At 67.4% G+C, this 57,671-nt stretch carries 45 protein-coding genes, 2 tRNA genes and 1 pseudogene (1 of these 48 cut by a window edge); 32 read left to right on the top strand and 16 right to left on the bottom strand.

What is annotated here, in order from left to right; translation table 11 throughout:
* Positions 1-1,223: the beginning of a helix-turn-helix transcriptional regulator gene (locus ACHQ4I_RS03670; RefSeq protein WP_420770235.1), read on the bottom strand. The gene continues 1,528 nt to the left of window position 1, outside the view; the window shows 1,223 of its 2,751 coding nt (coding positions 1-1,223); its start codon is at positions 1,221-1,223; its stop codon lies beyond the left edge, outside the window.
* A 188-nt stretch (positions 1,224-1,411) separates the two neighbouring features.
* On the opposite strand from ACHQ4I_RS03670, the pseudogene ACHQ4I_RS03665 reads away from it, so the two are divergent.
* A pseudogene (locus tag ACHQ4I_RS03665) lies at positions 1,412-1,526 on the top strand (zinc finger domain-containing protein); the annotation flags it as partial.
* 61 nt (positions 1,527-1,587) lie between these two features.
* Here ACHQ4I_RS03665 and ACHQ4I_RS03660 read toward each other — a convergent pair.
* A complete protein-coding gene (locus tag ACHQ4I_RS03660; RefSeq protein ID WP_420770234.1) occupies positions 1,588-2,541 on the bottom strand; it encodes a diguanylate cyclase domain-containing protein in 954 nt (317 codons plus the stop codon).
* A 558-nt stretch (positions 2,542-3,099) separates the two neighbouring features.
* On the opposite strand from ACHQ4I_RS03660, the gene ACHQ4I_RS03655 reads away from it, so the two are divergent.
* The 5 genes from ACHQ4I_RS03655 to ACHQ4I_RS03635 all read left to right on the top strand — a co-directional run bounded on the left by ACHQ4I_RS03655 (position 3,100) and on the right by ACHQ4I_RS03635 (position 7,892).
* Positions 3,100-3,173 (top strand) — tRNA-Gly (locus ACHQ4I_RS03655).
* Between the two features lie 43 nt (positions 3,174-3,216).
* Positions 3,217-3,290, top strand: a tRNA-Pro gene (locus tag ACHQ4I_RS03650).
* Between the two features lie 206 nt (positions 3,291-3,496).
* Positions 3,497-4,210, top strand: a complete 714-nt coding sequence (locus tag ACHQ4I_RS03645) for a response regulator transcription factor (RefSeq protein ID WP_420770233.1) — start codon at positions 3,497-3,499, stop codon at positions 4,208-4,210.
* Positions 4,207-5,706 carry a sensor histidine kinase gene (locus tag ACHQ4I_RS03640; protein ID WP_420770232.1) on the top strand — a complete coding sequence of 500 codons (1,500 nt, stop codon included), beginning with the start codon at positions 4,207-4,209 and terminating at the stop codon, positions 5,704-5,706. Before ACHQ4I_RS03645 ends, ACHQ4I_RS03640 begins: the two co-directional genes overlap by 4 nt.
* Positions 5,707-5,939: 233 nt before the next feature.
* Positions 5,940-7,892, top strand: a complete 1,953-nt coding sequence (locus ACHQ4I_RS03635) for an FAD-dependent oxidoreductase (protein ID WP_420770231.1) — start codon at positions 5,940-5,942, stop codon at positions 7,890-7,892.
* Positions 7,893-8,062: 170 nt separating this feature from the next.
* On the opposite strand, the gene ACHQ4I_RS03630 is transcribed toward ACHQ4I_RS03635, so the two are convergent.
* Positions 8,063-8,764, bottom strand: a complete 702-nt coding sequence (locus ACHQ4I_RS03630) for an NAD(P)-dependent oxidoreductase (RefSeq protein ID WP_420770230.1) — start codon at positions 8,762-8,764, stop codon at positions 8,063-8,065.
* A gap of 99 nt (positions 8,765-8,863) precedes the next feature.
* Between ACHQ4I_RS03630 and ACHQ4I_RS03625 the strand changes: the two genes are divergently transcribed.
* Positions 8,864-9,583 carry a TetR/AcrR family transcriptional regulator gene (locus ACHQ4I_RS03625; RefSeq protein ID WP_420770229.1) on the top strand — a complete coding sequence of 240 codons (720 nt, stop codon included), beginning with the start codon at positions 8,864-8,866 and terminating at the stop codon, positions 9,581-9,583.
* Here ACHQ4I_RS03625 and ACHQ4I_RS03620 read toward each other — a convergent pair whose 3' ends face one another.
* The 4 genes from ACHQ4I_RS03620 to ACHQ4I_RS03605 form a co-directional block, all read right to left on the bottom strand.
* Positions 9,584-10,822, bottom strand: a complete 1,239-nt coding sequence (locus tag ACHQ4I_RS03620; protein WP_420770228.1) for a serine hydrolase domain-containing protein — start codon at positions 10,820-10,822, stop codon at positions 9,584-9,586.
* Positions 10,823-11,085: 263 nt separating this feature from the next.
* Entirely contained in the window at positions 11,086-13,656 is a 2,571-nt protein-coding gene (locus ACHQ4I_RS03615) for a polynucleotide kinase-phosphatase (RefSeq protein ID WP_420770227.1), read from the bottom strand.
* Positions 13,656-15,419, bottom strand: coding sequence for a 3' terminal RNA ribose 2'-O-methyltransferase Hen1 (locus tag ACHQ4I_RS03610; protein WP_420770226.1), 1,764 nt, complete (start codon positions 15,417-15,419; stop codon positions 13,656-13,658). Before ACHQ4I_RS03610 ends, ACHQ4I_RS03615 begins: the two co-directional genes overlap by 1 nt.
* A gap of 54 nt (positions 15,420-15,473) precedes the next feature.
* Positions 15,474-17,942 carry a phosphoketolase family protein gene (locus tag ACHQ4I_RS03605; RefSeq protein WP_420770225.1) on the bottom strand — a complete coding sequence of 823 codons (2,469 nt, stop codon included), beginning with the start codon at positions 17,940-17,942 and terminating at the stop codon, positions 15,474-15,476.
* 273 nt (positions 17,943-18,215) lie between these two features.
* Here ACHQ4I_RS03605 and ACHQ4I_RS03600 point away from each other — a divergent pair, with 273 nt between their 5' ends.
* The 7 genes from ACHQ4I_RS03600 to ACHQ4I_RS03570 all read left to right on the top strand — a co-directional run bounded on the left by ACHQ4I_RS03600 (position 18,216) and on the right by ACHQ4I_RS03570 (position 24,482).
* The gene (locus ACHQ4I_RS03600; RefSeq protein WP_420770224.1) at positions 18,216-18,797 is read left to right on the top strand and encodes an FKBP-type peptidyl-prolyl cis-trans isomerase; all 582 of its coding nucleotides are present in this window, start codon (positions 18,216-18,218) and stop codon (positions 18,795-18,797) included.
* A 168-nt stretch (positions 18,798-18,965) separates the two neighbouring features.
* Positions 18,966-20,339, top strand: a complete 1,374-nt coding sequence (gene tig / locus ACHQ4I_RS03595; protein WP_420770223.1) for a trigger factor — start codon at positions 18,966-18,968, stop codon at positions 20,337-20,339.
* A 200-nt stretch (positions 20,340-20,539) separates the two neighbouring features.
* Positions 20,540-21,127, top strand: a complete 588-nt coding sequence (locus ACHQ4I_RS03590; RefSeq protein WP_420770222.1) for an ATP-dependent Clp protease proteolytic subunit — start codon at positions 20,540-20,542, stop codon at positions 21,125-21,127.
* A 45-nt stretch (positions 21,128-21,172) separates the two neighbouring features.
* Positions 21,173-21,841, top strand: a complete 669-nt coding sequence (locus ACHQ4I_RS03585; protein ID WP_420770221.1) for an ATP-dependent Clp protease proteolytic subunit — start codon at positions 21,173-21,175, stop codon at positions 21,839-21,841.
* A gap of 430 nt (positions 21,842-22,271) precedes the next feature.
* The gene (gene clpX / locus ACHQ4I_RS03580; RefSeq protein ID WP_062992730.1) at positions 22,272-23,552 is read left to right on the top strand and encodes an ATP-dependent Clp protease ATP-binding subunit ClpX; all 1,281 of its coding nucleotides are present in this window, start codon (positions 22,272-22,274) and stop codon (positions 23,550-23,552) included.
* Between the two features lie 27 nt (positions 23,553-23,579).
* The gene (locus ACHQ4I_RS03575; RefSeq protein WP_420770220.1) at positions 23,580-23,903 is read left to right on the top strand and encodes a hypothetical protein; all 324 of its coding nucleotides are present in this window, start codon (positions 23,580-23,582) and stop codon (positions 23,901-23,903) included.
* A gap of 240 nt (positions 23,904-24,143) precedes the next feature.
* Positions 24,144-24,482 (top strand): STAS domain-containing protein, encoded by a 339-nt coding sequence (locus ACHQ4I_RS03570; RefSeq protein WP_420770219.1) that lies wholly within the window; start codon positions 24,144-24,146, stop codon positions 24,480-24,482.
* Positions 24,483-24,545: 63 nt separating this feature from the next.
* Here ACHQ4I_RS03570 and ACHQ4I_RS03565 read toward each other — a convergent pair whose 3' ends face one another.
* Complete coding sequence (locus ACHQ4I_RS03565) at positions 24,546-24,923, bottom strand: nuclear transport factor 2 family protein (RefSeq protein ID WP_420770218.1); 378 nt, start codon at positions 24,921-24,923, stop codon at positions 24,546-24,548.
* Between the two features lie 682 nt (positions 24,924-25,605).
* On the opposite strand from ACHQ4I_RS03565, the gene mihF reads away from it, so the two are divergent.
* Both mihF and ACHQ4I_RS03555 read left to right on the top strand, forming a co-directional pair.
* A complete protein-coding gene (mihF, locus tag ACHQ4I_RS03560) occupies positions 25,606-25,920 on the top strand; it encodes an integration host factor, actinobacterial type (protein WP_420770217.1) in 315 nt (104 codons plus the stop codon).
* A gap of 85 nt (positions 25,921-26,005) precedes the next feature.
* Positions 26,006-26,416, top strand: coding sequence for an NUDIX hydrolase (locus ACHQ4I_RS03555; RefSeq protein WP_420770216.1), 411 nt, complete (start codon positions 26,006-26,008; stop codon positions 26,414-26,416).
* Positions 26,417-26,494: 78 nt separating this feature from the next.
* Here the strand turns inward: ACHQ4I_RS03555 and ACHQ4I_RS03550 are convergent, their stop codons facing one another.
* The 3 genes from ACHQ4I_RS03550 to ACHQ4I_RS03540 form a co-directional block, all read right to left on the bottom strand.
* A complete protein-coding gene (locus ACHQ4I_RS03550) occupies positions 26,495-27,028 on the bottom strand; it encodes a hypothetical protein (RefSeq protein WP_420770215.1) in 534 nt (177 codons plus the stop codon).
* A gap of 67 nt (positions 27,029-27,095) precedes the next feature.
* Entirely contained in the window at positions 27,096-27,929 is an 834-nt protein-coding gene (gene fdhD, locus ACHQ4I_RS03545; protein WP_420770214.1) for a formate dehydrogenase accessory sulfurtransferase FdhD, read from the bottom strand.
* On the bottom strand, positions 27,926-30,235 hold the full coding sequence (locus tag ACHQ4I_RS03540; protein WP_420770213.1) for an FdhF/YdeP family oxidoreductase: 2,310 nt from the start codon (positions 30,233-30,235) through the stop codon (positions 27,926-27,928). Before ACHQ4I_RS03540 ends, fdhD begins: the two co-directional genes overlap by 4 nt.
* A 726-nt stretch (positions 30,236-30,961) precedes the next feature.
* Between ACHQ4I_RS03540 and ACHQ4I_RS03535 the strand changes: the two genes are divergently transcribed.
* The 3 genes from ACHQ4I_RS03535 to ACHQ4I_RS03525 are packed head-to-tail and all read left to right on the top strand — an operon-like array spanning position 30,962 to position 34,558.
* Positions 30,962-31,582: a hypothetical protein gene (locus tag ACHQ4I_RS03535; RefSeq protein ID WP_420770212.1), complete on the top strand. Its 621-nt coding sequence runs from the start codon at positions 30,962-30,964 to the stop codon at positions 31,580-31,582.
* Entirely contained in the window at positions 31,579-32,430 is an 852-nt protein-coding gene (locus ACHQ4I_RS03530; protein WP_420770211.1) for a hypothetical protein, read from the top strand. The genes ACHQ4I_RS03535 and ACHQ4I_RS03530 overlap by 4 nt, the downstream gene beginning before the upstream one ends.
* Positions 32,408-34,558, top strand: a complete 2,151-nt coding sequence (locus ACHQ4I_RS03525) for a serine/threonine-protein kinase (RefSeq protein WP_420770210.1) — start codon at positions 32,408-32,410, stop codon at positions 34,556-34,558. The genes ACHQ4I_RS03530 and ACHQ4I_RS03525 overlap by 23 nt, the downstream gene beginning before the upstream one ends.
* 110 nt (positions 34,559-34,668) lie before the next feature.
* Here the strand turns inward: ACHQ4I_RS03525 and ACHQ4I_RS03520 are convergent, their stop codons facing one another.
* The 3 genes from ACHQ4I_RS03520 to ACHQ4I_RS03510 all read right to left on the bottom strand — a co-directional run bounded on the left by ACHQ4I_RS03520 (position 34,669) and on the right by ACHQ4I_RS03510 (position 38,532).
* Positions 34,669-36,042 carry an FHA domain-containing protein gene (locus ACHQ4I_RS03520; RefSeq protein WP_420770209.1) on the bottom strand — a complete coding sequence of 458 codons (1,374 nt, stop codon included), beginning with the start codon at positions 36,040-36,042 and terminating at the stop codon, positions 34,669-34,671.
* Positions 36,043-36,250: 208 nt separating this feature from the next.
* Positions 36,251-37,081, bottom strand: coding sequence for an SDR family oxidoreductase (locus ACHQ4I_RS03515; RefSeq protein WP_420770208.1), 831 nt, complete (start codon positions 37,079-37,081; stop codon positions 36,251-36,253).
* Between the two features lie 26 nt (positions 37,082-37,107).
* The gene (locus ACHQ4I_RS03510; RefSeq protein WP_420770207.1) at positions 37,108-38,532 is read right to left on the bottom strand and encodes an MFS transporter; all 1,425 of its coding nucleotides are present in this window, start codon (positions 38,530-38,532) and stop codon (positions 37,108-37,110) included.
* 129 nt (positions 38,533-38,661) lie between these two features.
* Here ACHQ4I_RS03510 and ACHQ4I_RS03505 point away from each other — a divergent pair, with 129 nt between their 5' ends.
* Together ACHQ4I_RS03505 and ACHQ4I_RS03500 are read left to right on the top strand one after the other, a co-directional pair.
* On the top strand, positions 38,662-39,333 hold the full coding sequence (locus tag ACHQ4I_RS03505) for a TetR/AcrR family transcriptional regulator (protein WP_420770206.1): 672 nt from the start codon (positions 38,662-38,664) through the stop codon (positions 39,331-39,333).
* 20 nt (positions 39,334-39,353) lie between these two features.
* Complete coding sequence (locus ACHQ4I_RS03500) at positions 39,354-39,881, top strand: GNAT family N-acetyltransferase (protein WP_420770205.1); 528 nt, start codon at positions 39,354-39,356, stop codon at positions 39,879-39,881.
* Between the two features lie 55 nt (positions 39,882-39,936).
* Here the strand turns inward: ACHQ4I_RS03500 and ACHQ4I_RS03495 are convergent, their stop codons facing one another.
* Positions 39,937-41,490 (bottom strand): glycerol-3-phosphate dehydrogenase/oxidase, encoded by a 1,554-nt coding sequence (locus tag ACHQ4I_RS03495; protein ID WP_420770204.1) that lies wholly within the window; start codon positions 41,488-41,490, stop codon positions 39,937-39,939.
* Positions 41,490-42,110, bottom strand: coding sequence for a TetR/AcrR family transcriptional regulator (locus ACHQ4I_RS03490; protein WP_420770203.1), 621 nt, complete (start codon positions 42,108-42,110; stop codon positions 41,490-41,492). Before ACHQ4I_RS03490 ends, ACHQ4I_RS03495 begins: the two co-directional genes overlap by 1 nt.
* 187 nt (positions 42,111-42,297) lie before the next feature.
* On the opposite strand from ACHQ4I_RS03490, the gene ACHQ4I_RS03485 reads away from it, so the two are divergent.
* The 11 genes from ACHQ4I_RS03485 to obgE all read left to right on the top strand — a co-directional run bounded on the left by ACHQ4I_RS03485 (position 42,298) and on the right by obgE (position 57,255).
* Positions 42,298-43,875: an FAD-binding oxidoreductase gene (locus ACHQ4I_RS03485; RefSeq protein ID WP_420770349.1), complete on the top strand. Its 1,578-nt coding sequence runs from the start codon at positions 42,298-42,300 to the stop codon at positions 43,873-43,875.
* Positions 43,872-44,831, top strand: coding sequence for a YegS/Rv2252/BmrU family lipid kinase (locus tag ACHQ4I_RS03480; RefSeq protein ID WP_420770202.1), 960 nt, complete (start codon positions 43,872-43,874; stop codon positions 44,829-44,831). The genes ACHQ4I_RS03485 and ACHQ4I_RS03480 overlap by 4 nt, the downstream gene beginning before the upstream one ends.
* A gap of 274 nt (positions 44,832-45,105) precedes the next feature.
* A complete protein-coding gene (locus ACHQ4I_RS03475) occupies positions 45,106-45,450 on the top strand; it encodes a hypothetical protein (RefSeq protein WP_420770201.1) in 345 nt (114 codons plus the stop codon).
* Between the two features lie 321 nt (positions 45,451-45,771).
* Complete coding sequence (locus tag ACHQ4I_RS03470; protein ID WP_420770200.1) at positions 45,772-48,450, top strand: valine--tRNA ligase; 2,679 nt, start codon at positions 45,772-45,774, stop codon at positions 48,448-48,450.
* Complete coding sequence (gene folC / locus ACHQ4I_RS03465) at positions 48,447-49,907, top strand: bifunctional tetrahydrofolate synthase/dihydrofolate synthase (RefSeq protein WP_420770199.1); 1,461 nt, start codon at positions 48,447-48,449, stop codon at positions 49,905-49,907. The genes ACHQ4I_RS03470 and folC overlap by 4 nt, the downstream gene beginning before the upstream one ends.
* A gap of 228 nt (positions 49,908-50,135) precedes the next feature.
* Complete coding sequence (locus ACHQ4I_RS03460; RefSeq protein ID WP_420770348.1) at positions 50,136-50,462, top strand: DUF4233 domain-containing protein; 327 nt, start codon at positions 50,136-50,138, stop codon at positions 50,460-50,462.
* Positions 50,463-50,556: 94 nt separating this feature from the next.
* Positions 50,557-50,973, top strand: a complete 417-nt coding sequence (ndk, locus tag ACHQ4I_RS03455; protein WP_420770198.1) for a nucleoside-diphosphate kinase — start codon at positions 50,557-50,559, stop codon at positions 50,971-50,973.
* Positions 50,974-51,529: 556 nt separating this feature from the next.
* Positions 51,530-54,706 (top strand): translation initiation factor IF-2 N-terminal domain-containing protein, encoded by a 3,177-nt coding sequence (locus ACHQ4I_RS03450; RefSeq protein ID WP_420770197.1) that lies wholly within the window; start codon positions 51,530-51,532, stop codon positions 54,704-54,706.
* Positions 54,707-55,062: 356 nt separating this feature from the next.
* Positions 55,063-55,374 (top strand): 50S ribosomal protein L21, encoded by a 312-nt coding sequence (gene rplU / locus ACHQ4I_RS03445; RefSeq protein ID WP_040687720.1) that lies wholly within the window; start codon positions 55,063-55,065, stop codon positions 55,372-55,374.
* Positions 55,375-55,414: 40 nt separating this feature from the next.
* Positions 55,415-55,681, top strand: coding sequence for a 50S ribosomal protein L27 (gene rpmA, locus ACHQ4I_RS03440; protein ID WP_420770196.1), 267 nt, complete (start codon positions 55,415-55,417; stop codon positions 55,679-55,681).
* Between the two features lie 119 nt (positions 55,682-55,800).
* A complete protein-coding gene (gene obgE, locus ACHQ4I_RS03435) occupies positions 55,801-57,255 on the top strand; it encodes a GTPase ObgE (protein WP_420770195.1) in 1,455 nt (484 codons plus the stop codon).
* Positions 57,256-57,671: the final 416 nt, after the last annotated feature.

Below are 57,671 nucleotides of genomic sequence, written 5' to 3'. Positions count from 1 at the left end.
GCCGCGGGATCGGGTGAGAGCTCGGCGGCGCGAGCGTAGGCGCTGCAGACCGCGATCTGGCCGCCGCGTCGGCGCGCGCGCACCGCCGCCCTTTCCAGTTCGTCGGCGATCGCCGCATCGGGGGTGACGGCAATCGCGGCCAGATGCCACGCCCGCCGGTCGTCGTCGACGGTTTCTGCCAGCGCGGAATGGGCTGCCATGCGCTGACCGACATCCGAGGCGAGCCGGGTCGCGGTGCGCACCAAGGGATGCCGGAACACGATTCCAGTGGTGGTGACGTGGACCAGGTCGGCCTGCTCGGCAGGCGCGAAGTCGGCCAGGTCCACTCCGAGTGCCGCGAGGGCACGCGCCACCGGTGCCACCTGGCCAGTGTCCTCCAGTGCCGCCACCAGTAGGCACAGCCGCGTCGGCGGCGAGAGCTCGCGGATTCGGACGCGGAAACCCGAGAGCACCCGATCCGATGGCGGCTCAGCGATTCCCAGCGAATAGGCGAATGGGTTGAAGGCTCCGGCGCGTTGCTCGGGGGTGAGCATTCTCGTGAGCTCCAGCAGCGCAAGGGGATTGCCGCCCGACTCGGCGACTATCTGGTCGCGGACCGCGGGGGCGAGCGCGCCGCCGGAGTCGGCGAGCGCACGCGCCGCCTCCCGATCCAGCCCCGGCAACCGCAGTTCAGGCACTCCGGGCGCGAAAAAGGAACGGCCCTCGTCGCGGGCGGCGAAGACCAGGCTCACCGGCTCACTGTGCAAGCGCCGCACCGCGAACAGCAGCGCGTCGGCGGATTCCTGATCGAGCCAATGTGCGTCGTCGACCAGACAGAGCAGTGGTTCCTCGGCCGAGAGCTCGGTCAGAAGGCTCAGGGTGGCCAGGCCGACGAGAAACCGGTCACCGGAGGTGGTCTCACCCAGTCCGAGGGCGCTCAGCAGCGCATCCGCCTGCTGTCGGGGCAAGTGGGTGAGCGTGCCGAGGACCGGGCGAAGCAGGACCTGGAGAGCGGCATAAGGCAGCTCGGCCTCGGATTCGATGCCGGTGACCCGCAGCGTCCGGCATTGTGCGGCGGTCTCTGCGTATTCCAGCAGTGCCGACTTACCGATTCCGGCATCGCCGCGCAGGATCAGGACCCCAGGACGCCCCTGCGCGGACGCGGCGAGCAGCTCGCCGATCGAATCTTCCTCGCACTTGCGGCCATACAGCATCTGCCCGTCCCGATATCCGGAATCCGTCAACTCTGAAACCTTAGTGCCGATGCGCCGGCATCAGATAGCAATCCATTGCGCTGGAACGAGACAGCCTGCGGACCCGCCCTGAGAATCGACGTCGCCGCGGGCGGCTGAACCGGACGCCGGTCGGCCATCCTGGATGGGAATCCGCCCGCATTATCGAAGGCGGGGCCAGGGTGAACTGATCCGATGCCCGGCCGCGCACCTACGTCTACCGGCGCTCCCTGTCGCGTGTGCGGCACGCCCATCGCACACAGCGTACTGGAGGGCCGAAATCTGTTCCGGTGCCCCAGCTGCCAAGCGAGCTGACCGAATAGACCCTCTGGTCAGCGCCTACCCGGTGCGCGGTGACCAGAGGACCTGGGACGGATCAGCCTGCTACGGCCTTGATTTCGGGTTTATCGGGATCGGCGAGGGCGAAGCGGCGTCCGCCCGCGGTCTTCGCCGAGTACATCGCGCGATCGGCGCGGCGAAGCAGATCGGTGAAATCGCAGGATTCGCCCGGCGGCGAGTACGCGGTGCCGACACTGGCCGACACCGGCACCGGACCGGCCGTCGACCACACCGGATCACGCAGCGCGGCCACGATCCGGTGCGCGATCTCGCTCAGGGTGTTGTGCAGCGGGTTGGTGGCGAGTACGAATTCGTCACCGCCGTAACGGCAGATGACCGTATCCGGCGGACAGATCTCGCGCAGTCTGCGGGCCAGTTCGACGAGCACCTCGTCGCCGACGGCATGGCCGTAGTTGTCGTTGATCTGCTTGAACCGGTCCAGATCGATCAGCAGCAGGCCGACGCCGCGGTTCGGGTCGGCCGCCATCAGCCGCACCTTGTCCTGCAGCAGCGTCCGGTTGGCGAGGTCGGTGAGCGCGTCGTGAGTGGCCTCGTGCCGCAGCCGATGCTGTAATGCGGCGATCTCCTGCACCCGCAACGACACCGCCGCCGAAATGTGTTGCTCCTGCTGGGCCAGTGCCCGTTCCTGTAGCGCCTGGGCGTAGCTATCGATGGCCTGGCTGGCGACCAGCGGCCAGCGCGTCGCGACCAGCGACCCGGGCGCCCCCGCCGGGAAGCCGAGCAGCCAGCGGGTGGCCTGGGCCAGCATTCTGGTCCGTTCGAACGGCGCCTCGACCAGCCGCGCCCCCAACATCCGCGCCTCGGGCACCGGAAAGGGCTCGGACCTGGCCAGTCGCAATAGCCGCTGGATGATCTCGACCAGGACCGGTTGCAACTGTTGTGGTGACGCGTGTGATCCCGGCTCCGAGCAGACCGCACGCGCCCAGGCGCTGGCCATCTGCGCTACGGGTGGCTCGATATCCGCGGACATCGCAGTCACCCGCCATGGGTGATGTCGGTACCCGGGTGCCCTGTGCGCGCACAGGTGCCGGTTTCACCCCGATCGTTCGCACTGCTACGCGGTTGTGTCCACCTCGCTTGGTGCACGCTCACCGCCCCCTTTCCAGATACCCCCGTCCGGCAAAAAGGATCCTAGCAAGCCACTCGGCACTGAAAAACGCTGTTTTACAACGAGTTCTCGGTCCCTCGCGAATGGCGATCGGGTATGTGATCGCTGCCGCGTCCGCCGCGTTACATATGAATTTCGTTCGCCGGGAAGTCGCGGACCGACACGCCGACGGCGCGCCGGACTGTGCGAAAATTGTGGTGGCCACCGGCTCGTTCGGCTTCTCGGCGCGAGTGGTCCGGTCGGCTCGACGCCGATCAGCGATAGCGATGAGCTACTGTCGGCGGTCGGATTGCGGCCCAGGCCCTGGCAGTGGGCCGCGTGAAGCGGTTCGGCGGGGGCGGATTAGCGTTTCCGACGCCGTATTCGGTACAGTCGGATCGCACACGACATCGTGGCGATCCCATCAGATGTCGTATGCCTGCGGGTGTAGTTCAATGGTAGAACCTCAGCCTTCCAAGCTGATGGTGCGGGTTCGATTCCCGTCACCCGCTCCACACAGGATTCATCCTCGTCGGCACCCGTTTCGCCGCGAGGGCACGGGGTGTAGCGCAGCTTGGTAGCGCATCCGCTTTGGGAGCGGAGGGTCGCAGGTTCAAATCCTGTCACCCCGACAAAGTTCGAAGGCCCGGCCGTCGGCTCGGCGATTGTCCGAAAGCTTGCTGTGACGATGCGACGTGGTAGCTGGGAGTCGGCCGGATCGGGTGGGAAGCCCAGATCGTCGCCCGGCTGTGGGGAATCTGTCGGCTTGCTGTGAGTTCAGGGGTGTAGGCCCATTCGGTGCGGCCTCGGGCCGTGCGGTGCGGCATATTGTGTAGCCGTGCCCGACCGTGCTGCGTCACCGGCCGCGAGCGTGCTGGTCGTCGACGATGAGCCGAATATCCTCGACCTGCTCTCCGCCGCGCTGCGGATGAGTGGATTCGACGTGCACACCGCGGCCAGTGGGCTCGACGCGTTGGCCGCGGCGGCGGCGCATCCGCCGGACATCGTGGTGCTGGATGTGATGCTGCCGGATCTGGACGGCTATGCGGTGGCGCGGCGGCTGCGGGAGTCCGGCAATCAGGTACCGGTGTTGTTCCTGACGTCCCGGGACGCGGTCGAGGATCGGATCGTCGGCTTGGCCGCCGGTGGCGACGACTACGTGAGCAAACCGTTCAGTCTCGAAGAGGTCGTGCTGCGGCTGCGCGCGATTCTGCGTCGAACCCACGGCCCGGAATCCGATGACCGTGTGCTCAGGTACGCGGATTTGGTACTGGATGTCGAGGCGCATACGACACACCGTGCCGGCGAAGAGATCTGGTTGTCGGCCACCGAATTCAGCCTGCTGCAATATCTGGTCCGCAACGCGGAGAAGGTGATCAGCAAACAGCAGATCATCGATCGGGTGTGGCGTGCGGAGACCGGGCGCGATGCCCGCGTCGTGGAAACCTTCATCAGTCAGCTCCGGCGCAAGGTCGATGCCCGGAATCCGCCGCTGATCCACACGATTCGCGGTGTCGGCTACACCGTGCGGCTGGGCGGCGCGCGCTCGTGAGGGCCCTGCGGATCTGGGATCGGCGGCGCCGTTTGACCTTGCGCACCCGGCTGCTGCTGGTCCTGGTCGCGATCGCCGGGATCGGGATGGCGGCCTTCGGGCTGCTCAGCATCGCGATGCTGGATCGCGCGCTGCTCGACCGGGTGGACGAGCAGCTGAATCGCGTTGCCAGCGATATGACCTCGACCAAGCGGCCACCGCCGCCACCGCCGTCCGGGGCGCCGGAGTACGAGCAGCTGCCCTCGGACTTTCGGCTCATGTTCTTCGATGTCGACGGTCAGCCCATCGGCCGACTCGGTGCGCCGGCCGAGTTGAGCACCGTACCGGCATTGCCGTCGATGGATGCGGCCTCGGTGCGCACCAGGGCGAATACCGCTTTCACGGTCGGGGACCAGAAGAGCGATATCCGGTGGCGGGTGCGCACCGTCGTGCAGCCGGCGACCGAATGGCAGCCCGATGGCGGCACCGCGGCGATCGCGATGTCGCTGGCGACCACCGAGGCGACCACCGGCAAACTCCGCACGATCGAGCTGGCGGCGGGCGCGACGCTGCTGATCGCCATCTCGGTGATAGCGGCGGTGCTGGTCCGGCTCGGGTTGCGACCGCTGACCCGGATCGAGCACACGGCCGAGGCGATCGCCGCCGGGGATCTGGACCGCCGCGTCGCACCGACCGATCCGCATACCGAGGTGGGCCGACTCGGCACCGCGTTCAACGTGATGGTCACCCGCTTGTCCTCGGCGCTGCGCCAGCTCGCGGATTCCGAGCGGCGGATGCGGGCATTCGTCGCCGACGCCTCACACGAACTGCGCACGCCACTGACCTCGGTGCGCGGGTATGCCGAGCTGTATCGGCGCGGCGGCGCGCAAGACGAGGCGGGCGTGCGGGAGATGATGCGCCGGATCGAGGGTGCGGCGATCCGGATGGGGCTGCTCGTCGATGATCTACTGCTGCTGGCCAAGTTCGACCAGGAGCGTGCGCTGGATCTGGCGGAGGTCGATCTGGTGGCGCTCGCCGCGGATGTGGTGGGCGATGCCGCGACTCGGGCGCCGGATCGGGATATCGGACTCGAAAGTCCGGATGCGCCGGTTCGGATTGTCGGTGACGGGCACCGATTGCGGCAGGTTGTCACGAATCTGGTCAATAATGCGTTGGTACACACCCCATCCGAGGCATCGATCACCGTCACGGTCGGGATTCGAGCCGCGGCCACGCTGACCGATCCGGTGGCCGCCGAAGCGGGTGCGGCACTGCCCGACGCATCCGAATTCGCCGTGCTCGACGTCCACGACGACGGACCGGGCATTGCGCCCGAAAACGCGCCGCGCATCTTCGACCGCTTCTACCGGGCGGCCGAATCGCGGTCCCGCACCGGTGGTTCGGGGCTCGGACTCGCCATCGCCGAGGCGATCCTCGGCGCGCACGGCGCCCGGATCCAGCTGCTGAGCACGCCCGGTGCGGGCACCACGTTCCGAATCCTGCTCGCCGCCATCTGAACTCGTGGACATCTCCGTCCTGCGGCTGCGACACTGAGGATCTCGTCGGAGGAAAAGAGGGCTGCCATGGGCAGCGGAGATTTCGTGGAAACCGTGCTCGCCGTCGGCCGGGCGCTGGACATGCTGCAGAAGGTGCTGTTCCTGATCATTCTGCACAGATGAGCCGCATGGGCGGATCGGCGCGAGTAGGTTAAGTTAATGACCGTTCTCGAGCTGTGTCCCGTAGGAGTCCCATGTCCCTGACCCTCGCTCAGCGCGCGACGCTCGGCCTGATCTGCGATACGTTCGCGCCGGGGGATGGGGCGGAGCTGCCTTCCGCGTCACGGCTGGGCGCCGTCGACGCCGTCGAGCAGTTGCTGGCACGCAATCCGAGTGCCGCGGAGCGTCGCGCCTTCGAAACCCTGCTGCGCGTGTGGAATTCCCGGTCGTTCGGGGTGCTGATCGGGGCCGGGCCGCGCAGGTTCGCCGATCTGACGCCGGCCGACCGTGAGCAGGCGATGTGGCGGCTCGGGAACTCCCGTCTGGCACGCAAGCGGGCGGTCTTCCAGGCGCTCAAGGGTGCTGCGCTGACGGCGTACTATGCGACGCCCGGGTCCACCGGTAGCAATCCGGCCTGGCAGCTGATGGGATTTCCGGGTCCGCTCGGCCCGCGGTCCGATGCGCCGCGGCCCGCGTTGGCTCCGGTGCGCCCGACCGGCGATACGACGCTCGACTGCGACGTCGTGGTTGTCGGGTCCGGCGCGGGTGGCGGCACTGCGGCCGCAGTGCTCGCGGCGGCCGGATTGGATGTCGTGGTCGTGGAACGCGGCGGATACTACGACGACGCGGATTTCGGGACCGGCGAACTCACCGGACTGCTGAAGCTGTACTCGCCGGGACCGGCAACCACGCAGGAGGGACAGCTCGGCCTCGTCGCGGGTTCGTGTCTGGGTGGCGGGACGGTGGTCAACTGGACCACGTCGTTCCGCACGCCCGACGATGTGCGCGAGGAATGGGCGAACCTGGGCGCCAAGCAGTTCGCCTCCGACGAGTACACCGAGGCGCTGGATGCGGTGCAGGCGCGACTCGGCGTCAACGGCGAGCACTCCGGTGCCTCCGGCCGCGACACCGTCCTGGAACGCGGTCTGCGCGAACTGGATTGGCATGTCGATGCGATGCCGCGCAATGTGCGCGGCTGCGACGCCGGAATCGAATGCGGCCGTTGTGGTTTCGGCTGTCGGATCGGCGCCAAGCAGTCGGTGACCAAGACCTGGCTCGCCGATGCCGCCGAGCACGGCGCCCGGCTGCTGATCGAAACCGAGGTTCGCACGATCACGGTTCGGGAGGGTAGCGCCAGCGGTGTCCGAGCCGTCACGGCACAGGGCGATACGGTCACGATCCGGGCCCGCGCGGTGGTCGTCGCGGCCGGTGCGATCCACACACCGGCGCTGCTGCGCCGCTCCGGGATATCCGGTCAGAACATCGGCCGCTACCTGCGGCTGCATCCCGCCACCGCGGTCTTCGGCACCTTCGACGAGGAGATCCGCCCGTGGGAGGGCGGCATGCAGACGCGCTACTCCGCCCAGCATCGCGACCTCGACGGCCACGGCTACGGCGTGATCTACGAGACCGGTCCGCTCACACCGGGCATGACGGTCGGCTTCCTCAACTGGACCGGTGCGGCCCAGCATCGGGCGATCATGCACAACCTCGCACACACCGTCGCCGTCGGTGTCATCACCCGAGATCGCGACCACGGCACGGTATCGATCGACCGCGCGGGCGACGCGGTGGTCCGCTATCGGCTGTCCGGCTACGACCAAGCCCATATGCACGCCGGAATCGAAGGCGCGGCAAGGATTTTGGAAGCAGCTGGCGCGCGCCGGATCTTCTCCGGGCATCAGTCCGGCCCGTTCTACGAACCCGGTATCGATGGTTCCCACGACACCTTCGTCGCCGAATGCCTGCGCGCCGGTTACGATCCCGGCCGCTGTGCGATGGGCGCGCTGCACATCATGGGCTCGGCCCGGATGGGCGGCTCGCGCGCCGATTCGGCCACCGATCCGGACGGCGCGATCTGGGACGTGCCGAATGTCGTTGTCGCCGACGGCTCCTGCTTCCCGACCGCGTCCGGGGTGAACCCGATGCTCAGCATCGAGGCCATCGCCCATATGAACGCGTCGCGGCTGGCGTCGCGACTGACCTGAGCGCACTGCCGAAGGCCGATCCGGTGCTCGCCGCGGTGCGGATGTGCATCGAGACCCACCGCCACGGTGACCGCGGGTGCCGCGCCGCAGATATCCCCCGTGATCAGGCACGAAGCCGTGGAAAACCCCGCACCGGCCGCCGTTCGGACGGCCGGTACGCGGGCAGGCGGTTAGTAGCCGATGGTGAAGCGCCGCTGGATGAATCGCGGCACCTCGATCTCGTCGAGCAGGGCGACGGCGGCGTCCTCGATCGAGATGCGGCTGCGGCCGTCGGTATCGCGGACCGGCTGGTCGCCGCCGACCCGGTAGCGGCCGGTGCGTTCGCCGGGGGCGATCAGTTCGGCCGGGCTGAGGTAGGTCCACAGCCGGTTCGAGGTGCGCAGGACATCGAGGGCGGCGCGGTGGCCGCGTACCGCGGCGGCGTATTCGCGGGGCAGGCCCAGCTCGTCGAGGGTGGCGGTCAGGCGCTGATCGTCATCCGCGGTGACGCGACCGGGCTCGTACTCCAGGCTGCCCGCGCCGCCGACCACGATCAGGCGGGTGCGCGGGTGGGTGTGCAGTGCGCTCAGGAGTGAGCGTGCGGCGTTCGCGTAGACCGTCGGGTCGGCGATCGATCGGGCGACGGTGTCGTTGAAATCCGTTGCGGCATTTCCCGGTTGGTAGCAGCTGAGCAGCACGTCCATGCCGGGCAGGGCCGCGGCGACGGCCGCGCTGTCGAAGACGTCGAGGCTGCGCCAGGTGACGTTCGGCCGTTGATCGGCGATCTGACTCGCGTCCCTGGTGAACGCGGTGACGTGGTGGCCGCGGGTGACGGCCTCGGTGAGTACCCGCTGGCCGATATTGCCGGTCGCGCCGACTATTCCGATGAACATGGTTCTCCTCGATCTGATTTGGTACGGCGTGTAGAAACTATACGCCGTGAAGTATTTGAGCAAGGCGAAGTTTTCTCACGCCGCTGTAGAGTTGCGCCCGTGGGTACTGCGACGCCGAGCAGGCGGGAGTTACGACGATCCGAGACGACGGCGGAGATCAAGCAGGTCGCGCTCCGGTTGATGGCCGACGGCGGACCCGGCGCGATTACGCTGCGGGCGATCGCCCGCGAGATGGGGATGACCGCCAACGCGGTCTACAGCTACTTTCCGACTCGCGATGACCTGATCACCGCGCTGATCAATGACGTGTACGCCGAACTCGCCGATGCGGTCGAAGCCGCGCGCGACGCCCGTCCCGCGACCGACGCCTCCGGTCGAATCCTCGCGTGGGCCTGCGCATTTCGGGATTGGGCCGTGGCGAACTCGGCCGGGTTCCGGCTCATCTACGGCGATCCGGTACCCAACTATCAGCCTCCGGAAGGCGGCGCGGCCCCGGACGCGGAGCATCGCGTGTGCGCCGGCCTGACCGGCTTGGCCGCGGGCGCCTGGCCACACGCCGAAAAGCTGTACGCGGATAACGGTTTCGAGTGGTCGGACTTCGAACCGAAACTCGTCGGCGAGGTCAAGGCGGAGTTCCCCGGACTCCCGCCAGCAGCCGTCGCCATCGCCCTACGCATCTGGGGCCACCTGCACGGCCTGGTCTCCCTCGAAATCCTCGGACATCTGCGCTCCCAGACCACCGACCCGGCCAAGCTCTACCGCAACGAGATCCGCCATCTCATCCGCTCACTGGGTCTGGAACCGCCGAGCGCTGAGTGATCAGCTGGCGGCGCGCGCGGTATCCGAGGTGCTGGCGGCCGGATCGCCGGTGGCCGCGCGGGCGGCGCGTTCGGCCAGGGCGGCGAGGAAGGGCAGGCGGGCGTCGCCCAGGGACATGGCGTGGTTGCCGAGGTGGTTGGTGACGAAGCCGATGCCGAGGCCGAGGCGGGGGTTGGCGATGCCACCGGAGCCGCCGATGCCGAAGTGGCCGAGCGCCTGGCGGGTGAGGCGGGTGCCGACGATGGCGCGGTGGTAGCCGAGTGCGAAATGCGGTGGGGCGCCGAGGACGTAGTCGTAGCGGCTGTTCGGCGCCATTTCGGCGATGCGGCGGGTGGTTTCGGGACGCAGCAGCCGGCGGTAGCCGACCAGGCCGTCATTGGCGATGGCGCCGTACATCGTGGCCAGGGCGCGGGCGGTGAATACGCCGTTCCAGCCGGGCATCATCGCATCGTAGGGGCGCATGCCGAGGGACATATCGGCCCAGCCGTCGTAGACCGCGCCGCGGGCGGAATTGACCACCTTCATCGAGGCGAACGGTGCGATCAGCGTGTCGAACGGGATCCTGGCGACGCCGAGGCGGGGCGAGAGCCGGGCCAGGCGGTGCCGCTGATTTTCGGGTACTCCGAACCAGAAATCATTGTCGCCCAGCGGCTCTCGCAGTTCGCTGCGGACGAGGTCGAGGAAGTCGCGACCGGTGGCGCGCTGTGCGATCTCGGCGACCAGAGTGCCGAAGGTCAGACCGTGGTATCCGGAGGCCCGCAGCCGCAGTGGATCCGGCGCGGAGGCGGCCATGGCGGCGGCCACGGCATCGTGGTCGAGCAGATCGTCGGTATTCGTGACCAGATCGCGGGTGCGCTGCAATCCGGCGCGATGATTCAGCACATCGCGAATCGTGATATCGCCCTTGCCATGCGCAGCGAACTCCGGCCAGTACGTCGCCACCGGCGCGTCCAATTCCAGGACGCCGCGTTCGATCAGCCGGTGCGCGACGGTCGCGGCAACGCCTTTACCGGTCGAATACGACAGCGCCATGGAATCGGCCCGCCAGCGCCGGTCGTCATCCGCCCAACCTGCCCAGATATCGAGCACCGGCTCCCCGTGCAAGTACACCGCCAGCCCGCCACCGCCCTGGCTCCTGCGCCGGAACATGGAAAAGAACTTGGCCGCGACGGCGGTGAACCGGTCATCGATCAGCATATGACCGGGCACGGCCGCGTCATCGGTGCTCGCAGCGGGCATGGTCAGACTCCCTTGTCTGTCAAGTAACGCCAGGCAAGCTGCCGCATAACAGTTGCAAGCAGCTAGCTAACAGTGACTGTAACCGGAGTCATACCCGCCGGACAATCGTCTGTTCTGGTCAGCGGACAACTGCCGCCGATCCGGAACCTTGATCACGGCGGGCGCGCCGCGATCGTGAACTCGGAATAGTCCGTCACACGGCGCTTCCGTCGCGCTCAGCACCGGCCAGGTGGTCGTGCCATGACGACACACCGGCCGGTTGGTCAGAGGCGCGGATCGACCGGCTCCGACTCGAGCGCGAGGACCGCGAAGACCGCCTCGTGGACGCGCCAGAGTGGTTCGCCCGCGACGAAGCGGTCCAGGGATTCGAGTCCGAGTGCGTATTCGCGCAGGGCCATCGAGCGCTTGCGGCCCAGGCCGCGGGTGCGCAGGCGGCGGAGATTGTTGTCGCGCAGGTATTCCGGGCCGTAGATGATCCGGAGATATTCGGGCCCACGGCATTTCACTCCCGGCTGGACCAACCGGTCATCGTCGCCGCGCACCATCGCGTCATAGGGCTTGACGACCATGCCCTCGCCTCCTGCGGCGGTCAGCTCGGTCCACCAGGCGGTGGCGGCGGCCTCGCTGTGCTGATCGGCCAGGTCGACGGTCATCCGGCCGGTCGGGGTGAACAGGTCGGTGTCTGCGGCGACCAGCCGGTCGATGCGTGATAGGTGCCAATCATGGTCGCGCACAGCGTAGTTGATGGCTTCGGCGGCCAGGATTTGGAACGGGGCGATCCGCAATCCGGCCAGACCGTCGACCGGCCAGCAGTAGCGGCCGTATGCGGTGGTGAAGGCGTCCGCATCGGTCTTGCGGGCGGCGGTACGGTCCGCGAGATCGGCAATGTCCAGTCCACGCGCCGCGACGGCCGACAGCAGATCGGTGGCGGTGTCGAGCGAGGCGCGCGCCGCAGCGCCCACTGCGGCGTACTGATTGCGCAGCAGGCCGACCGCTTTGGCCGACCACGGCATCAGCTCGGTGTCCAGCAGCAGCCAGTCGGTGTTCAATTCCTCGAACAGGCCCGCGGTTTCGGCCGCGGCGCGGACCCGAGCCAGCAGTTCCTCGGTCTGCGCGGTGTCGTCGAAGAACGGGCGGCCGGTGCGAGTGTAGAGCGCCCCGGTGCTGCCGTCGTCGACGTCGAATCGATCCGTTGCCGCCCGCGCCGAGCGTGTCACGAGAACGATTGCGCGCGAACCCATATGCTTCTCTTCGCACACCACGCGCGGCACGCCCTCGGAGCGGTAGTAGGCGAAGGCTTCGGCCGGGTGCTCGAGGTAGCCATCGAGCTGGGTGGTCGCGCACGGCGCCATGGTCGGCGGCAGGTACACCAGCCAGCGCGGGTCGATGGCGAAGCGGCTCATCACTTCCAGTGCGGCACCGGCGTTTTCCTCCTGCACACCGACACGGCCGTGCTGGCGCGTTTCCACCACGCGTCGGCCCACGACATCGTCCAGGTCGAGTACGCCCGGATCGCGGTGTACCACGCCGCCGGGTGTCGCGATGGTGGTGGCCTGTAGTGGGCGCACCGGTTCGTACCAAACCCGCTCGGCCGGAACCGAAACCGGCTCCCGTTCCGGATAGCGCAGGGCCGAGAGCCGCCCGCCGAAGACGACACCGGTATCCAGGCAGAGGGTGTTGTTCACCCAGCGCAGATCGGTCACCGGCGTGTGGCCGTACAGCACGGTGGCGCGGCCGCGATAGTCGTCGGCCCACGGATAACGCACCGGAAGGCCGTATTCGTCGGTCTCTCCGGTGGACTCGCCGTACATCGCGAAGGCGCGGACGCGACCCGACGCCCGCCCGTGGTATTCCTCCTTCAACCCGGCGTGCGCGACCACCAATCGGCCGCCGTCGAGCACATAGTGGCTGATCAGGCCGCGACAGAAGTCGAGGGCCGCCTTGCGGAAGTCCTCGTCTTCGGCCTCCAACTGGGCCAGCGATTCCGCGAGGCCGTGTGCGATGCGCACCTTCTTGCCGTCGAGCGCGCGCACCAGCTTGTTCTCGTGATTCCCGGTGACGCACAGGCCCGTTCCCGCACACACCATGCCCATCACGAGCCGGAGCACGCCGGGAGTGTCCGGTCCTCGGTCGACCAGATCGCCGACGAATACCGCGGTGCGCCCGGCCGGGTGACTCGCGCCGACGGCGCGGCCGGCATCGTCACGCGCCAGGCTGTAGCCGAGTTCGCCGAGCAACGTTTCCAATTCGGCGCGGCAGCCGTGCACATCGCCGATCACATCGAACGGTCCGGTGAGTTCGCGCTTGTCGTTCCAGGCCTTTTCGTCGACGAGGGTCGCGGATTCGATCTCGTCGACCCCGCGCAGGATGTACACCTTCCGGAAGCCCTCGCGTTCCAGACCGCGCAGACCGCGGCGCATTTCGCGCTGCTGCCGGGATACCACGTGCCTGGCCAGGTGTGCCCGGTCTGGACGTCGCGAATTGCGCTCGAAGCACACGTCATCCGGGACGTCGAGCACGATCGCCACCGGCAGCACATCGTGCGCGCGGGCCACCGCGAGCAGTTCCTGACGTGCCTTGGGCTGCACATTGGTGGCGTCGACGACCGTACGCAGTCCGCGACGTAGCCGGATTCCGGCGATGTGGTGCAGCAGTGCGAAGGCGTCCGGCGTCGCCGACTGATCGTTCTCGTCATCGCTGACGACGCCGCGGCAGGCGTCCGAGGAGACGATCGCGGTCTGCCGAAAGTGCTTGCGCGCGAAAGTCGACTTTCCCGAACCGGTGCTGCCGATCAGCACGACGAGCGACAGCTCCGGGATGGATAGTTCGGTCATCACGCGGCTCCGCTCGTGCTGCCGTCGGTTGTCATGCCCTTGGTGAACAGGGCGAGTTGGGTAGGCGGCCCGAACTCGGGATGCGCCGCACCGATGGGCACGAATCGCACCGCGTACCCATACCGTTCGGCCACGCGGCTCGACCAACCCGCGAATTCCGCGCGGGTCCATTCGAACCGGTGATCGGAGTGCCGGAACTTGCCCGCCGGAAGCGTCTGGTACACCACGTTGTGTTCGGCATTCGGAGTCGTCACCACTACGCAAGCCGGTGCCGCCGAGCCGAATACCGAATACTCCAGCGCCCCCAACCGCGGCTCGTCCACATGCTCGATGACCTCCATCAGCACCGCCGCGTCATATCCGCGCAGCCGAGCATCGGTATACGTCAACGCACCCTGCAGCAACGTCAGCCGCCGCGCCACCCGCTCCGGCATCCGATCCAGCCGCAACCGCCGCTTCGCGATATTCAACGCCCGCATAGATACATCCACCCCGACAACCTCGGTAAACACCTTGTCCGCCAACAACTCCCGCAACAACGCCCCCTCTCCGCACCCGAGATCGAGCACCCGGCGTGCCCCGACCTCCCGCAGCACCCCCACCACCGCACCCCGCCGGATCATCGCCAGCGACGGCGCGCGCTCAGTGTCCGCCGCGCCGTCCACCGCCGCATCATTGTCCGCAGCGTCGGTTGCCGCGTCATCGCCCGCCCCGCTCTCGGTCGTACTGTGCGCCGCCGCGGCCCCGATCCCGGCCTGTACCGTGCCCTCCGCCGACATGACCACTGCCGCACCATCGGCCGACCCGACGTCAGCCGTATCGTGCGCGGCCTGCGCGGACCCTGCCGAGGTGCGCAGACTGAGCTTCGCAGCCGCGGTGTCGGTTTCATCGGATGCTTCGGACCGTGTGCTCGATGTGTCGCTGTCGGACAAAGCAATGCGCGCGTCGCCAGCAGGCTCCAGCGCATCGTCGAATACTTCCTCGACCGCATCGAGCTGCTCCGGCTCTGCATCGTCGACCTCGGCCAGCCGCGCGAGTGCGGTGCGCACCAGGGACTGGCGGCGGGCCAGGTAGCGGCGGGTGATCCAGGCGCGTTCGGGGTGGTCGGCGAGCCAGCCCGCGCCCGCGCGGATGAGCTTGTCGACCTCGTCGGCGGCGAGCCAGTAGTGCTTTGCGCCGTCGAGGACCGGAAGCAGGACGTACAGGTGCGAGAGTGCGTCGGCCAAGCGGATGGCGCCGGTGAGTTCCAGTCGCACGTAATGCGAATCGCCCCATTCCGGGAAGGCCGGATCGAGGGGGAGGGGTTCGGCGATCACGGTCCAGCCCAGCGGCGTGAAGACGCGCTCGGCCGCCTCCGGACCACCCTTGCACGGCACCGCGGGCAACGCGATGCGCAACGGCAGCGCGGTCCGCACCAATTCGGGCCGCTGGTCGCAGCGGCCGTGCAGGGCGGTGCGGAATACCGCGCCGAGTGCCACCGACAGCAGCGACGACGCCGCGTACGGCCGATCATTGACATACTGGCCGAGGCTGAAATCCGGTGTGCTGCGGGAACGTCCGCGCACCAACCGAATCGGATCGATCTCCAACAGCAGCGCCGCCGTGCACCGCGCCGCCGTTGCCTCCGGGTACACGACATGCGCGGTGCCGTAGGACTGCTCGAACGCCTGCACCCGGTCGGGATTCTTGTGCAGCAAGAAGCCCAGATCGGTCGCGGGCCAAGCCGCGCCCTGCGGCGGTGTGCAGGTGATCGTCAACAGCATCTTGCGATCGTCGCCGAGCCGCACACCGCACGCAAGGAGGTTTCGCGGGGGGTATCAGAGACTGAGGTTCGGCCAGGTCCAGTTGGCGACGGCCGGAATGTCCTCGCCGTGTTCACGAGTCCACGCGCGGGCATTCCAGCGGGCGTCGACCATCTCCTGCCGCAGCCCGGCCGCCTTCTCCCGCAGCGTCGGCACCCGGTCGATCACATCCATCACCAGGTGATACCGGTCCAGGTCGTTGAGCATCACCATATCGAAAGGTGTTGTGGTGGTGCCCCTTTCCTGGTAGCCGCGCACATGCAACTGACCATGGTTGGTGCGGCGGTAGGTGAGGCGGTGGATCAGCCACGGATATCCGTGGAATGCGAAGATCACCGGCCGGTCCCGGGTGAACAGCGTGTCGAATTCACTGTCGGACAGTCCATGTGGATGTGCATCCGAAGGTTGCAGCCGCATCAGGTCGACCACATTCACCACCCGGATACGCAGTTCCGGCAGACGTGCACGCAGGATCGCCGCCGCCGCGAGAGTTTCCAGCGTCGGCACATCACCGGCACAGGCGAGCACGACATCGGGCGTGCTACCCGGATCATCGTTCTGTCCCGCCCACTCCCAGATTCCGGCGCCGCGCGCACAATGCACCGCGGCATCGGGAACCGAAAGCCAGTCCGCCTGCGGCTGTTTGCCGGCAACTACCACATTCACGTAATGCCGCGAGCGCAGGCAATGGTCGAAGGTCGAAAGCAGCGTATTCGCGTCCGGCGGGAGATACACCCGCACGATCGACGCCTTCTTGTTCAGCACCACATCGAGGAATCCGGGATCCTGATGGGTGAAGCCGTTGTGGTCCTGCCGCCAAACATGCGACGACAGTAAATAATTCAGACTCGCGATGGGCTGACGCCACGGCACTGCCGCGCTCGCGTCCAGCCATTTGGCGTGCTGGTTGAACATCGCGTCGACAATGTGGATGAACGCCTCGTAGCAGGTGAACACCCCATGCCTGCCGGTCAGCAGATACCCTTCCAACAGCCCCTGGCACATGTGCTCGGACAGCACCTCGATGACCCGTCCGGTGCGGTCGAGATCCACATCGAATTCACCGATCTCGGCCTGCCAGTCGCGCCCGGTGACCTGCAGAATGTCCTGCAGTCGATTGCTGGCCAGCTCATCGGGTGCGAAGGTGAGGAAGTTATCGGCATTGCGCGCGGTGACATCGCGCAGCCATGCGCCGAGCACCCGCGTCGCCTCGTGCTGGGTCGCTCCCGGCTCCCGCACCTCGACGCCATAGGAGCGCCAGTCCGGCAGTCGCAGATCCCGAACGTGCGTGCCCCCGTTGGCAATCGGATTCGCGCTCATCCGTCGATCGCCGCCGGGCACGAGCTCGAGCAGGGCCTGAACCGGCCTGCCGGACTCGTCGAACAACTGCTCCGGCTGATAGGCCCGCAACCACTGTTCGAGCACCGCTCGATGCCCGTCATCGGTGCGCGCGGCGGCCAATGGCACCTGATGCGCACGGAATGTGCCTTCGACCGGATCGCCGTCGACCACCGGCGGACAGGTCCACCCCTTGGGCGTGCGCAATACGATCATCGGCCAGATCGGCCGCACCCCATCGCTGCCCGCGCGGGCGATGCGCTGAATCTCCGCGATGCGATCCAGACAGGCGTCGACGGCAATCGCCATCTCCTGGTGCACAGTCGCGGGATCGCTGCCCTTGACGACGATCGGCTCATAGCCGTATCCGCGCAGCAGCGTGAGCAATTCGGATTCCGGAATGCGCGCGAGAATCGTCGGGTTCGCGATCTTGTACTGATTCAACGCGAGAATCGGCAGCACCGCTCCATCGCGCTCCGGATTGAGGAATTTATTGGCGTGCCAACTGGTGGCCAGCGGCCCGGTCTCGGCCTCGCCGTCGCCGACCACGCAGAACACCGTCAGATCCGGATTGTCGAGCGCCGCCCCGAACGCGTGCAGCAGCGAATAGCCGAGCTCACCGCCCTCGTGGAAGGAACCCGGCGTCTCCGGCGCACAGTGACTCGGCACGCCACCGGGGAAGGAGAACTGCGCGAAGAGCGCGCCCATCCCGGTTTCGTCCTGCGGCACATGGCTGTACAGCTCGGAATATGTCCCCTCCAGCCACGCGCACGCATTCGGCCCCGGCCCGCCGTGCCCGGGCCCGGCCACGAAGACCGCATTCGAATCACGCTGCCGGATCGCCCGATTGGCGTGCACCCACACCAGATTCAGGCCGGGCACGGTGCCGAAATGCCCGAGCAGCCGCGGCTTGATGTGTTCGGCCCGCAGCGGTTCACGCAGCAGCGGATTGGCCATGAGATAGATCTGACCCACCGCCAGATAGTTCGCGGCCCGCCACCAAGCGTCGATCGATTCCAGCTCCGCCCGTCCCAGGGGACCGGGGACCTCCGCGAGCTGATACGGCCGCGGTGCGATCGTCGCGCCGCCAGGGCTGTCGACATTGTCGGCCGAGGTATCGCCCCCGACACCGGTCATCTGCGTCATGCGCCGACTCTCCTCACACTCGGGCATCGGAAGCGGCACCTGTAGGGACCGCCTGTCACCGGGTCCTGCACGGTTGCCGACGTCAATCGACCACGCCGGATGGAGAATTCACCGCCAGCCTACCCACGCGGGCCCGCGCCGATCGGTTCTCACGATCTCGCGCCGAGGGCGGGTCCGTCTCGTGCCGGATGTCACCGGATCCGGTGCCGTCTGTCCTCGCGCTACCGGCGGGTGGCTGGGCCGAGCGAGTCGCGGTGGATTATGGTCCGCCGCATGCAAACACTGCGCAGGATCATCGGTATCGGCACCATCGCCGCCGCGACGTTCGCGCTTGCCGCGTGTGGCTCGAACAATGACAAGGGCTCGGTCGCCACCACCACGTCGGCCGCCGCCACGTCATCGGCGCAGCCCACCTTCGGTCAGCTGCCCGCGCAGAACACCGGCGCCGAATGCACCGCCGACGACATCGTGGTGGTCGGCGGCTTCGGCGCCACGCCGAAGATCACCATCCCGGACACCTGCACCCCGCCGACCCAGCTCGTGGTCAAGGATCTGGTCCCCGGCACCGGTCCCGGCGCGGTCGCCGGGCAGCCGCTCACCATGAACTACACGCTGATCACCTGGTCGGATAAGAAGAAGCTGGACAGCTCATTCGACCGCGGCAAGCCCTTCCAACTGACGCTCGGTGCCGGAAAGGTCATTCCGGGTTGGGAACAGGGTCTGGTCGGTGTGCAGGCGGGTGCGCGGCGGCTGCTGATCATCCCGCCGAACCTCGGTTACGGCGTGGGCGGCAATGGCGTCAAGCCCAACGAAACGCTGGTCTTCGTCACCGACGCGGTTGCCGTCGGCAAGTAACGACGGCGCGCGGTCCCCAGCGGTGGTGCTGCTTGCAGCCCGCCGCGACCGGTCAACTAACCTGGTCGAGATGCGCACGTTAAGCCGTGCGGCGATTTCGCTCGTGATTACCCCTAGCAAGTCCGCCACAAGCAAGTCGACCAGAACCAACGAACAAGGAGCATGTCCGTGAAGAGCACCGTCGAGCAGCTGAGCCCGACCCGGGTCCGGATCAACGTCGAGGTGCCTTTCGAGGAGCTGAAGCCGGACTTCGACAAGGCCTACAAGGCGCTGGCCAACCAGGTCCGCATCCCCGGCTTCCGTCCGGGCAAGGCCCCGGCCAAGCTCATCGAGGCCCGCCTGGGCCGCGGCGCGATCCTGGAGCAGGTCGTCAACGACGTGCTGCCCGGCCGCTACAGCGAGGCCGTCACCACCTCCGAGGTGAAGGTCATCGGCCAGCCCGAGATCGAGATCACCAAGATCGAGGACGGCCAGGAGCTGGCGTTTACCGCCGAGGTCGACGTGCGCCCCGAAATCACCCTGCCCGCCTACGACAGCATCGAGGTCACCGTCGACTCGTTCACCATCGGTGACGAGGACATCGAGGAGCAGCTGCAGTCGCTGCGCCAGCGCTTCGGCACCCTGACCGGTGTCGAGCGTCCGGTCCAGGACGGCGACTTCGTCTCCATCGACCTCTCGGCCACCGTGGACGGCGAGGAGGTGCCCGAGGCGGCCACCACCGGCCTGTCCCACGAGGTCGGCTCCGGCCAGCTGATCGAGGGCCTGGACGAGGCGCTGGTCGGCCTGTCGGTCGACGAGTCCAAGGAGTTCACCTCGACCCTGGTCGCCGGTGAGCACGCGGGCAAGGAGGCGGTCATCACCGCCACCGTGCGCTCGGTCAAGGAGCGCGAGCTGCCCGAGGCCGATGACGACTTCGCCCAGCTGGCCAGCGAATTCGACACCCTCGACGAGCTGAAGGAAGACCTGCGCAACCGGGTCGAGCGCGCCAAGAAGGTCGAGCAGGCCGGTCAGATCCGCGACAAGGTGCTCGAGACCCTGCTCGAGCAGGTCGAGGTGCCGCTGCCCGAGGCGGTCGTACAGGCCGAGATCGACGCCGTGCTGCACGACGCGGTGCACGGCTTCGACCACGACGAGGCCAAGCTCGCCGAGGCGCTCGAGGCCCAGGGCTCCAGCCGCGAGGAGTTCGACAAGGACACCAAGGAGTCCGCCGAGAAGTCGGTGAAGACCCAGCTGCTGCTGGACGCCATCGCCGAGGCGGAAAACACCCAGGTCGGCCAGGAGGAGCTCACCGAGCGGATCCTGTTCCAGGCGCAGCGCTACGGCCTCTCGCCCGAGCAGTTCATCCAGCAGGTGCAGCAGGCGGGCCAGCTCGGCGCGGTCTTCGCCGACGTGCGCCGCGGCAAGGCGCTGGCCGGTGTTGTCGGCAAGGTGAAGGTCAGCGACTCCGCGGGCAACACCGTGGACACCGCCGAAATGTTCGGCGCCCCTGAGGGTTCCGCCGATGAAGCGGAGTCCGCCGAGACCGCGGCGAGCGCCGAATAATTCCATGAAGTGCCAGCGTGTTTGCGTTCCGGATGGGTGCGTGATTGCGCTGTGAGCGAAGAAGGGCGGTACCGGGAGTTCGGTGCCGCCCTGCTTCGTTAATGTTTGTGACAAGCGAACCAGAGATGGCTGTTCGGCATCAGCAACGAGCCGGTAAGAGAAGGCAGGTATCCGTGACAATGAACAAGGCAGGGGTCGTCATGACTTCCCCCACTGCTGGCCTCAACCTCAGTGATTCGGTATACGAGCGCCTGCTGCGTTCGCGCATCATCTTCCTCGGCACCCAGGTCGACGACGACATCGCCAACAAGGTGTGCGCGCAGATCCTGCTGCTGTCGGCGGAGGATCCGACCAAGGACATCGCGCTCTACATCAACTCGCCGGGTGGTTCGGTCACCGCGGGTATGGCCATCTACGACACGATGCAGTTCTCCGAGTGCGATATCGCCACCTACGGCATGGGCTTGGCCGCCTCGATGGGTCAGTTCCTGCTCACCGCAGGCACCAAGGGCAAGCGGTTCGCCTTGCCACACGCGCGCATCATGATGCACCAGCCCTCGGCGGGCATCGGCGGTTCTGCGGCCGATATCGCGATCATGGCCGAGCAGTTCGCGCACACCAAGCGTGAGCTCAATGAGCTGCAGGCGCTGCACACCGGCAAGTCGATCGAGCAGGTCACCGCCGACGCCGACCGCGACCGCTGGTTCACCGCGGCGCAGGCGCTGGAATACGGCTTCATCGACCGCGTGATCACCCACGCGGCGCAGGCGAACGGCGCGGGTAACTAACTAAACACGCAGATCCGTTCCCCCTCAACGACTTTGGAGACGAAGATGGCCAATATGTTCGACCCGCGCGCCGGTCTCGGCGGCACCGCTCCGGCGAGCCCACAGTCGCGCTACATCCTGCCCTCGTTCATCGAGCACTCGAGCTTCGGTGTCAAGGAGTCCAACCCGTACAACAAGCTGTTCGAGGAGCGCATCATCTTCCTCGGCGTGCAGGTCGACGACGCCTCGGCCAACGACATCATGGCGCAGCTGCTGGTGCTGGAGTCGCTGGATCCCGATCGCGACATCACCATGTACATCAACTCGCCCGGTGGCTCGTTCACCTCGCTGATGGCGATCTACGACACCATGCAGTACGTGCGTGCCGATGTGGCCACCGTCTGCCTGGGGCAGGCCGCCTCGGCCGCCGCCGTGCTGCTCGCCGCCGGTACCCCCGGCAAGCGTGCATGCCTTCCCAACGCCCGGGTCCTCATCCACCAGCCGTCGCTGGAGGGTGGCATCCAGGGACAGGTTTCGGACCTGGAGATCCAGGCCGCCGAGATCGAGCGCATGCGCCGTCTGATGGAGACCACCCTGGCGCGCCACACCGGTAAGGACGCGGACACCATCCGCAAGGACACCGACCGCGACAAGATCCTGACGGCCGAGGAGGCCAAGGAGTACGGGATCATCGATACGGTGTTCGACTACCGCAAGCTGAGCGCTCAGAAGTAAGAACGCCGCGCCGGATGGTACGGCGCTGATCGCTCGTAAGTTGCTCAATGTCAGGAAGATCCGGCCGGGACAGATGCCACTCGGCATGTGGCCCGGCCGGTCTGCTCCAGGGGCGCCGACCGGCCGGAAGGGTATCGGGCGGAAGGCTTTCCGGGGGCGGGCGGCCAAGCGTGTCGGATGGCCGCCGATCGGGGTGAACGTGTTCCATAGTGGTAAGAACTCATACAACCCCGGCGAGAAACATGCTCGAGTTGTCGACCTCCGTCGCGCACACCGGGTACGGTCGACCTAGGGACCTTTGCTCCCGGTTGACGGCAGTGCTCGAACCGTCGGATTCGCTCGAGGTGTTCGTGATTACACCCGAGGGTGGCGGATTGCTGGCAACCTGGATAGACGGTTGCACGCGGACAAGGAAGTAGGGACCCACGAGATGGCGCGCATCGGAGATGGCGGCGATCTGCTGAAGTGCTCGTTCTGCGGAAAGAGTCAGAAGCAGGTCAAGAAGCTCATTGCGGGACCAGGGGTGTACATCTGCGACGAGTGCATCGATCTGTGCAACGAGATCATCGAGGAAGAGCTGGCCGAGTCCAGCGAGGTCAAACTCGATGAGCTGCCCAAGCCCGCCGAGATCCGGGACTTCCTGGAGAACTACGTGATCGGGCAGGACACCGCCAAGCGCACGCTAGCCGTGGCCGTCTACAACCACTACAAGCGCATCCAGGCGGGCGACAAGGGCCGCGACGGCCGGGGCGAGACGGTCGAGCTGGCCAAGTCGAACATTCTCATGCTCGGCCCCACCGGCTGCGGTAAGACCTACCTGGCGCAGACGCTGGCCAAGATGCTCAACGTCCCGTTCGCCATCGCCGACGCGACGGCGCTGACCGAGGCCGGGTACGTCGGTGAGGACGTCGAGAACATCCTGCTGAAGCTGATCCAGGCCGCGGACTACGACGTCAAGCGGGCCGAGACCGGCATCATCTACATCGACGAGGTCGACAAGATCGCGCGCAAGAGCGAGAACCCCTCGATCACCCGCGACGTCTCCGGCGAGGGTGTGCAGCAGGCGCTGCTGAAGATCCTGGAGGGCACCCAGGCCAGCGTGCCGCCGCAGGGTGGGCGCAAGCATCCGCACCAGGAATTCATCCAGATCGACACCACCAACGTGCTTTTCATCGTGGCTGGCGCGTTCGCCGGGCTGGAGAAGATCATCTCCGACCGCACCGGGCACCGCGGCATCGGCTTCGGCGCCGAGGTGCGCTCCAAGGCCGAGATCGACACCGATGACCACTTCGCCGAGGTGATGCCCGAGGATCTGATCAAATTCGGTCTGATCCCGGAATTCATCGGCCGCCTCCCTGTCGTCGCCTCGGTGACGAACCTGGATAAGGATTCGCTGGTCAAGATCCTCTCCGAGCCGAAGAACGCGCTGGTGAAGCAGTACGTGCGGCTCTTCGAGATGGACGGCGTCGACCTCGAATTCACCGACGACGCGCTCGAGGCCATCGCCGATCAGGCGATCCTGCGCGGCACCGGCGCCCGCGGCCTGCGCGCCATCATGGAGGAAGTCCTGCAGCTGGCGATGTTCGACATCCCCAGCCGCGACGATGTCGCCAAGGTGGTCGTCAACGCCGACACGGTCAACGACAACGTCCTGCCGACCATCGTGCCGCGCAAGGCGCAGCGCGCGGAGCGCCGGGAGAAGTCGGCGTAATCACGAAGCGGACACCGGGTCGGACGAATGCAACCGCAACCTCCGTTGCTTCCGGCTGGCCCGGGCACGCTGCTGGATGCCGCCGCGATTCTCAGCGGCGCCGTCGATATGCGGACCTACCAGCGTAGGTATCTCGTGGTTTACGCCGAGTCCCCCAGGGAATCCGCAAGGGCCGTAAGTACGGCGATCCCCGACTACCAGGGGACCCTCTCGCTCGTGACGACCTGTGTCGAATGGCTGGATGAGCATTTCGGGTGGGAGCTGGTGAACGTCTTCACGCGGGAGGTCCAAGGGGACTACCTGCAGTGGCACTGCTACTACGCGATGTTGCGGCGATCACGCTCGAACTAGCTCGATGTGTACGGAGCTTTCGGTTGGGGTACTCATTGGTCACGGTTGAGTAACCAGCCCAGTCCTGATCGGTCGGGAGATCGGGGCGAAAGGATCCCGCCTGCAAGGTTTTTGGTCGGCGGGCGCGACGGACCGAGGTCCCTCATGTCGACAGTTTCAGTTTCTTCGGATCGCAGCACGGCCGCCGTGCGCGGGTCCGGACCATCCGCCGATCGTCTGTCCGTAGCGGTCTTGCCGCCGATGGATTCGATCACGCTGTGCGCGGTGGGCGGTGAAGTGGATTATCTGACGGCCGAAATCCTTCGGCAGTCCCTGCTCGGGGCGCTACCCACGGCGGGTGCGGTGGTGGTCATCGACTTGTCGCAGGTGACGTTCTTCGGCGTCGCCGGGCTCCGGGTATTGATGGCGGCCCGATCGTGGATCGGATGCACCGGCCGACGACTCCAGTTGATCACCGGCCCACCCTGCGTGGACCGACTGCTCGAGGTCGCGGGTCATACCGCGGTGTTCGATATCGTCCCGAGCCTCGCCGCGGTCACCCAGGCCACGCCGTCCGAGTTCGCTCGCGCGAGCGCCTGATGGCGAAAACGTGGGTGCGGCAGTCGAATTCGACTGCCGCACACACGTTCGGTACCTGCCGATTCAGACTGCTTCCGTGCGCATATCGTCCTGGCTCCAGTAGGCGCGCATGCTGACGATCCGGCCCTCGTCGTCGAACTCCATCACATCGATGGGCGAGAGGGTGAAGCGCTGATCGCCGAATTTGGTGACGAGGGTGAACATGAAGGCGGCGTGGTTGCCCGCGATGCGGATGGTCTCCGGCCGCAGTTCGGTCTCCCGATCGAGGTTGGCGATCACGTCGTAGAACTCGCGAATGGCATCGTGGCCGCGCTTGGGCTCGGTGCCCATGGGATCTTCCACCACCGCGTCGGGCGCGTAGAGGTTGACGATCTCTTCGGTCGGACCGGAGCCGACCAGCTTGACGTATTGCTCGACCACTTCGCGGATCTGCTGTGCCATGAAAACCCCTGACGAATTGAAACGTGTTCTAATTCGGAGCCTAGCAGTGTCTCGTGGCCGCGTTGGATGGAATCCCGTTAGCCGGGAGATCGGGGTGACGTGCTGGCGCAGATGGCCCCCCGCGCCAGCACTCGTCCTAGCGTTGCGCGCCGAACGGGCCGATCGTCGCCCCCTCGGCTATCTTGTTGGCGCGCTAGTGCTTCGGGATACGGTGACGATCGCTTGTCACATCGAAGTGCCGCCCGATCGCGCCCGGTGCCGAAATCGCCGTTGATTCCCTGGTTCGCCGTTGAACCTTCTGTCCCGCACTGGTGCGTCTGCTAGTGGTTTCGGAGTTGAGGCTTCGGGTGTTACCGCCTGTCGCTGCCCCTTTTTGCGGGGGCGTGTGCGCCACTGGTTCGTGAAGCCGCCGCTGGTGTCCTCCTCCGGGCTATCTGGGGCCTAATGGACGCCGTCGAGGGTGATGAACTGGGACAGTGACGGCCCCATGATCGGGATTCCTTTCGTCCGTTTCGCCCGCTCCGCACGGGCCCACTGCTGTATATGACGGCGGCGGTCCAGAAAACTCATCGCTATTTCCCGCCGTTCGACCCCGGTGTGTCGAGCTTGTGTGGTGCTCGTCGTGCTGTTTACTCGGTCCGGTCAACCAGATGTTCGAGTGTCGAGTGAAAGCGGAGGAGACATGCCACTGCCTACCATGACCGCGGAACAGCGCACTGAGGCGTTGGCCAAGGCGGCTGCGGTCCGCAAGGCGCGCTCGGAACTGATCGGCAAGGTGAAGGCCGGAAAGGTATCGGTCGCCGACCTGTTGAAGAAGGCCGACACCGACGACCTGGTCAAGAAGACCAAGGTTGCTGCGGTGATCAAGGCGCTGCCCGGCGTCGGACCGGTGAAGGCCGCCAAGCTGATGGATCAGGCGGAGATCCCCGAGGACCGCCGCATCGGTGGACTCGGTGCACGCCAGCGTGCGGCGTTGCTCGAAGCGCTGAAGGACTGATTACGCTGTAGCGACTGCTTGCGGATCGCTCGAAAGGGGCCGCTAGCGACTGCTTGCAGGTCGCTCGAAAGGATCAGCTCGGAGCATGATCGGGGAACGAACGCTCACGTCGGTGGCGTGGCTGTGCGTCGAGAACGGCCGCTTGCTCGCGGTCCGGACCGAGGGACGCGACGCCTTCTATCTACCGGGCGGCAAGCCAGAGCCCGGGGAAACCCTGGCGGGAGCGCTCGTTCGCGAGGTTCGCGAGGAAGTGGGCGTCGAGTTGGAGGCGCACCGGATCACGCCCGTGGTGACCATTACGGCCCCCGCCCACGGGCGTCCCGGAACTCTGGTCGAAATGCACTGCTTCCGCGCGCCCGGTCACGGCACACCGGCTCCGGCCGCGGAGATCGCCGAGATGGCGTGGCTCGGACCGAATGACGGTCATCGGTGCGCACCGGCCGTGGTGCGGGCCCTCGACCATTTGACCGAGATCGGCGGATGGGGTGCGTCCTGAACGTCGGACGCGCACTGACATTCGACAGACCGAACGCCCCACAGCATGCGCTGTGGGGCGTTGACTGTTTCGCCGGATTCAGCGCGGTGTGCGGCGGCGGGGGAGTTGGAAGGTGATCGGGTCGGGATCGCGCAGCTGCGCCCCGCGCGGGGTGACCACGATCAGCGCAAGACCGAGGGCGAGGATCAGTGCGGCGCCGATGATGCTGAGGGTGAAACTTCCCGCGCCCATCTCGGCGGGCTTATGGAAGACGTGATAGATCAGGTGCGGCACCGCGAAGACCAGCCAGCCCAGGCCCGCGACCTGGGCCAGGGCGCTGCCGCCGAGGTACAGCGCGGCAAGTGTGACGGCGGTCAGCGCCAGGAAGAACGAGCCGACGTCGGATGCGAGATGGTGGTTGTACGGACCGTCGGCCGAGATCCACTGCATGCCGAAGCCCGGAAAACTGGTGTACCACGAATGCGGCGCGAAAACCGCCCACAGGCCGACGACCGCGCCCTGGAATGCCAATATCCCCAACATGATTCGGACCGCCAGCCAGCGCTTGCGCTGCTGTTCGAAGCGCATTCGCACACGTAGTCCGCCGGATTTGCCATCGACCGTGATCCGCATCGGTCTCTCCGTTCATCGCCGAACTATGGATCTGGTGTTGTCACCGTAAATCGGACATCGGCCGCGATCAATAGGCGGCGACCTCGTCGGTGACGGTCAGCCGGTCGGCGCGGGTGTAAATGTTCATGGTGTCGCCGCGCAGGAAGCCGACCAGGGTGAGGCCGGATTCGTTGGCCAGGTCGACGGCCAGTGAACTGGGGGCCGAGACGGCGCCGAGCATCGGGATGCCCGCCATTACGGCTTTCTGGACCAGTTCGAAGGAGGCGCGGCCGCTGACGATGAGCACGAGATCGGCTGCGGGAATACGGCTTTCGAGCAGCGCCCAGCCGAGGACCTTATCGACGGCGTTGTGTCGGCCGATATCCTCGCGTACGGCGAGTGCGGTGCCGTCGGCGGTGAACAGTCCGGCGGCGTGCAGGCCGCCGGTGGCGTCGAAAACCGTTTGGCGGGTGCGCAACTGGTCCGGCATGGCTGCGAGGGTGTCGCTGTCCACGGTGATCGAGGTGGTCGGGAGCGGGAATCGGGTGCGGGTGCGGACCTCGTCGAGTGCGGTTTTACCGCAAAGCCCACAGGCGCTGGTGGTGAGGAAGTTGCGGGCCTGCACGGGGAGCGGCGTGCGCAGCTGGACATCGAGGACGTTGTAGGTGTTGTGGCCGTTCTCGTCGGTGCCCGCGCAGTAGCGGGCGCTCACCACATCCTCTGCGGCGTTGATGATGCCCTCGCCCAGCAGGAATCCGTGTACCAGGTCGATATCGTTGCCGGGGGTGCGCATGGTGACGGTGAGCGATTGCCCGTCGAGGCGCAGTTCCAGCGGTTCTTCCACCGCAAGGGAATCCGGGCGTTCGACCACACCGCCGGGGGAGATGCGGCGCATCTTGCGGCGCGCGGTCACTCTACTCACGACGGCTGCCTCACATGCACGTGTGGCTCCAATCGGATCGTCACGGCCTTGGAGACCGGTGTATTCGACCGTGCCGCAACGTGATCGAGGGGAACCAGGGGGTTGGTCTCGGGGTAGTAGGCGGCAGCGTTACCGCGTGGGGTGGAGTATTCGACGATGCGGAAGCCGGTCACCTTGCGTTCGGTGCCGTCGGTCCATTCCGAGATCAGATCCACCAGATCGCCGTCCACGAAACCGAATTCGGTGATGTCGTCGATGTGCATCAGGATCACCTTGCGGCCGCCGTGCACGCCGCGGTAGCGGTCGTCGAGGCCGTAGATGGTGGTGTTGTATTGGTCGTGGCTGCGCAGGGTCTGCAGGATCAAGCGGCCCTCGGGCACCGGGGTCCAGGACAGTTCGTTCACCGCGAAATTGGCTTTGCCGGTGGGAGTGCGGAATTCGCGGGAGTCGCGCGGCGGATGCGGCAGGACGAAACCATTGCGGTCGCGCACCCGCTTATTGTAGTCCGCGCAGCCGGGTACGACACGGGCGATCGCATCGCGGATCTTGTCGTAGTCGCGCTGATACTGTCCCCATGGCACCGGATGATCGGTGCCGAAGAGGGTCTGCGCGAGTTCGCAGACGATGGCGACTTCGCTGCGCAGTTGGTCGCTGACCGGCGTCAGCCGACCGGTGGACAGATGCACCATCGACATCGAATCCTCCACCGACACTTGCTGTTTCGTGCCGTTCTGCAAGTCGAGATCGGTACGGCCGAGGGTGGGCAGGATCAGTGCGGTCTGCCCGTGCACGACGTGGCTGCGGTTGAGTTTGGTGGATACGTGCACGGTCAGCGCGCAACTGCGCAGGGCGGCCTCGGTCACTTCGGTATCGGGGGTGGCGGAGACGAAATTGCCGCCCATGCCGAAGAACACCTTGGCGGCGCCCGCGCGCATGGCACGGATGGCGTCGACAGTGTCGTAGCCGTGATTACGCGGGCTGGTGATGCCGAATTCGCGGTCCAGGGCGTCGAGGAAGGTGTCGGGCATCTTCTCCCAGATGCCCATGGTGCGGTCGCCCTGGACGTTGGAGTGGCCGCGCACCGGGCAGACGCCCGCGCCGGGCTTGCCGATCATGCCGCGCAGCAAGAGCAGATTGGTCGCCTCCTCGATGGTGGCGACGCCGTGCTTCTGCTGGGTCAGGCCCATCGCCCAGCAGATGATGACGTTCTTCGATTCGGCCAAAAGCGTTGCGGTGCGTCGCAAGTCGTCGTCGGTGAGGCCGGTCGCCGCGCGGACGGTGCCAAGATCGACTGCGCGGAGGTTCTTTTCGTATTCGGCGAAGCCCGCGCAGTGGGTGTCGACGAATTCGCGGTCGATCACCGTGCCGGGCGCGCGGTCCTCGGCCTCGAACAGTAGCTTCCCCAGCCCCTGGAACAGCGCCATATCGCCGCCGAGGCGGATCTGCAGGAAGTCGTCGGCGATGGCGACGCCGCCGGTGAAACCCTTGACCGTCTGCGGGTCGCGGAAGCCGAGCAGGCCGGTCTCCGGCAGCGGGTTGACCGCGATGACCTTGGCGCCATTGGCCTTCGCGCCCGCGAGTGCGCTGAGCATGCGCGGATGGTTGGTGCCCGGGTTCTGGCCAGCGACGATGATCAGGTCGGCCCTGGCGAAGTCGTCGATCGAGACCGAGCCCTTGCCGATGCCGATGGAGCTGGTCAGCGCGGCGCCGGAGGATTCGTGGCACATGTTCGAACAGTCGGGCAGGTTGTTCGTGCCGAAGCTGCGCACCAGCAGCTGATACAGGAATGCGGTTTCGTTGGCGGTGCGGCCGGAGGTGTAGAACAGGGCCTCATCGGGTGAGGTCAGGGCGCGCAGGTGCTCGACAATGAGCCGGTAGGCCTCGTTCCACTCGATCGGCGAGTAATGCGTGTCGCCGGGGCGCAGCACCATCGGATGGGTGAGTCGGCCCTGCTGGCCGAGCCAGTACCCGGATTTGCTCGCCAGTTCCTCGATCGAATGCTGTGCGAAGAATTCGGGAGTGACAGTGCGCAGCGTCGCCTCCTCGGCGACGGCCTTGGCGCCGTTCTCGCAGAACTCCGCCGGGCGGCGGTGCCCCGTCGGCTCCGGCCAGGCGCAGCCCGGACAGTCGAAACCGTGCACCTGATTGAGTCGGGCCAGCGTGCGCGCGGTGCGCAGCACACCCATCTCCTCGACCCCGCGTTTCAGCGCAACGGCCACGGCGGTCACGCCCGCGGCCTGCTCCTTCGGCTGGGTCACGGTCAGCGCGGACTCGTCGATGTCCTGTGTCGGCCCATTACGGTGCATGCTGGATATTGTCCTCTCCGCACGAATTCTGTCGCGGGGCACCCTTTGTCCGATCCCGGGTCGCCGCGTTCTTGCGGTCGTCGGGTTCCCGCAGGCCGGATGCCGCTCGGTTCGGATCGTAGGCACTCGGGGCGCATTCGGCAGGTTGTCCGTCGACCGCGCACGGGCGACGCCACCTGGTAGCCAGCGGTTTTCGCGGAGTGCGGGCTGGGCGAGAAGGCTCCGCGTCGGCGAGTGCGGGCTTACCATATCTACTGATCAAATCGCTGATCTGAGGCATGGCCGATGGGGACGCAGGCAGCAATTCCCGCGCGTGTCGGCGGGGAGCGTCGGCAGGTGGGGTGTCGTCGTGTGAATCGTGGGGTCAGATCGGCAATTCTGTGTTGTGCCGTTGTGCTCGCCGGTGTTGGACCGGTGGTCGGCGGGGTGTCGGCGTTCGGGGTTCCGGCCTCGGGGGAACCGACTTCGTCGGTGGTTCGGTCGCAGCCGCGCACCGTGGAGCAACCGCCGGGTGGCGGGACCCAGGATGGGGCTGGTACGCGGGACGGATCCGGGGCGCAGACCAGTACCGGGACGCCGGATGGGGATTCGGACGGCACCGGGACGCATGACGGTACCGGCACGACGACCAGTAGTCGGGTGCCCACGGACCCCTGTGCGGGGCGGTCATCCGACGGGTGCTCCGGATCGCCTTCCAGCAGTGATCAACCGCGACCGTCGGATACTGTGCTGCCGCCGATCACCATTACGACCTCGCCGCCGCCTCCGCAACAGCCGACCACTCCGGATCGGCCGCCCGAGGATCCGACCACCGCCCCGCCGCAGCATCCGACGCCGGACAATCCGCCGGATAACCCGCAGACGCCGAACAATCCGCGACCGTCGCCCGAAGTGCCTGTTCCGCCCGTTCGGCCTGCGGACCCGACGGAGATCGCGCCGTCGACTACATCACCGGTTTCGGCGCCACCTGTCCCACCGCACCCCGCCGGGCTCGAGCTCACCCCCTCGGCGATCGGGCCCGGCGGGGATGTCACCGCGGCCGGATCCGGCTGCGATCCGCAGGCGCAGGTCAGCTTGCTGGTCGGGGAGACTTCGGTGGGCAGCACCGTCGCGGGGGTCGATGGGGGATTCCGCGCACCGCTGGCGTTGACCTCGATCGATGTCGGGCGCTATCAGGTGACGGCGCGGTGTGGGCGCACGCTCAGCGCGCCGCTGGATGTGGTGTTGGTCAGCCGAATCAGCGCGGCCACATCGACATTGACGGTGATCCTGTTCTTCCTGCTGCTCGGTGCGTGGTTCTACGGGCATCGGCTCGTCTCGCATCTGCCCGCGCGGAGGGGACCGTGATCCGGGCGCGCGTCTCGGCGGCGACGCGAATTATCGTGCTGCCCAGCGTGTTCGCGCTGCTGCTGGGAATGCTCGCCGCATTGTTCGCGGCACAGGCCGCGGCCAGGCCGCGAGGCGTAGATATGTCGGCGACCATCGATGATCACGATATTGCCGAAACTTCCGACGCCAAACCACTACGGCTGCACCCGAACAGCGCCGTCAGCATGGCGATCGCCTTGACCAACAACACCGATGCGGCAGTGCATATCCGGCGGGTGGATCTGGCCGGGCATGTGCTCGGGCTGAACTTCTTCTCCTACTCGACCGCTGTCGAATTATCCATCGCGCCAGGGAAATCCGATGCGCTGAAGTATCGGCTCGATCTCACCGGACTGGACGGCCAGGCGACCGGACTGATCGGTGCGGATCTGGCGGTGATCGGCGACGATGGTAGGCGGGTCGCGTCGATACCGCTCGACACCGATGTGCGCGGCTCATTGCGATCGGTGTACGGGCTGTTCGGGATCGCGCTCGCGGTGCTGACCATGCTCGCCATCGCCGATTCCGCGCTGGCCATTGCCCGGCATCGGCTGTCCACCAATCGATGGCAGCGCGGGTTGCGGTTGCTCGCGCCCGGTGTCGGCATCGGATTGGTCTTCGGATTCACCGCATCGGTTGCGCGGTGGTGGGTTCCGGACACGGGGCTGTGGCTCACGGTAGCCGCAGTGGCGGCCGCCGTCGGCTTCCTGCTCGGCTACTGTTCGCCGACACCGGAAGTGGGGACCGACGAGGATCTTGCCCCGACCACGCAACTCGACGAGGTGGATACTGTGCGGTTCCCGGATGGGCAACGACTTGACCAGTGATACCGGCCGGTTGCGGGCCGTGCTGCCCGCGTACGACATCGGCGCGCAGGTCGGCAGGGGCGGATGCGGTGTGGTGCTGGCGGGTACGCATCGTCGGCTGGGGCGACCGGTCGCCATCAAACAGATTCCACCGCAGTTCGCGCACGACGAGCAGGTGCGGCGCCGGTTCGTCGCCGAGGCGCGGTTGCTGGCTTCGATCGATCATCCGCATGTGGTGCGGGTCTTCGACTACATCGAGGATCACGAGCTGTGCCTGCTGGTGATGGAGTATCTGCCCGGTGGCACCGTCGGCAGCCGGTTCGCCACCGAGGGATTCGACGCCGCGACGGCGGTCGCGATCGGGTTGGCCTGCGCTGCCGGACTGGAAGCGGCGCACCGCCATCAGATTCTGCACCGCGATGTCAAACCGTCGAACCTCATGTTCGGCGCCGGGGGTGCGATCAAACTGACCGATTTCGGCATCGCCAAGATCGTCGGCGGTGACCAGACGCTGGTGACCAGGACCGGCGAGATCGTCGGCACGCCGTCCTACATCGCACCGGAACAGGCACGCGGACAAGCGCTTTCCCCGGCCACCGACGTCTACGCGCTGGCCACCATGCTCTACCAGCTGCTGTCCGGCGTGCTGCCGTTCCCTCCGAACGAAGATCACCTCGCAACGCTTTTCGCGCACGCCTTCTGCGAACCCATACCGCTCGCCGAAGTCGCGCCCGGTGTTCCCGGGCGGATCGCCGATGTGGTGATGCGTGGCCTCGCAACCGATCCCGCCGCCCGGTTCGACACCGCCGAGCTCTTCGGCATCGCCCTCGCCGAACCCGCCGCCTCCTGCTGGGGTGGCGATTGGCTGACCCCGATCGGGATCCCGGTCATCGGTGCCGACACCATCGTCGCCGCCGCGACCGGGAGTGGTCGCACGGCGCGGCGTCGCGGTGAGGTGACGCCGAGACCGCAAGGTGTGCGGGGTTCGCGCAGCACTTCGTCGACGCCGACGGAAGCGGTGCCGGAGCCGCATGTGCGTGACTCGGATTCGCGCGCACCCGGCGAGATTGTGGGCGGTGGCCAGCAGTTCGGCACGGCGACGCCTGGTCTGGATCGGCCGACTTCTGCCACGGAAGGGGCTCGACCTCCGGATCGGACTTCGCCGCAGGGGGGATCCGATCGCCCGTGGTACGGAGTTTCCGCTGCTCAGGGCGAGACGGAGTCGGGTCCGGGCCAGGAGTGCGTCGGGTCGGCTCGGCCTCCGTCGTTCGGGAGGGCGGGGGTTGGCGAGCCTGCGCGGTCCGGACCGTTTCGGCCTCCGATGGTTCGGGTGCGGCCGGTACCTGGGTTGCAGGACAAGGGTGTTCGGTTGGCGGAGGTGGATCGGCGCGATCTGGTGCCTATTCGTGATGTCGTCACCTTCGCTTCGCCTCGGCTGCCGTTCCTGGCGGCTGTGTTGTTCGCGGTGGGTGCTTGTGTGGTTGCGATGCTCGGGCTCGGCGCACCCGTGGCCGGCGGAGATCTGGCACCGAGGACCGTCACCGTTGCCGGTGCCGATCCGGCGGATTCGAATCCGATCGAAATCGATCTGTCAGAGCCGATTCCATTGCAAGTCAATGGGATCGATGTCGACTCGGCCTCGCTCACGGTGAATGTGGTCGGCGTGCGGTTGGGTGGGGAGCCGGTGCCGCTGCGGCCCGGTGGCGCGGCCATGCTGCCCGATCCGGTCAACCCGCATGTGCTGGCGGGCAACCTCGACGGTGAGCTGACCCTGCTGCGCAACGGCACCGAAATCGCCACACAGCGAATCGAACTGCACACAACGCAGCGCCCGACGCTCACCGCCACCTCGGCCGCGATCGTGATCCTGGCCCTGTTCGCCGCCGCCTACCTGGAGTCCAATACTCGCACTCTGCGTCGTGGCCACGGCGGATTCGCCAACATCATCGCTCTGTCCACGAGTTCGGCCCTCTTCGCCGCCGCGATAGCCGGTGCTGCCTGGATCCTGCTCGGCACACCGGCAACCCTGCCAACCCTCGTCGTCAGCGCTACGCTCGCTGCCGCCGCGGGCCTCGCAGTCGCATTCGGCGCACGCCGAATCGGCAAGCGACGCTATTACATTCGCCGCGGGCGGCGGGAAAGCCGCTGACCGCACTCGGTGGAGTGTGGACCGTATCGGCGCTCCGCCGACGTCGCCAGTTGTCCAGGACGGCATCCGGGCATGGCGGGAAGGCCGCTAGCCACGGCTCAGCGATCCGCTCAGGGGCGGCGGCCCTTGCTGGTGGCCTCTGTCGGATGCTTCGAGCGGTCTTCGGTGCGGTAGGTGAGGATGCGTTGGCCTATTCGGAGGGTCCAGCCGGGCGGTAGCTCGATCGGGGCGGTGCCGACTCGGGTCCATTCATCGTCACCGGGGGCTGCGATGAAAGTGCCTGCGGGAGTTGAGGCGTCGCGGACGAATACCTTGCCGCGGTCGACCGAGACATAGGCGTGGACGCGGGAGACATGGCGGTCGCGGGGGACGGTGATGGGTGCGGCGGTTGCCGCACGCACCGCTTCGTCGACCATCGGACTGCGACCGACGACATATGCTCGGTCCAGCGGATATGCCGCGCCGTCCTCGAGAATCAATGCGCCGACAACGGGCCCCGAACTGTCCGGATTGCCCACATCCCCAACCGGGCGCACCGGTCGTGGTCGTTTGCCCTGCAATGGCGGGATCTTGTGCAGCGCAATAGGTTCGGGCCGCGACGGCGCACCCGCCCGTGACCCATCAGGCTCCCCGCGCGCTGCCGCGGACATAGCCTGAGTACTGAGGTCCTCGGGCCCCACTGCCGCCCCGCCACCAGACTCCGTCCGACTCTTCGCGCCAGCCGGGCCCCGCGTCGTGGGCGATTTCGCCGATGCGGGACCCGCATTCTCGGTCGGCTCCTCGGATTGCGCAGCGGACTGCCGCGAAGTCCCGGCGGGTTGTGCCGATCCGGCGGATGAAGTGGAGCCAGCGGGCTTGTCCGTGCGGCCCTTCGAGGTGGGTTGAGATTTTGTGGTCGGGGCGAGGAGAGCTTCCAATCCGGCCGGGGCAGTTGGCGGCGGTTCGGGGGTGGCGCCGGGGGACGGGGATGGATGGGCGGGACGGCCACTGGCCACGGATTTGGCCGCGCGTCGGGGCGCGATGCGCAGGGTGAAGCCGCCGCCGGGGACGATACCGGCGCGTAGGTCGGTGCGTGGCAGCTCGTGGATCGGGAACGCGGTGTCGGCGCCGACGGTGATCCGGCGCACGGGTTCTCGCACGATTTCGTCTACCCAGGTGAACGCGCGTGCCCCGGCGAGGCGGCGGGTTCCTTCCGCGCCCTGGATCTCCGCGCTCACCTGGCCGCGCAGCAGGATGACGGTGCCGTCGGCCGTCGGCGCGACCACCCCGAACGGCGGTGGTTCGGAATTGCCGCCGAAAACCACCGCGGCCAGCCGCTGCGCGATCGCCGCCCCTGGGTGCCGCGCATCGGCCACGGCCTCGATCGCGCCGAGTATCCGGTCGGTGGAAGGGGTTTCGCCCGCGAGATACACGACAACCGCACCGAAGCGTGCGATCAGGCCATCGCCCGGCGCAATCCCCACGGTCGACGGGTTGCTCTGCACCCGCGCCTCCTTCCCGGACCACTAACCGGCGTCCAGCATAGAGCGTGCAGAGCACCCGAAACCGGCCCTCGACGAACCAATAGCGCCCGCACGCAATGATCCGTGTCCGCCCTCGTCGCCAAAGTGATGTGCGTCACTTAACGCGCACATCCCAATGGCTCCCTCGCACACATTGTGCGGTCCGCTGTGCGTCAGCGGCCAGTGACGATCAGGCGGCGAACTCGGCGACGTGGTCTTCGAGCCAGGTGGTGAAGGGACGGGCGGGATGGGCGGTAAGGGTGGCGACGGTGTCGGTGATCGGGGTGGGCACGCCGTCGCAGCGGCGCCAGTAGTCGAGAAGTCCGTCGGCGTAGTGGGCGGGGATGAATTCGGCCATCTCCTGTTTCCACGCGTCGGGGGTGACCTGGGCGATGGTCGCGGTGCGGCCGGTGATCTTGTTGATCAGCTCGATCTGCTCGGTGAACGTCAGTGTCTGCGGACCGGTGAGGGTGTAGACGCCCCCACGATGGTCCGGCTTCGTGAGTAGCGCATGGGCGCACTCGGCGACATCGAGTTCGTGGATCGGATCGGTGTACGCGTTGGGGTACGGGAGGCGGACCGGGCGGTCGGCCTTGATCGCGAACGACCAGCCGCGGGCATTGCTTGCGAAGGCGCCGGGCCGCAGCACGGAGACGGTCATCGGTGCGTCGGCGAGTCCGAGCTCGGCGTCGAGATGCGATTTCGCGACCGGGTTGGCGGCGGCATCGGGATCGAGCACGGCGGAGGAGGACAGCAGCACGATGTGGGTGACTCCGGCCTCGGTTGCGGCGGAAACGAATTCGGTGCTGCATTCGGGCTCGGCGTACAAGAACACCGAAGTGACCCCGTCGAGCGCGGCAGCGAAGGTGGCAGGGTCCCGGAGGTCGCAGGCGACGGCGGGCACTCCGGCCGCAAGCTGCTCAGGGCGGCCGGAGCCGACGCGGACGGCGTGGCCGTCGGCGCGCAGCAGGGACAAGAGGTTGGTGGCGACCGCGCCGCGGCCTCCGGTAATGAGAATCATGCGAAGTCCTTGGGGTTGAGGGTAATTCAGTGCTGCTGTTCGGCCTGGGCGTGGCGCGGCAGCAGTCGCACCAATCCGAGGCTGAGCAGGGTGGCGGCGGCGACGAACACCAGGCTGACGGTCAGCGCGTGCGCCTCACCGGAATCGACCGTGTGGAAGTACACCGTGGTAATGGCGGCGGCGCCGATCGCATTGGCGAGTTGCTGTACGGCGGAAAGGGATCCGCTGCCACTCCCGGTCTCGGACGGGTCGATATCGCCGATGGTGACGACGAAGATGCTGCCGAAACAGGTGCCCATACCGATGCCGAGCACCAGGATCGCCGCCGCGAGAGCCCAGGGAGCAACACCGATTCCGACGGTGAGCGCCAGGATGAGCAGCAGACCGGCACCCGCCAGGGTGATCAGCAGGCCGACCAGGATGAGGTTGCGTCCGAGCTTGGCCAGCAGTTGGTGCGCGGCGATCGAGGCGACGATGATGCCGACGGCGAGCGGGGCGAGTCCGAGCGCGGCGTCGGTCGGGGTGTAGCCCAAGCCGCTCTGCATGAATAGCGACAGCACGTACAACAGGCCGGAGACCGCGGCGAAGAATACGAGACCGAGGATCAGGCCCGAGGTGAAGCCCCGGTTCTGGAACAGGGTCGGCTCGAGCAGTGGTTTGGCCGCGGTGATCTGCCGACGGGCGAACAGCGCGAACGACAGCGCTCCGGCCGCCAAGGCCGCGAAGGGGGCGACGGTCCAGCCATTGGCCGAGCCGTCGATCAGGCCGAACAGCGTGCCGAGCATGGCCGCGGCGAGCAGGACGGCGCCGAGTGCGTCGATGGTGACGGTGCGGTCGCCGTTCTCGGCGGGCAGCAGTCGATAGGCGGCGGCGAAGGCGAGGCCGCCGAGCACGATATTGATCAGGAACATGGCGCGCCAGCCGAGGCCGAACAGATCGGCGTCGACGAGGAATCCGGCCAGGATCGGGCCGCAGACGCCGGACAAGCCGAGGGCCGGGCCGTAGACGCCGAATGCCTTACCGATCTGGTCGCGGGGAAAGACGCTGGTGATGATGCCGAAACCCTGTGGGATCAGCATTGCGCCGAAGGCGCCCTGGATCAGCCGCGCGGTAATGAGCGTGGCCGGATCGACGGCGAGGCCGCAGGCGACCGAGGCGAGGGTGAATCCGGCCAAGCCGATCAGGAACAGTCGGCGTTTGCCGAAGCGATCGCCGAGGCGGCCGCCGACGACCAGCAGGACGCCCAGGGATAGGGCGTAACCCGCGCCGAGCCACTGGATCAGCGATGGCCCGCCGTGTAGATCCCGCGCGATGGTCGGCGCGGCGATATTGGTGATGGTCGAGTCGAGCAGGTCGAGGATGTCGGCCGCGAGGGTGACGGCCAGTATCGCCCACATTCGGGCGCTGACCTTGGTGCCTGGCGGTGCTGCTTGCTGCGTGAGGGTGTTCATGTCCATCTCCTGACGGGAAGAAGTCGTGGCGAACGACGGTCGTGACGAACGTTGTTCGGTTGCTGGGAACGGTAAAAGACGAACACTGTTCGTGTCAAACAGTGTTCGTTAGGGCGTATGCTTCGCCGTATGAGCGCCGCACCCGTCAGCCGCCGGGCCCGACCCGCGAAGGCCCCACTCAGCCGTGACGTCATCATCGAAACCGGCCTGCGCATCCTCGACCGCGACGGTCTGGCCGCTCTCACCATGCGCCGCGTCGCTCAGGACCTGGATACCGGTGCGGCCTCGCTCTACGTCTACGTCGCCAACCGGGACGACCTGATGGCCGCCATGCTCGACCACGTGCTCGGCACCGTGCCGGAGCCGTCGGGCGATACCTGGCGCGACCGGCTCGCGACGCTGGTCGAGACGACCGTCGACGCGATGGCCAAACACGAGGGACTCGCGCTCGTCGCCCTCGGCTCGATCCCCACCAGCCCGAACGCGCTGCGGATCATCGAGCGGCTGCTCGCCCTGTTCGCCGAGGGCGGGGTCGACGCGCAGACCAATTCCTGGGCCGTCGACCTGATCTATCTGCATATGTCCGCGCAGGCCGCGGAGCAGAGCGCGTACAACACCAAGGACACCAACGAGCAGGATTACGTCGCCGAAGTGGCGCGGCGCTTCGCCGCGCTGCCCGCCGATCGGTATCCGACGCTGGTGGCCATGCGCGACCAGATGTTGGCGGGCGGCGGCGATGAGCGCGCTCGGTGGGCGTTGCGTGCGCTGGTCAACGGCATCCTCGCGACTCCGGCCGAGTGAGGCCCGTGGGAGAATCGTTCATGCGGATGATTCGACCAGCGGTCGAGGACGACCTGCCGATACTGCAAGAGATCGAGCGTGTTGCGGGGAAACCATTCGCCGACATCGGCATGATGGCTGTCGCGGATGACGATCCACCGTCACTGCAAACGCTGCGCGAGTTCCAGCAGGCGGGCCGGGCCTGGGTATATCCCGACGACACCGGCCGCCCGATCGCCTATCTGATCCTCGGGATCGTCGACGGCAACGCACATATCGACCAGGTCTCGGTGGATCCGGACCATGCGGGCAAGCGGATCGGCAAGCGGCTCATCGATCACGCGGTGCTGTGGTCGAAAGCTCGAGGGCTATCGGCGATCACGCTGACGACCTTCATCGATGTGGCCTGGAACGGGCCCTACTACGAACGGCTCGGCTTCCGCTATCTGACCGCCGCCGAAGAGACCGCGGAGCTGCGCGAGATCCGTGCCGCCGAGGCCGCGCACGGCCTCGACCTCTGGCCGCGCGCCGCTATGCGTGCCGAACTCGCCGCCTGGCAGACGGACTGAACTCCGCTGCCCGGCCCTGCCGTGCGGCTATGAGGTCGAGCGTTCCGCCGCGGACCTAATGCTGGTGTGCGAAGGCGGCTTCCGCGGCGGGGAGGGCGGCGGCGCGGTCTTCGGGTACCAGGCCGATGCGGGTGCGGCGGTCGAGCAGGTCGTCGGTGGTCAGTGCGCCCTCGTGGCTGATGGCGAAGGCGAATTCGGCTGCGGTGACGTCGATTCCGGGCGCGACGTGTTCGGCGAGAGCGGGGTTCCGGTCGGCCGACGCGAGCACCGCCGCCGACTCGCTGCCGAAGCGTTCGACCAGCAGCGGTGGGGCCGCGATGCGGTCGCGGGCGGCGCCGGAGACCGCGCCTACCAACGGAAGTCGCTTGGTTCGGCACGGCCCCGCGGTGAGGTTGCCGTGGGCGACGGCCGCGTCGACGGCATCCTGGGCCATCTGGCGGTAGGTGGTGAGTTTGCCGCCGACAATGGTGATGACCCCGGCGGGGGAGTGCAGGACCGCGTGCTGGCGGGAGATGTCGGCGGTGCTGTCGTCGGCCGTCTTCAGCAGCGGGCGCAGTCCGGCGTAGGTGCCGCGAATATCGTTGCGGGTCAATGGCTCTCGGAGTGCGGTGTTGATGGTGTCGAGGAGGAAGTCGATTTCGGCGTCGGTGGGTTTCGGTTCGTCGGGAACCGGGCCGGGGGCGTCCTCATCGGTGAGGCCCAGGTATACCCGCCCGTGTGCCGCCGGGAAGGCGAAGACGAAGCGGCTGGTGCTCCCGGGCACGGGGACGGTCAGCGAAGCGGTCAGCCCGCCGAATGATTCGGCATCGAAGACCAAGTGGGTGCCGCGGCTCGGGCGCAGTTCGATGCTCGGATCGACCTGATCGGCCCAGACGCCGGTGGCATTGACGACGGTGCGGACCCGGATGGTCATGGTCTCGCCGGTCATGGTGTCGCGGAGGGTGGCCGAATTCCCGGTCACGTCAAGGGCTTCCACACGGGTGAGGATGGTCGCGCCGTGCCCGGCCGCGGTGCGGGCCAATGCCACCACCAGCCGCGCGTCGTCCACCAGCTGCCCGTCCCAGGCCTGCAGGCCACCGCGCAGTCCATCGCGGCGCACGGTCGGCGCCAGCCGCAGCGCCTCGGCGGTGGCGACTCGGCGGGAACGGGGAAGTGTCGCAGGCGAAGTGCCCGCGCTGCGCCGTAGCACATCACCCGCGACGAATCCGGCGCGGATCAACATGCGTTGTGCCACACCGATTTCCGGAAGCAGCGGAACCAATTGCGGCAACGGCCGCACCAGGTGCGGTGCCGTGGTGTTGATCAGAATCCCACGCTCGACAGCGCTTTCGTGCGCGATGCCGACCTGCCCGCTGGCCAGATACCGCAACCCACCGTGCACCAGCTTCGAACTCCAGCGGCTCGTGCCGAATGCCAGGTCGTGCCGCTCCACCAGCACCGTCCGCAGCCCGCGAGACGCGGCGTCGAGCGCGGCACCCACACCGGTTACACCGCCGCCGATGACCAGTACATCGATATCGACACCCTCGCCGAGCACCTGCAGCTCACGCGCGCGGCGTGCGGCGTTCAGTGCGGAAGTCCCGAGACCGCCGGCCGAATTCACAGTCATCACAAACCCTTTCCGGTGGCGGACGGGCCGCCGAGGTAGCCGTCGATCGCGCGGGTCAATTCCGCATCCAGCGCCGCTCCGGACAGGAGCGGAGCGACCGTACCCGCCGACTGCACCGCCGATTGCGCGATCAGCAGCAGCATCGTCGCCATCTGTTCGGGCTCGCCCTGGCGAATGGAGCCGTCCTGCTGGCCCGCCCGGATGCCCGCGGTGAACAGGTCGATCAGGGCGCGTTGGTTGCGGCCGAGGCGGCCGAATACGTAGGTGAGCATCAGGTCGGTGTCGGTGCGGAAGATCTTGCCGAACAATGGATTCGAGCGAATCGTCGCGGCGCCCGCGACCACGCCCTCGACCAGCCGGGTGCGCGCATTGCCCGTGGTCGGCGTGGTGGCGGCGACGATCGCGCGCAGTTCGCGCACCAGCAATTCGGCCACCAGCGATCCGGTATCGGGCCAGCGGCGGTAGACAGTCGGTCTGCTCACTCCGGCGCGTCGGGCCACCTCGGTGAGGGTGGTGCGGCGGACTCCGAACTCCTCCACGCAGGCCCGGGCCGCGTCCAGGATCGCGAGATCGGTTGCCGAGAGCGCGTCATCGGGGGCGGACTCTGCGGGGGCAGTCATCGAGTGTCACCACCGGGTGTCGGCGGCACCGTCGTGGAGGTGCCGGAAGTGGACATCTGTTCGTTACTGCTTGACAGTCTATGTCAAACTGTAACGCATGGTCGAGATGCAGCACACCGACAACGCCGGGCCGGCCTCGAATGGGGCGGCCGTCGCAAACCCGGGCGCGCCGGAGCATGCGGCGAGTATGGTTTGGGACGCCTGGGGCATACCCGCCGGACATAAGCCGCTCTCGGCTTCGATCCGGACCCTGCTGACGCAGGTATTCGGAGTGTCCGGTGACCCGGTGGCGCGCCGCGATGAGGGCGATGTGCCGCTACGCGAGTCGACGTTGACGCCGACTCAACGGGACGGGTTGATCGCGGTGGTCGGCGTGGGCAGCATTTCGGTCGACCACCACGATCGTTTGCGACACGCGGGCGGCAAGAGCACCCCCGATCTGCTGCGCCGCCGCAGCGACGGTCCACAGGACGCACCCGACGCCATAGTCTTCCCCGCCGATCATGAGCAGGTGCTCGCCGTGCTGAACTTCTGCGCGGATAACGCCATCGCGGTGGTGCCCTTCGGTGGCGGTACCAGTGTGGTCGGCGGCGTCGACCCGGTCCGCGGTCGCTTCGACACCGTCATCGCGCTGGATCTGCGCCGCCTCGACGGCATTTCGGACATCGACCCGATCAGCGGCACCGCCACCCTCGGCGCCGGACTCACCGGCCCCGAGGCCGAGGGACTGCTCGCCGCCCATGGTCTTTCGCTCGGCCACTTCCCACAGAGCTTCGAATTCGCCAGCATCGGCGGCTTCGCCGCCACCCGGTCCTCCGGTCAGGCCTCGGCGGGCTACGGTCGCTTCGACGACATGGTCCAGCGCCTCAGGATCGCCACGCCCAGCGGCACCATCGAACTCGGTCGTGCCCCCGCCTCCGCCGCGGGCCCGGACCTGCGTGAGTTGTTCGTCGGTTCGGAGGGTGCGCTCGGTGTGATCACCGCGGTGACGCTGCGGGTGCATCCGGTGCCGGAAACCATTGGCTACCAAGCCTGGTCGTTCCCCGACTTCGAAACCGGCGCCGCCGCACTGCGTTCGGTGGTGCAGGCCGGTGCCGCACCGACGGTGTTCCGCCTGTCCGATGAGGTCGAGACCGGCATCAACCTGGCCCGCTCCGCCGATATCGGCGGCGAGCCGGTCGCGGGTTGCCTGGCCATCACCACGTACGAAGGCACCGAGGCGCATGTCGCGGCCCGCCGCGCCGAGGCGGGCGCGCTGCTCGTCGCGGCGGGCGGAACTGCGCTGGGACCGACCCCGGCCCGGGAATGGGAGCATGGTCGATTCGCCGCGCCCTATATGCGCGATGCCCTGCTGGACGTCGGCGTGCTATGCGAGACCCTGGAGACCGCCACGACCTGGTCGAATCTGGCCAACCTGAAGGCGAAGGTCACTGCGGCCCTGACGGATTCGCTCGCCGGACAGGGCACCCCGCCGCTGGTGATGTGCCATATCTCGCACACCTACCCGACGGGCGCGTCGCTGTACTTCACCGTCATCGCCAAGCAACTCGACGATCCGATCGCCCAATGGCACATTGCGAAACGGGCGGTCGGTGATGCGATCGTGGGCGCGGGCGGCACCATCACCCACCATCACGCGGTCGGCACCGATCACCGCCCGTGGATTCCCGACGAGATCGGCGATCTCGGCGTGCGCGTACTGCGCGCGGTGAAGCGGGAATTGGACCCCGCGGGCATCCTCAACCCTGGAAAGCTGGTCCCGTGACACAGGATTCGCCCCGTCCGGTGCGCGCGGTCACCGTGGTGACCAATCCGCAGTCCGGCGTCGGAAAGGGCCGCGATGTGGCCGCCGCCGTGCTGGCCCGCTTCGCCGCACGCGACGTCGAAGTCACCGAGGTGCGTGCACCGTCGGCCGCCGAATCGGTTCGCCTGGTGCGCGATTCGATCGCGGGCAGCAACCCGCCGGACGCGGTGGTCTGCATCGGTGGTGATGGTTTGATGAACGTGGTGCTGGAGGCCATCGCGCAAACCGGCGTGCCGCTCGGCCTTGTCCCGGCGGGCACCGGCAATGACCTCGCGCGCGAAATCGGTGTGCCCACCGACGATCCCGTCGCCGCCGCGGACCTGGTGCTCGGCGGCCGGACCCGCACCATCGACCTGGGCCGGATCGAATCGCCGACCCCGGGATACCCGCCAAAGTGGTTCGCCACCGTCACCGGTACCGGATTCGACGCGCGAGTCACCTTGCGCGCCAACGATATGCGCTGGCCCAAGGGGCCACTGCGCTACACCTTCGCCGCGCTGGCCGAGATCTCGGGACGCTTCAGCGTGCCCTATCGGATCGAGCTGTCCGGCATCGCGCCCGGCGCGCTCGACAATCCGGACTCCGACACCGTGATCGAGACCGACGCGGTCCTGGTCGCGATCGGCAATACCCGCACCTACGGCGGCGGCATGCTGATCTGTCCGGACGCGGTGATGGATGACGGTTTGCTGGATCTCACTGTGGTCGGCGCGGTTTCGCGACGGGATATGCTCCGCCTGCTGCCCGCCTTATCGGCGGGTAAGCGGATCGATCATCCGAAATCCAAGCAATACCGCGTCGCGCAGGTCACCCTCACCGCCCCCGGCGCGCCCGCGACCGCCGACGGCGAGCCCGCTGGCACACTCCCGGTCACCTTGCGCGCGGTGCCCGGCGCACTGACCGTGCTGGTCCCGTGATCACGAATCGCACACCGAAGCCCGGGCTCGAGCCGCGAAGCTGACGCCGCTCAGCCGGTCGATGATGTGACCGGGCCGGTCGACGATGTGACCCGGCCGGTCGATGACGCGGCCCGGCCGGTCGATCACGCAACTCAGGCGGTCGATGACGCGACCTGTCAGCTTGATGACGCGACTCAGGTGGTCGATGAGGCGACATGGCCGGTCGATGAGGCGGCCCGGCCGCCGATGACGGACTTGGCGGGTCGATCACGCAACTCAGGCGGTAGGTGATGTGACCCCGCCGGTCGATAACGCGACTCAGGTGGTCGATCACGCGGCCCAGCTGGTCAATGAAGCGACATGGCCGGTCGATGAGGCAGCTCGGCTGGTGGATAACGCTGCTCAGGCGGTCGATAACGTGACCCGGCCCGTCGATGACGCGGTTCAGGTGGTCGATGACGCGACTCAGCCGGCCGATGACGCGGTTCAGGTGGTCGATGACGCGGTTCAGGTGGTCGATGACGCGGCCTGGCTGGTCGATGACGCGACTCAGTCGGTCGACGTTGGTCCGAGCGACGAATCACCATCGACGTGGACATGGGACGAGGTGGATTCCCAGCGCCGAGGCCGCGCATGATGCGATCCCGCGACGGCAATCCAGCGTGAGGAAGCACGATTTGATCCGCCACTCGCGCACCACCGACCGGCGCACACCACACCGAAGGGCGCATCGCGCAGAGCTTTTCCCGATGGCGCAGACTCCAGTTCCAGCAGTTGCGCAATGAAGGCGTCAAGAAGCTGAGAATTACTTGTGGATTCCGAGTTCGGGCCGTTTTGGGCGGTAAGCTCTCCAGGTGTAGGCGGAGTGTTCGGTGTCCCTCATCCACCGAAGACTCCGCCTTTTTCTATGCCCTGGCCCTTTTAGGAGCTCAGCGGGCATCACCACTAGAATGCCGGGGTGACCAGCACAGCCTCTGACAACCCGCGTAATCGTGCCGATGCCCTCCCCAAGAGCTGGAATCCCAGCGACGCGGAGGCCGAGATGTACGAGCGCTGGGTAGCGGCTGGTTACTTCGCCGCCGACACCGCCAGTGCCAAGCCCGGTTACTCCATCGTGCTGCCACCGCCGAACGTCACCGGCAGCCTGCACATGGGCCACGCGCTCGACCACACCCTGATGGACACCCTCTCGCGCCGCAAGCGCATGCAGGGTTATGAGGTGCTGTGGCTGCCCGGCATGGACCACGCGGGCATTGCCACCCAGACCATCGTGGAGAAGCAGCTCGCGGTCGACGGCAAGACCAAGGAAGACTTCGGCCGCGAACTGTTCATCGACAAGGTCTGGGACTGGAAGCGCGAATCCGGCGGCTCGATCCAGTGGCAGATGCGCGCGCTCGGCGACGGCGTCGACTGGAGCCGCGACCGCTTCACCATGGACGACGGGCTCTCGCGCGCCGTGCAGACCATCTTCAAGCGGCTCTACGACGCCGGCCTGATCTACCGCGCCGAGCGCCTGGTCAACTGGTCGCCGGAACTGCGCACCGCCATCTCCGATATCGAGGTCAAATTCGAGGACGTCGAAGGTGAGTTGGTGTCGCTGCGCTACGGCTCGCTGCAGGACGACGAGCCGCATGTGATCGTGGCCACCACTCGGGTGGAAACCATGCTCGGCGATACCGCGGTGGCGGTGCACCCGGAGGATCCGCGCTATCAGGATCTGATCGGCACCACCCTCGAGCACCCGATCACCGGTCGCCGGATCCCGATCATCGCCGACGATTACGTCGACCCCGAATTCGGCACCGGCGCAGTGAAGATCACGCCCGCGCACGACCCGAACGACTTCGAGATGGGTCTGCGGCACAACCTGCCCATGCCCAACATCATGGACGAGCGCGCCCGGATCACCGGCACCGGAACCGAATTCGACGGTATGGACCGGTTCGAGGCGCGGGTCAAGGTGCGCGAGCGGCTCGCCAGCGAGGGCCGGATCGTCGCCGAGAAGCGGCCTTACCTGCACAGCGTCGGACATTCCGAGCGCAGCGGCGAGGCGATCGAGCCGCGGCTGTCGATGCAGTGGTGGGTCAAGGTGGAATCGCTGGCCAAGGCCGCCGGTGACGCGGTTCGCAACGGCGACACCGTGATTCACCCGGCCAGCCAGGAGCCGCGCTGGTTCGAATGGGTCGACAATATGCACGACTGGTGCATCTCCCGGCAGCTGTGGTGGGGTCACCGCATCCCGATCTGGTACGGCCCCGAGGGTGAGGTCGCCTGCGTCGGACCGGACGAGACCGCGCCCGAGGGCTGGGTGCAGGACCCGGACGTGCTCGACACCTGGTTCTCCTCGGGCCTGTGGCCGTTCTCCACCATGGGCTGGCCGGACTCCACCGAAGAACTCCAGAAGTTCTATCCCACAAGCGTTCTCGTCACCGGCTACGACATCCTGTTCTTCTGGGTGGCCCGGATGATGATGTTCGGCACCTTCGTCTCCGACGATCACGTGCTCACCGCGGGCAAGGGCGGCGCGAAGCAGGTGCCGTTCAAGGATGTCTTCCTGCACGGCCTGATTCGCGATCAGTACGGCAAGAAGATGTCGAAGTCGCGCGGCAACGGCATCGACCCGCTGGACTGGATCAACTCCTACGGCGCGGACGCGCTGCGCTTCACCCTGGCCCGCGGCGCACAGCCCGGTGGTGACCTCTCGGTCGGCGAATCGCACGCACTGGCCTCGCGCAGCTTTGTGACAAAGCTGTTCAACGCAACCAAGTTCGCGCTCATGAACGGTGCCAAGCCGGGCACGCTGCCCGAGCGCGCCGAACTCACCGACGCCGACCGCTGGATCATCGATCGGCTCGAACAGGTTCGCGCCGAGGTGGATTCGGCATTCGACGCCTACGAGTTCGGTAAGGCCTGCGAGGCGCTGTACCACTTCGCGTGGGACGAACTGTGCGACTGGTACCTGGAACTGTCCAAGGTGCAGTTCGCGGCCGATAGTTCGCGTGCCGAATCGACCAGCATCGTGCTCGGCAATGTGCTCGACGCGGTGCTGCGGCTGCTGCACCCGGTCATCCCGTTCGTCACCGAATCGCTGTGGCGGGCACTGACCGGCGGGGAATCGGTCGTCATCGCCGCCTGGCCCGAGGCCACCGGTGTGGCCACGGATGACACCGCCGCGCAACGGGTTTCGGACGCGCAGCGGTTGATCACCGAGATCCGCCGGTTCCGCAGCGACCAGGGGCTGGCCGATAAGCAGAAGGTGGCGGCCAAGCTGATCGGCCTGGACACCGCCGGCCTCACCGAACTGCACGATTCGGTGGCCAATCTGGCCCGGCTCACCGAGCCCGGCGCCGATTTCGCCGCGACCGCCTCGGTCGAGGTCCGGCTGAGCGGATCGACGGTGACGGTGGAACTCGACACCTCCGGCGCGGTCGACCTGGTCGCCGAACGCCGCCGCCTGGAAAAGGACCTCGCCGCGGCCGAGAAGGAATTGGCCACCACGGCAGCCAAACTCGGCAACGAGGCCTTCCTGGCCAAGGCGCCGGATCAGGTGGTCGACAAGATCAAGGGACGTCGCGATGTCGCCGAGGCCGAGGTGGCCCGCATCGGTGCCCGGCTCGCGGAATTGAGCGGAAAATGAACGCCGAACCCGAGCCGCAGTACACCGACGACGAGCATCCCAACCGGCGGCTCGGCTCCGGGCCGTCCCCGGTGGATCTGGCCGAAATGGCGCTGGTCGAGGCGGAATTGGATCGGCGCTGGCCGGAGACCAAGATCGAGCCCTCGCTCACCCGCATCGCCGCGCTGATGGATCTGCTCGGTTCACCCCAGCAGAGCTATCCGGCCATCCACATCGCGGGCACCAATGGCAAGACCTCGGTGACCCGCATGATCGATGCGCTGCTCACCGCGCTGCACCGGCGCACCGGACGGGTAACCAGCCCGCATCTGCAGCTGGCCACCGAGCGGATCAGCATCGATAACGTGCCGATCACCCCGGCCAAGTACGTGGAGACCTACCGCGAACTGCAGCCGTATATCGAGATGATCGATAAGCAGTCCGCCGCTGCCGACGGTCCGGCCATGAGCAAGTTCGAGGTGCTCACCGGCATGGCCTATGCGGCCTTCGCGGAGGCGCCGGTCGACGTGGCGGTCGTCGAGACGGGCATGGGCGGCCGCTGGGACGCGACCAATGTCATCGATGGACAGGTCGCGGTGATCACCCCGATCGGCCTGGACCACACCGATTTCCTCGGCGACGATCTCGCCGCCATCGCGGCGGAGAAGGCCGGAATCATCAAGCGCGCGCCGGAGAGCCTGATACCGCGCGATACCGTCGCCATCATCGCCGAGCAGGAACCGGCGGCCATGGAGGTGCTGCTGCGCCGGGCGGTCGAGGTCGATGCCGCGGTGGCGCGCGAGGGCTCGGAGTTCCGGGTTCTGGCCCGCCAGATCGCGGTCGGCGGCCAGCAGCTCGAATTGCAGGGCCTCGGCGGGGTCTACGACGAGATCTTCCTGCCGCTGCACGGTGAGCACCAGGCCCGCAATGCGGTGCTCGCGCTCGCGGCGGTGGAGGCGTTCTTCGGTGCCGGCGCCGATCGGCGGCTCGATCTGGAGGCGGTGCGTGCGGGTTTCGCGAGCGTGACCAGTCCGGGCCGGATGGAGCGCATGCGCAACGCCCCGACCATTTTCATCGACGCCGCGCACAATCCGGCGGGCGCGCAGGCGCTGGCCGCGACGCTCACCGCGGAATTCGACTTCCGCAAGCTGGTCGGCGTCGTCGCGGTGCTCGGTGACAAGGATGCGGCGGGCATTCTGGAGGCGCTGGAGCCGGTGCTCGACGAGATCGTGGTCACCACCAATGGTTCGCCGCGCGCCATGGATATCGAACGCCTCGCCGACCTGGCCGTGCAGCGCTTCGGCGACGAACGGGTGGTCACCGCCGAAACCCTGCCCGACGCACTGGAAACGGCCATCGCCATCGCCGAGGAGGTCGGCGACTCGGGCGAAATGGTTTCCGGCGCAGGCGTCGTGGTGACCGGATCGGTCGTCACCGCGGGTGCGGCGCGCGCCTTGTTCGGCAAGGACCCGGCATGAGGCGGCAGCGTGTGTAACCACGGAGGGCCCCGCGAATGCCGCAATGAACGCAGCGTGAGCTGTGCCGTCCGGATGCGGCAGCATGGGTAAGCAGGTGGGGCCCGCGAATGCCGAGAAGGAGACAGCGTGACTGAGGCAACCGGCGACGCCGCCGAGCCCGAGCGGACCGACGGCGAGCCAAAGGTCCCCCCGCCCGCCACCGATCCGTGGAAGGGCCTGCGGGGCGTCATGGCGGGCGCGCTGATCCTCGAAGCGATCACGGTACTGCTCGCGCTGCCCGTCGTCGCGTCCGTGGGCGGGGGAGTCGGCTGGTTCTCCGGCAGCTATCTGGTGATCCTCGCGCTGGTGATGATCCTCGGCGCCGGACTCCAACGCCGCCCGTGGGCCATCCCGTTCAACCTGGCCCTGCAGGTGCTGCTGATCCTCGGCGTCTTCGTGCACATCTCCATCGGTGTGATGGGCGTCTTCTTCGCCGTGGTGTGGGGCTTCATCCTGGTCCTGCGCGCCGACGTCAAGCGTCGGATGGAGCTCGGCCTGCTGCCCAGCCAGCGTTAGCGACTGCTTGCAGGTCGCTCGAAAGGGTCAGCGTCCAGGGCTCTTCATAGCTCCGGTTCGGTAACCCGGGGTACCGCCTATTAGGCTGTGCGCCGTGACTGAGCAGACGTTGGTACTCATCAAGCCGGACGGTGTGGCCCGTGGCCTCGTCGGTGAGGTGCTGGCCCGGATCGAGCGCAAGGGGCTGAAGATCGCCGCCCTGGAGCTGAAGCAGGTATCCGAAGAGCTGGCGCGCGGCCACTACGCCGAGCACGCCGAGAAGCCGTTCTTCGGTTCCTTGATCGAGTTCATCACCTCCGGCCCGGTCGTCGCGGCCATCCTGGAGGGCCCGCGCGCCATCGCGGCGTTCCGTCAGATCGCCGGTGGCACCGATCCGGTCGAGAAGGCCGTTCCCGGCAGCATTCGCGGTGACTTCGCGCTGGAGACCCAGGAGAACCTGGTGCACGGCTCCGATTCGCCGGAATCGGCCAAGCGGGAAATCGCGCTCTGGTTCCCCGAGTTCCCCGCCTGATCCGACTCAGAGGCGTGAGCTGCGCGAACCGCTAGCACACCGGCGTCGCCGCAAGACTGAGCCGAGCGTCGGCCAGGCGCTGGGCGTGAGCTGCGCGAACCGACAATGCAGCCGGCGTCGCCGCTGGACGGAGCCGAGCGCAGCGAGGCGTAGTCGTGCGGCGATGGCAAGACGTCACCGCACGATGTGGGATACTGGCATTGGTTATCGACGATGCCGAGTGTTCGCGCAGGTACGCGCGACGATCGGTGCCGGACGGTAACCGGATGACACTGCGGTTCGATGCCGATCATCGCTGCTACGAACAACTGGCCCGTTGCTGGGGCCGGAGGTTCGCGTCGGCACGCTGGATGAGCGCTCGCGCCGTGGAGTTCAGCCAACAGCCAGGCGCCGCGTGACCAGTTAGCCCGACAGACGAAAACCATGGTGTTAACCGGGCATGCGGGGCGAGACCACTTGACCTTGCGCCAACCGCGTGAGGTGAACGGACAGTGCCCCCGCGTCGGCCGCGTCACTCCTGCCAGGAGGGACGCGCCCGGGGACCCGAGGAGACTTCGTGGCCGATCAAGAGCCGCTGACAACAACATCACAGGATGCCGAACAATTGCCGGAGCGAATCCGAGTTCACGCGCTTGCCAAGCGGCTGGGAGTAACCAGCAAACGCATCCTGGCCAAGCTCGCCGAGTTGGGTGCCGATGCGCGTAGTGCGCAGTCGAACGTCGATCGAGCGGTAGCGGAATCGGTCCGCGACGCGCTCGTCACTACGGAGCCGGACGCCGTGGCGTCGCAGACTCCCGAGGTCGCGGCGGACCAACAGCCGGCTCCCGAGGAGCCCGGCCTCATCTTTTCCGCACCGGACCAGGTGATCGACCAGTCCGGATCGCTGCCATCGGGGGAACAGCCCGCGGCGCACCAGCCGTCGGTGCAGCTGTTCACCCATTCGGTTCTGCAGGAGCCGCACGTCGCGACGCCGGTGGTCTTCGAGGCCGCCGCCGCGGTCTCGGCGCCGCTGTTCCTGCCGCCGGACGCCGCGGCCGCTGAAGAGGCACGCCGCCAGCGCCGGGCCGAGCGGGAGACCCGCCGGACCGAGGAGGCGCCGGTCGAGGCGGTCGAGGCGGTCGAGGACGAGGTCGAGACCACCGAGGACGAGCAGGAATCACCCGAGCAGCAGGGCGATGCGGACCAGCCGCGGCGTCGGCGTCGCGGCCGTCGTGGTCGCGGTCGTGGTCGCGGCGAACAGCACAGCGAGTCCGATGCCGAAGGTGACGACAGCGACGTCACCGAGGAGGGCACCGAGGACGAGCAGCCCGCCGCGCGCAAGAGCGAGGGCGAGCCCGCCGAAACCGCCGAGGAATCCGAGACCGAGGACGACGAATCCGGTCTGCCGGAGGGTTCGAGCCGTCGTCGCCGTCGTCGCCGTCGCCGCAAGGTGGCTGGTGAGGGCGCCGAGGCCGAGGCCGTCTCCGAGGACGATCCACCGAACACCGTCGTGCACGAGCGCGAGCCGCGCAATAAGACCCGCGGCCGCGCCACCGTCGACGAGGTGCAGGGCATCACCGGTTCCACCCGGCTCGAGGCCAAGCGCCAGCGTCGCCGTGACGGTCGCGAGGCCGGCCGCCGCCGCCCGCCGATCCTGACCGAGTCGGAATTCCTGGCCCGCCGCGAGGCTGTGGACCGGGTGATGGTGGTGCGCGAGAAGACCTTCCCCGAACACCCGACCGCAACCCAGGTCGCGGTGCTCGAGGACAACATTCTGGTCGAGCACTTCGTCACCAACACCGGCTCCGCGTCGATGGTCGGCAATGTCTACCTCGGCAAGGTGCAGAACGTGCTGCCGTCGATGGAGGCGGCGTTCGTCGATATCGGCCGCGGCCGCAACGGCGTGCTCTACGCCGGCGAGGTGAACTGGGAGGCCGCCGGACTCGGCGGCAAGGAGCGCAAGATCGAGCAGGCGCTCAAGCCCGGCGATCAGGTGCTGGTCCAGGTCTCCAAGGATCCGGTCGGGCACAAGGGCGCTCGACTGACCACTCAGATCAGCCTGGCCGGACGCTTCCTGGTCTACGTGCCGGGCGGCTCGTCCACCGGTATCAGCCGCAAGCTGCCCGATACCGAGCGCAAGCGGCTCAAGGAGGTGCTGCGCGATATCGTGCCGGCCGACGCCGGGGTGATCATCCGCACCGCGTCGGAGGGCGTCAGCGAGGCCGAACTGGCCCGCGACGTGGAGCGGCTGCAGGCGACGTGGCGCACCATCGAGAAGGCGGCCGAGGCCAAGGACAACGGCGCGCCCAAGACGCTGTACGAAGAGCCGGACCTGCTGGTCAAGGTCATCCGCGACCTGTTCAACGAGGACTTCTCCAGGCTGGTCATCGAGGGTGATCGGTCCTGGAGCACCGTCGAGAACTACATCCGCACGGTCGCACCGGACATGCTCGCCCGGGTTTCCCGGCACGAGAACAACGGCGTCGACGTGTTCGAGACCTACCGGATCGACGAACAGCTCGCCAAGGCGCTCGATCGCAAGGTGTGGCTGCCCTCGGGCGGCACCCTGGTGATCGACCGGACCGAGGCGATGACGGTCATCGACGTCAATACCGGCAAGTTCACCGGTGCGGGCGGCAGCAACCTGGAAGAGACGGTCACCCGCAACAACCTGGAGGCGGCCGAGGAGATCGTGCGCCAGATGCGGTTGCGCGATATCGGCGGCATGATCGTCGTCGACTTCATCGACATGGTGCTGGAGTCGAACCGGGATCTGGTGCTGCGCCGGCTGACCGAGGCGTTGGGCCGCGACCGCACCCGCCATCAGGTCTCCGAGGTGACCTCGCTGGGTCTGGTGCAGATGACCCGCAAGAAGCTGGGCACCGGTCTGGTCGAGGCGTTCTCGACGACCTGTGAGCATTGCCATGGTCGCGGCATCCTCGTGCACACGTATCCGGTGGAGCTCACGGCGACCGAGGAGACCGCGCGCGGCGGCCGGGAGACCGGGTCGCGGCGGCGGCGTGGCCGGGACAAGGCCGCGGCGGCCAGTGCGCCGGTGGCGGCGACTAACGGCACGGCGCAGGTTGTCGAGGCGGACGAGGCGGAGATCGCGGTCAAGCGGGCGCATCCGGTCGCGCTGGCGATGGCGGCGCATCAGTCCGAGGAGGCCGGGCACGGCGAGGACGTCGAATCGCCGGGTGCGGTTGCCACGGCCGAAGCCGAGGCTATTGCGGCCGAAGCCGCTTCGACCGAGGTCGCGGTGGCTGCGGTCGAGGAAGTCGAGGTCGCCGAGGCCGTCGCCGCGGTCGCCGAGGAAGCTGCGCAAGCGGTTGCCGAGGAAGTCGCGGAAGCTGTGCTCGAAGAGGCGCTCCAGCCCGCGTCCGACGAGGTCGTCGCGGCTGAGCCGGTCCTTGCCGGGGTTTCCAGCGATGACGAGTCCGACTCGGCCGAACCTGCCGCGGTCACCGAACCCGAGCAGCCTGTGACATCGGGCGCATCCGCGGCCTCGGCCAATGGAGTGCCCGAACCTGCGGCGCCCCATTCGACCGGCCGCAGACGCCGCGTGGCGCGCTCGGCCGCCGCACCCGCCGCCGATAGTGCGGGCGCGGTGTTCGTGCTGCCGACGGCGGATCAGGCCTCCGCAACACCCGTGGTGGATTACACGGCGGATGTGCCGGTCGTGGTGCCGACGCGCAAGCCGCGCCGGCGGGCCGTCGCTCGCCCCGCCGGACCGCCGGTGGACGACGCGAACTGATCGCCACGATCGGATCCGAACTCGGAACCCCCGCCGCACTTCGCGGCGGGGGTTCCGTCATTCGATCGCCGAGTCCCGACGGCATAGGCTGGTGTGCGGGACCGTGACCTGGTCCGGGAGCACCGGTTTGGTCGGCGTGGTATCCGTCCTGTAATCTTGGACAGTCGCTGCCCGGCGACAGCGCTCATTCGCGCTGTGTTCGTGACTCGGCTCGAAGCCGAGAGCCATCAGGTTGCTGAGGCGGCGGTGACTACCAGACCAGAGTGCTGTGGTTTCCAGCCGGAGTCATCCGGGCGGGAACACGCAGCCGCGCGAGCACGAGCCGCGCGCATTACAGGAAGAAGGGCAGCCGACCGATGGCAACGTACGCGATCGTCAAGACCGGCGGAAAGCAGTACAAGGTCGCGGTCGGTGACCTGGTGAAGGTCGAGAAGATCGAGGGTGCGCCGGGTTCGTCCGTGGCGCTGGCCCCGGTTCTCGTCGTGAACGGCGCCGAGCTGACCACCGACGCGGACAAGCTGGCCAAGGTATCGGTGGCCGCCGAGGTCGTCGAGCACACCAAGGGCCCGAAGATCCGCATCCACAAGTTCAAGAACAAGACCGGCTACCACAAGCGTCAGGGTCACCGTCAGCCGCTGACGGTCCTCAAGGTCACCGGCATCAAGTAAGCCTCCGCGCTTTCTCGAATTACTTCACAGGAGTTCAGAAATGGCACATAAGAAGGGTGCATCCAGCTCCCGCAACGGGCGCGATTCGAACGCCCAGCGACTCGGCGTCAAGCGTTTCGGTGGCCAGACCGTTTCGGCGGGCGAGATCCTGGTTCGCCAGCGTGGCACGCACTTCCACCCCGGCGTGCTCGTCGGCCGTGGCGGCGACGACACCCTGTTCGCCCTGGCGGCGGGCAAGGTCGAGTTCGGCACCAAGCGTGGACGCAAGACCGTCAACATCGTCATTCCGGAGCCGGCCGAGGCCTGACCGCCTCTTAGCCATTCCGGAAACAGCTGAGCGGGTCAGGGTGGATTCCCTGGCCCGCTTTTCGCGTTCTCGAAAGATCGCGTTCCCAAACTATGACCACCGAGGAGGATGATTCGGACATGTCCAAATTCATCGACCGTGTCGTATTGCACGTGCGTGCGGGCAAGGGTGGTCACGGCTGCGCCTCCGTGCGCCGCGAGAAGTTCATGCCGCTGGGCGGACCGGACGGCGGCAATGGCGGACGCGGCGGGGATGTGGTCCTCGAGGTCGACCCGAATGTGCACACCCTGCTGGACTTCCACTTCCATCCGCACGCCAAGGCGAGCAATGGCAAGCCGGGCGAGGGCAGCAATCGCGATGGTAAGCAGGGCACGGACCTGCTGTTGAAGGTGCCCGATGGCACCGTGGTGCTCGACGACGACGGCAAGGTGGTCGTCGACCTGGTGGGTGCGGGCAATAAGTTCATCGTGGCGCGCGGTGGACGCGGCGGGCTCGGCAATGCCGCGCTGGCCTCCAAGGCGCGCAAGGCGCCCGGTTTCGCGCTGCTCGGTGAGGACGGTGAGGAGGGCGATCTCGTCCTCGAGTTGAAGTCCGTTGCCGATGTCGGTCTGGTCGGGTACCCGTCGGCGGGTAAGTCCTCGCTGGTGTCGGTGCTCTCGGCGGCCAAGCCGAAGATCGCGGACTACCCGTTCACCACCCTGGTGCCCAATCTCGGTGTGGTCTCCAGTGGTGACACCACTTTCACCATCGCCGACGTGCCCGGTCTGATTCCCGGTGCGAGCGAGGGACGCGGGCTCGGCCTGGATTTCCTCCGGCATCTGGAGCGTTGCGCGGTGCTCGCGCACGTTGTGGATTGCGCGACGCTGGAACCGGGGCGCGATCCGGTCTCCGATGTCGATGCGCTCGAGGCCGAACTCGCGGCCTACAAACCGGCTCTGGATGCCGACACCGGGCTCGGTGATCTGGCCGATCGGCCGCGCGTGGTGATCCTGAACAAGGTCGACGTGCCCGATGCCGCAGAGTTGGCGGAGATGGTCACGACCGAATTCACCGCCCGTGGCTGGCCGGTCTTCGAAATCTCGGCGGTGAGCCGAGCGGGCCTGCGTCCCTTGACATTCGCGCTCGCCGAGATGGTCGAGCAGTATCGGGCGGCGCATCCGAAGGCCGCGCCGAAGCGTCCGGTGATCCGCCCGATCGCGGTGAACGAGACCGGTTTCAGCGTGATCGCCGATCCCGAAGAGCCCGGCGGTTTCATCGTGCGCGGCCCGCAGCCGGAGCGCTGGGTGCGCCAGACCCAGTTCGACAATGACGAGGCCGTCGGCTACCTCGCCGACCGCCTGGCCCGCCTCGGCGTCGAGGACGAACTGGTCAAACAGGGCGCCGAGCCCGGAGCCCCCGTCACCATCGGCGATGTCACCTTCGAATGGGAGCCCCAGATCTCCGCGGGCATCGATATGGTGCCCACGGGCCGCGGTACGGACATCCGCTTGGAGCAGAACGACCGGATCAGCGCCGCCGAACGCAAACACGCCTCGCGGGTGCGCCGCGGTCTGGTCAAGGACGACGAGGAATAGCGTGAACGCCGTGGGCTTGTGCTGCGCGCCGAAGTCCGGCACGGCGTTCCGACGAGCGCCGCGGTCCGGTTCGCCCGTGTGGCGAGCGTCGCGGTCCGGTTCACCCGTCCGGCGAGCGTCGGAATTCGATGGCGGTCAACGCATTCGGGGTGCAGTGCTGCTCCCGGCGGGTTCGGTTGGGCTCGCAAGTACGACCAGTTCGGCTGAATCGGCTGATGCGGTGAGGTCGGCTGGCCCGGCGGAGTCGGCGGTCCTGGTGCGGTTGGTTGGCACTGTGTCGGCTGGTCCGGCGCGGTTGGCTGGTGGAGCGGCAGTTGATCCGTCGGGGTCGGTTGGTGCGGCGTCGGCTGGCTCGGCCGAGTTGGTTGGTGCAGTGTCGGCTGGCTCGGCGGCGTCGGCTGATGCTTCGGGGTCGG

It is taken from the genome of Nocardia nepalensis, assembly GCF_048910785.1.
Classification (GTDB): domain Bacteria; phylum Actinomycetota; class Actinomycetes; order Mycobacteriales; family Mycobacteriaceae; genus Nocardia; species Nocardia nepalensis.
This window is presented reverse-complemented; position numbering and strand designations above follow the sequence as displayed.

Coding starts and splice junctions, on each gene's coding strand:
- ACHQ4I_RS03525 (WP_420770210.1), top strand. CDS start 32,408: ATGGGCAACGACTTGACCAGTGATACCGGCCGGTTGCGGGCCGTGCTG.
- rpmA (WP_420770196.1), top strand. CDS start 55,415: ATGGCACATAAGAAGGGTGCATCCAGCTCCCGCAACGGGCGCGATTCG.
- ACHQ4I_RS03490 (WP_420770203.1), bottom strand. CDS start 42,110: ATGACTGCCCCCGCAGAGTCCGCCCCCGATGACGCGCTCTCGGCAACC.
- ACHQ4I_RS03555 (WP_420770216.1), top strand. CDS start 26,006: ATGATCGGGGAACGAACGCTCACGTCGGTGGCGTGGCTGTGCGTCGAG.
- ACHQ4I_RS03620 (WP_420770228.1), bottom strand. CDS start 10,822: ATGCCCGCTGCGAGCACCGATGACGCGGCCGTGCCCGGTCATATGCTG.
- rplU (WP_040687720.1), top strand. CDS start 55,063: ATGGCAACGTACGCGATCGTCAAGACCGGCGGAAAGCAGTACAAGGTC.
- ACHQ4I_RS03565 (WP_420770218.1), bottom strand. CDS start 24,923: ATGGCACAGCAGATCCGCGAAGTGGTCGAGCAATACGTCAAGCTGGTC.
- ACHQ4I_RS03605 (WP_420770225.1), bottom strand. CDS start 17,942: ATGACGCAGATGACCGGTGTCGGGGGCGATACCTCGGCCGACAATGTC.
- ACHQ4I_RS03495 (WP_420770204.1), bottom strand. CDS start 41,490: ATGACTGTGAATTCGGCCGGCGGTCTCGGGACTTCCGCACTGAACGCC.
- ACHQ4I_RS03510 (WP_420770207.1), bottom strand. CDS start 38,532: ATGAACACCCTCACGCAGCAAGCAGCACCGCCAGGCACCAAGGTCAGC.
- ACHQ4I_RS03660 (WP_420770234.1), bottom strand. CDS start 2,541: ATGTCCGCGGATATCGAGCCACCCGTAGCGCAGATGGCCAGCGCCTGG.
- ACHQ4I_RS03630 (WP_420770230.1), bottom strand. CDS start 8,764: ATGTTCATCGGAATAGTCGGCGCGACCGGCAATATCGGCCAGCGGGTA.
- ACHQ4I_RS03540 (WP_420770213.1), bottom strand. CDS start 30,235: ATGCACCGTAATGGGCCGACACAGGACATCGACGAGTCCGCGCTGACC.
- mihF (WP_420770217.1), top strand. CDS start 25,606: ATGCCACTGCCTACCATGACCGCGGAACAGCGCACTGAGGCGTTGGCC.
- clpX (WP_062992730.1), top strand. CDS start 22,272: ATGGCGCGCATCGGAGATGGCGGCGATCTGCTGAAGTGCTCGTTCTGC.
- ACHQ4I_RS03500 (WP_420770205.1), top strand. CDS start 39,354: ATGCGGATGATTCGACCAGCGGTCGAGGACGACCTGCCGATACTGCAA.
- ACHQ4I_RS03515 (WP_420770208.1), bottom strand. CDS start 37,081: ATGATTCTCATTACCGGAGGCCGCGGCGCGGTCGCCACCAACCTCTTG.
- ACHQ4I_RS03575 (WP_420770220.1), top strand. CDS start 23,580: ATGCAACCGCAACCTCCGTTGCTTCCGGCTGGCCCGGGCACGCTGCTG.
- folC (WP_420770199.1), top strand. CDS start 48,447: ATGAACGCCGAACCCGAGCCGCAGTACACCGACGACGAGCATCCCAAC.
- ACHQ4I_RS03550 (WP_420770215.1), bottom strand. CDS start 27,028: ATGCGGATCACGGTCGATGGCAAATCCGGCGGACTACGTGTGCGAATG.
- ACHQ4I_RS03485 (WP_420770349.1), top strand. CDS start 42,298: ATGGTTTGGGACGCCTGGGGCATACCCGCCGGACATAAGCCGCTCTCG.
- ACHQ4I_RS03505 (WP_420770206.1), top strand. CDS start 38,662: ATGAGCGCCGCACCCGTCAGCCGCCGGGCCCGACCCGCGAAGGCCCCA.
- ACHQ4I_RS03585 (WP_420770221.1), top strand. CDS start 21,173: ATGGCCAATATGTTCGACCCGCGCGCCGGTCTCGGCGGCACCGCTCCG.
- ACHQ4I_RS03610 (WP_420770226.1), bottom strand. CDS start 15,419: ATGCTGTTGACGATCACCTGCACACCGCCGCAGGGCGCGGCTTGGCCC.
- ACHQ4I_RS03635 (WP_420770231.1), top strand. CDS start 5,940: ATGTCCCTGACCCTCGCTCAGCGCGCGACGCTCGGCCTGATCTGCGAT.
- ACHQ4I_RS03590 (WP_420770222.1), top strand. CDS start 20,540: ATGACTTCCCCCACTGCTGGCCTCAACCTCAGTGATTCGGTATACGAG.
- ACHQ4I_RS03460 (WP_420770348.1), top strand. CDS start 50,136: ATGGCGGGCGCGCTGATCCTCGAAGCGATCACGGTACTGCTCGCGCTG.
- obgE (WP_420770195.1), top strand. CDS start 55,801: ATGTCCAAATTCATCGACCGTGTCGTATTGCACGTGCGTGCGGGCAAG.
- ACHQ4I_RS03570 (WP_420770219.1), top strand. CDS start 24,144: ATGGATTCGATCACGCTGTGCGCGGTGGGCGGTGAAGTGGATTATCTG.
- ACHQ4I_RS03615 (WP_420770227.1), bottom strand. CDS start 13,656: ATGACCGAACTATCCATCCCGGAGCTGTCGCTCGTCGTGCTGATCGGC.
- ACHQ4I_RS03600 (WP_420770224.1), top strand. CDS start 18,216: ATGCAAACACTGCGCAGGATCATCGGTATCGGCACCATCGCCGCCGCG.